The organism is Aminobacter sp. BE322, assembly GCF_050433525.1.
Classification (GTDB): Bacteria; Pseudomonadota; Alphaproteobacteria; order Rhizobiales; family Rhizobiaceae; genus Aminobacter.
The window spans coordinates 1-55,094 of record NZ_JBNPXB010000024.1 but is presented as its reverse complement, the minus strand read 5'-3'; the positions used below and the strand labels follow the sequence as shown (position 1 = coordinate 55,094).

Annotated in this window: 58 protein-coding genes and 1 other RNA gene; 25 read left to right on the top strand and 34 right to left on the bottom strand. The window is 65.9% G+C overall.

Annotated features, from left to right (window positions below; translation table 11 throughout):
• Positions 1-231 precede the first annotated feature (231 nt).
• On the bottom strand, positions 232-1,071 hold the full coding sequence (locus tag J2X50_RS22825; RefSeq protein ID WP_429098273.1) for an AAA family ATPase: 840 nt from the start codon (positions 1,069-1,071) through the stop codon (positions 232-234).
• 226 nt (positions 1,072-1,297) lie between these two features.
• Between J2X50_RS22825 and ssrS the strand changes: the two genes are divergently transcribed.
• The 4 genes from ssrS (at position 1,298) to J2X50_RS22805 (ending at position 3,873) form a co-directional block, all read left to right on the top strand.
• Positions 1,298-1,453: non-coding RNA, 6S RNA (ssrS, locus tag J2X50_RS22820), on the top strand.
• Positions 1,454-1,570: 117 nt separating this feature from the next.
• A complete protein-coding gene (locus J2X50_RS22815; RefSeq protein ID WP_429098271.1) occupies positions 1,571-2,158 on the top strand; it encodes a 5-formyltetrahydrofolate cyclo-ligase in 588 nt (195 codons plus the stop codon).
• 8 nt (positions 2,159-2,166) lie between these two features.
• Positions 2,167-2,991: a TIGR00282 family metallophosphoesterase gene (locus J2X50_RS22810; protein WP_340037874.1), complete on the top strand. Its 825-nt coding sequence runs from the start codon at positions 2,167-2,169 to the stop codon at positions 2,989-2,991.
• A 117-nt stretch (positions 2,992-3,108) separates the two neighbouring features.
• Complete coding sequence (locus J2X50_RS22805) at positions 3,109-3,873, top strand: TerC family protein (RefSeq protein ID WP_429098269.1); 765 nt, start codon at positions 3,109-3,111, stop codon at positions 3,871-3,873.
• A 42-nt stretch (positions 3,874-3,915) separates the two neighbouring features.
• On the opposite strand, the gene J2X50_RS22800 is transcribed toward J2X50_RS22805, so the two are convergent.
• A complete protein-coding gene (locus tag J2X50_RS22800) occupies positions 3,916-4,329 on the bottom strand; it encodes an SRPBCC family protein (protein ID WP_429098280.1) in 414 nt (137 codons plus the stop codon).
• A gap of 42 nt (positions 4,330-4,371) precedes the next feature.
• On the bottom strand, positions 4,372-4,857 hold the full coding sequence (locus tag J2X50_RS22795) for an SRPBCC domain-containing protein (protein WP_429098268.1): 486 nt from the start codon (positions 4,855-4,857) through the stop codon (positions 4,372-4,374).
• Positions 4,858-4,908: 51 nt separating this feature from the next.
• On the opposite strand from J2X50_RS22795, the gene J2X50_RS22790 reads away from it, so the two are divergent.
• A complete protein-coding gene (locus J2X50_RS22790; RefSeq protein WP_429098266.1) occupies positions 4,909-5,232 on the top strand; it encodes an ArsR/SmtB family transcription factor in 324 nt (107 codons plus the stop codon).
• A gap of 51 nt (positions 5,233-5,283) precedes the next feature.
• On the opposite strand, the gene J2X50_RS22785 is transcribed toward J2X50_RS22790, so the two are convergent.
• Positions 5,284-6,285: a 2-hydroxyacid dehydrogenase gene (locus tag J2X50_RS22785; protein ID WP_429098264.1), complete on the bottom strand. Its 1,002-nt coding sequence runs from the start codon at positions 6,283-6,285 to the stop codon at positions 5,284-5,286.
• A gap of 171 nt (positions 6,286-6,456) precedes the next feature.
• Between J2X50_RS22785 and J2X50_RS22780 the strand changes: the two genes are divergently transcribed.
• Positions 6,457-7,014: an SH3 domain-containing protein gene (locus J2X50_RS22780; protein ID WP_429098262.1), complete on the top strand. Its 558-nt coding sequence runs from the start codon at positions 6,457-6,459 to the stop codon at positions 7,012-7,014.
• A 41-nt stretch (positions 7,015-7,055) separates the two neighbouring features.
• Here the strand turns inward: J2X50_RS22780 and irrA are convergent, their stop codons facing one another.
• Positions 7,056-7,460 carry an iron response transcriptional regulator IrrA gene (gene irrA / locus J2X50_RS22775; protein WP_429098261.1) on the bottom strand — a complete coding sequence of 135 codons (405 nt, stop codon included), beginning with the start codon at positions 7,458-7,460 and terminating at the stop codon, positions 7,056-7,058.
• 265 nt (positions 7,461-7,725) lie between these two features.
• On the opposite strand from irrA, the gene fabA reads away from it, so the two are divergent.
• The 4 genes from fabA to J2X50_RS22755 all read left to right on the top strand — a co-directional run bounded on the left by fabA (position 7,726) and on the right by J2X50_RS22755 (position 11,946).
• Positions 7,726-8,247 carry a 3-hydroxyacyl-[acyl-carrier-protein] dehydratase FabA gene (gene fabA / locus J2X50_RS22770; protein ID WP_347966492.1) on the top strand — a complete coding sequence of 174 codons (522 nt, stop codon included), beginning with the start codon at positions 7,726-7,728 and terminating at the stop codon, positions 8,245-8,247.
• A 30-nt stretch (positions 8,248-8,277) separates the two neighbouring features.
• The gene (fabB, locus tag J2X50_RS22765; protein ID WP_429098259.1) at positions 8,278-9,501 is read left to right on the top strand and encodes a beta-ketoacyl-ACP synthase I; all 1,224 of its coding nucleotides are present in this window, start codon (positions 8,278-8,280) and stop codon (positions 9,499-9,501) included.
• Between the two features lie 10 nt (positions 9,502-9,511).
• On the top strand, positions 9,512-10,324 hold the full coding sequence (gene fabI / locus J2X50_RS22760) for an enoyl-ACP reductase FabI (RefSeq protein WP_429098257.1): 813 nt from the start codon (positions 9,512-9,514) through the stop codon (positions 10,322-10,324).
• A 95-nt stretch (positions 10,325-10,419) separates the two neighbouring features.
• Positions 10,420-11,946: a putative bifunctional diguanylate cyclase/phosphodiesterase gene (locus J2X50_RS22755; protein ID WP_429098255.1), complete on the top strand. Its 1,527-nt coding sequence runs from the start codon at positions 10,420-10,422 to the stop codon at positions 11,944-11,946.
• Between the two features lie 6 nt (positions 11,947-11,952).
• Here J2X50_RS22755 and J2X50_RS22750 read toward each other — a convergent pair whose 3' ends face one another.
• The 10 genes from J2X50_RS22750 to rimP form a co-directional block, all read right to left on the bottom strand.
• Positions 11,953-12,966, bottom strand: a complete 1,014-nt coding sequence (locus J2X50_RS22750) for a class I SAM-dependent methyltransferase (protein WP_429098253.1) — start codon at positions 12,964-12,966, stop codon at positions 11,953-11,955.
• 171 nt (positions 12,967-13,137) lie between these two features.
• The gene (gene pnp, locus J2X50_RS22745; RefSeq protein ID WP_429098251.1) at positions 13,138-15,285 is read right to left on the bottom strand and encodes a polyribonucleotide nucleotidyltransferase; all 2,148 of its coding nucleotides are present in this window, start codon (positions 15,283-15,285) and stop codon (positions 13,138-13,140) included.
• Between the two features lie 368 nt (positions 15,286-15,653).
• Entirely contained in the window at positions 15,654-16,028 is a 375-nt protein-coding gene (rpsO, locus tag J2X50_RS22740) for a 30S ribosomal protein S15 (protein WP_340037890.1), read from the bottom strand.
• 55 nt (positions 16,029-16,083) lie between these two features.
• Positions 16,084-17,178, bottom strand: coding sequence for a magnesium/cobalt transporter CorA (gene corA / locus J2X50_RS22735; RefSeq protein WP_429098250.1), 1,095 nt, complete (start codon positions 17,176-17,178; stop codon positions 16,084-16,086).
• A gap of 61 nt (positions 17,179-17,239) precedes the next feature.
• Positions 17,240-18,187: a tRNA pseudouridine(55) synthase TruB gene (truB, locus tag J2X50_RS22730; protein ID WP_429098248.1), complete on the bottom strand. Its 948-nt coding sequence runs from the start codon at positions 18,185-18,187 to the stop codon at positions 17,240-17,242.
• 1 nt (position 18,188) lies between these two features.
• Positions 18,189-18,596: a 30S ribosome-binding factor RbfA gene (gene rbfA, locus J2X50_RS22725; RefSeq protein WP_340037893.1), complete on the bottom strand. Its 408-nt coding sequence runs from the start codon at positions 18,594-18,596 to the stop codon at positions 18,189-18,191.
• A gap of 114 nt (positions 18,597-18,710) precedes the next feature.
• Entirely contained in the window at positions 18,711-21,347 is a 2,637-nt protein-coding gene (gene infB / locus J2X50_RS22720) for a translation initiation factor IF-2 (RefSeq protein ID WP_429098246.1), read from the bottom strand.
• Positions 21,344-21,994, bottom strand: a complete 651-nt coding sequence (locus tag J2X50_RS22715) for an RNA-binding protein (protein WP_429098244.1) — start codon at positions 21,992-21,994, stop codon at positions 21,344-21,346. Before J2X50_RS22715 ends, infB begins: the two co-directional genes overlap by 4 nt.
• Positions 21,995-22,026: 32 nt before the next feature.
• Positions 22,027-23,613 carry a transcription termination factor NusA gene (nusA, locus tag J2X50_RS22710; RefSeq protein WP_429098242.1) on the bottom strand — a complete coding sequence of 529 codons (1,587 nt, stop codon included), beginning with the start codon at positions 23,611-23,613 and terminating at the stop codon, positions 22,027-22,029.
• Between the two features lie 51 nt (positions 23,614-23,664).
• On the bottom strand, positions 23,665-24,297 hold the full coding sequence (rimP, locus tag J2X50_RS22705; protein ID WP_429098240.1) for a ribosome maturation factor RimP: 633 nt from the start codon (positions 24,295-24,297) through the stop codon (positions 23,665-23,667).
• Positions 24,298-24,569: 272 nt separating this feature from the next.
• Here rimP and J2X50_RS22700 point away from each other — a divergent pair, with 272 nt between their 5' ends.
• Positions 24,570-24,734: a hypothetical protein gene (locus J2X50_RS22700; RefSeq protein WP_429098239.1), complete on the top strand. Its 165-nt coding sequence runs from the start codon at positions 24,570-24,572 to the stop codon at positions 24,732-24,734.
• Positions 24,735-24,974: 240 nt separating this feature from the next.
• Here the strand turns inward: J2X50_RS22700 and J2X50_RS22695 are convergent, their stop codons facing one another.
• From J2X50_RS22695 to J2X50_RS22680, 4 genes are all read right to left on the bottom strand, one after another.
• Positions 24,975-26,531, bottom strand: a complete 1,557-nt coding sequence (locus tag J2X50_RS22695) for a tripartite tricarboxylate transporter permease (RefSeq protein WP_347966480.1) — start codon at positions 26,529-26,531, stop codon at positions 24,975-24,977.
• Positions 26,532-26,555: 24 nt separating this feature from the next.
• Positions 26,556-27,041 carry a tripartite tricarboxylate transporter TctB family protein gene (locus J2X50_RS22690; RefSeq protein WP_347966479.1) on the bottom strand — a complete coding sequence of 162 codons (486 nt, stop codon included), beginning with the start codon at positions 27,039-27,041 and terminating at the stop codon, positions 26,556-26,558.
• Entirely contained in the window at positions 27,038-27,982 is a 945-nt protein-coding gene (locus tag J2X50_RS22685; RefSeq protein WP_429098236.1) for a Bug family tripartite tricarboxylate transporter substrate binding protein, read from the bottom strand. Before J2X50_RS22685 ends, J2X50_RS22690 begins: the two co-directional genes overlap by 4 nt.
• Before the next feature lie 301 nt (positions 27,983-28,283).
• Complete coding sequence (locus J2X50_RS22680) at positions 28,284-29,348, bottom strand: ABC transporter substrate-binding protein (protein WP_429098279.1); 1,065 nt, start codon at positions 29,346-29,348, stop codon at positions 28,284-28,286.
• Positions 29,349-29,465: 117 nt separating this feature from the next.
• Here J2X50_RS22680 and J2X50_RS22675 point away from each other — a divergent pair, with 117 nt between their 5' ends.
• The 9 genes from J2X50_RS22675 to J2X50_RS22635 all read left to right on the top strand — a co-directional run bounded on the left by J2X50_RS22675 (position 29,466) and on the right by J2X50_RS22635 (position 37,935).
• Entirely contained in the window at positions 29,466-30,140 is a 675-nt protein-coding gene (locus J2X50_RS22675) for a response regulator transcription factor (protein ID WP_429098234.1), read from the top strand.
• Complete coding sequence (locus tag J2X50_RS22670) at positions 30,140-31,528, top strand: sensor histidine kinase (protein ID WP_429098232.1); 1,389 nt, start codon at positions 30,140-30,142, stop codon at positions 31,526-31,528. The genes J2X50_RS22675 and J2X50_RS22670 overlap by 1 nt, the downstream gene beginning before the upstream one ends.
• A gap of 54 nt (positions 31,529-31,582) precedes the next feature.
• On the top strand, positions 31,583-33,286 hold the full coding sequence (locus tag J2X50_RS22665) for a diguanylate cyclase (protein WP_429098230.1): 1,704 nt from the start codon (positions 31,583-31,585) through the stop codon (positions 33,284-33,286).
• Between the two features lie 144 nt (positions 33,287-33,430).
• A complete protein-coding gene (locus tag J2X50_RS22660) occupies positions 33,431-34,180 on the top strand; it encodes a YebC/PmpR family DNA-binding transcriptional regulator (RefSeq protein ID WP_429098228.1) in 750 nt (249 codons plus the stop codon).
• A gap of 120 nt (positions 34,181-34,300) precedes the next feature.
• On the top strand, positions 34,301-35,089 hold the full coding sequence (locus J2X50_RS22655) for an RDD family protein (protein WP_429098227.1): 789 nt from the start codon (positions 34,301-34,303) through the stop codon (positions 35,087-35,089).
• Positions 35,086-35,388 (top strand): SelT/SelW/SelH family protein, encoded by a 303-nt coding sequence (locus J2X50_RS22650; protein ID WP_429098225.1) that lies wholly within the window; start codon positions 35,086-35,088, stop codon positions 35,386-35,388. Before J2X50_RS22655 ends, J2X50_RS22650 begins: the two co-directional genes overlap by 4 nt.
• Positions 35,389-35,486: 98 nt before the next feature.
• Positions 35,487-36,563: a D-alanine--D-alanine ligase family protein gene (locus J2X50_RS22645; RefSeq protein ID WP_429098223.1), complete on the top strand. Its 1,077-nt coding sequence runs from the start codon at positions 35,487-35,489 to the stop codon at positions 36,561-36,563.
• Positions 36,560-37,123: a TetR/AcrR family transcriptional regulator gene (locus tag J2X50_RS22640; RefSeq protein WP_429098222.1), complete on the top strand. Its 564-nt coding sequence runs from the start codon at positions 36,560-36,562 to the stop codon at positions 37,121-37,123. Before J2X50_RS22645 ends, J2X50_RS22640 begins: the two co-directional genes overlap by 4 nt.
• A gap of 149 nt (positions 37,124-37,272) precedes the next feature.
• Complete coding sequence (locus J2X50_RS22635) at positions 37,273-37,935, top strand: DUF3291 domain-containing protein (RefSeq protein WP_429098221.1); 663 nt, start codon at positions 37,273-37,275, stop codon at positions 37,933-37,935.
• 136 nt (positions 37,936-38,071) lie between these two features.
• Here J2X50_RS22635 and J2X50_RS22630 read toward each other — a convergent pair whose 3' ends face one another.
• Both J2X50_RS22630 and rpmE read right to left on the bottom strand, forming a co-directional pair.
• Positions 38,072-38,575 carry a hypothetical protein gene (locus tag J2X50_RS22630; protein WP_429098219.1) on the bottom strand — a complete coding sequence of 168 codons (504 nt, stop codon included), beginning with the start codon at positions 38,573-38,575 and terminating at the stop codon, positions 38,072-38,074.
• 102 nt (positions 38,576-38,677) lie between these two features.
• Positions 38,678-38,899 carry a 50S ribosomal protein L31 gene (gene rpmE, locus J2X50_RS22625; RefSeq protein WP_340037911.1) on the bottom strand — a complete coding sequence of 74 codons (222 nt, stop codon included), beginning with the start codon at positions 38,897-38,899 and terminating at the stop codon, positions 38,678-38,680.
• A gap of 188 nt (positions 38,900-39,087) precedes the next feature.
• Between rpmE and J2X50_RS22620 the strand changes: the two genes are divergently transcribed.
• On the top strand, positions 39,088-40,893 hold the full coding sequence (locus tag J2X50_RS22620) for an ABC transporter transmembrane domain-containing protein (protein ID WP_429098217.1): 1,806 nt from the start codon (positions 39,088-39,090) through the stop codon (positions 40,891-40,893).
• A 4-nt stretch (positions 40,894-40,897) separates the two neighbouring features.
• Here J2X50_RS22620 and J2X50_RS22615 read toward each other — a convergent pair whose 3' ends face one another.
• Complete coding sequence (locus J2X50_RS22615) at positions 40,898-41,587, bottom strand: nitroreductase family protein (RefSeq protein ID WP_429098277.1); 690 nt, start codon at positions 41,585-41,587, stop codon at positions 40,898-40,900.
• 153 nt (positions 41,588-41,740) lie between these two features.
• Positions 41,741-41,974 carry a hypothetical protein gene (locus J2X50_RS22610; protein ID WP_429098282.1) on the bottom strand — a complete coding sequence of 78 codons (234 nt, stop codon included), beginning with the start codon at positions 41,972-41,974 and terminating at the stop codon, positions 41,741-41,743.
• On the opposite strand from J2X50_RS22610, the gene J2X50_RS22605 reads away from it, so the two are divergent.
• Complete coding sequence (locus tag J2X50_RS22605; RefSeq protein WP_429098276.1) at positions 41,870-42,088, top strand: BrnT family toxin; 219 nt, start codon at positions 41,870-41,872, stop codon at positions 42,086-42,088. The genes J2X50_RS22610 and J2X50_RS22605 overlap by 105 nt on opposite strands.
• A 154-nt stretch (positions 42,089-42,242) precedes the next feature.
• Positions 42,243-42,413, top strand: coding sequence for a YegP family protein (locus J2X50_RS22600; RefSeq protein WP_429098274.1), 171 nt, complete (start codon positions 42,243-42,245; stop codon positions 42,411-42,413).
• Positions 42,414-42,420: 7 nt separating this feature from the next.
• Here J2X50_RS22600 and J2X50_RS22595 read toward each other — a convergent pair whose 3' ends face one another.
• Positions 42,421-44,076 (bottom strand): FAD-binding dehydrogenase, encoded by a 1,656-nt coding sequence (locus tag J2X50_RS22595; RefSeq protein WP_429098216.1) that lies wholly within the window; start codon positions 44,074-44,076, stop codon positions 42,421-42,423.
• 140 nt (positions 44,077-44,216) lie between these two features.
• The gene (locus J2X50_RS22590) at positions 44,217-45,701 is read right to left on the bottom strand and encodes a carboxypeptidase M32 (protein WP_429098215.1); all 1,485 of its coding nucleotides are present in this window, start codon (positions 45,699-45,701) and stop codon (positions 44,217-44,219) included.
• A gap of 137 nt (positions 45,702-45,838) precedes the next feature.
• Between J2X50_RS22590 and J2X50_RS22585 the strand changes: the two genes are divergently transcribed.
• Entirely contained in the window at positions 45,839-46,192 is a 354-nt protein-coding gene (locus J2X50_RS22585; RefSeq protein ID WP_429098213.1) for a DUF1304 domain-containing protein, read from the top strand.
• 45 nt (positions 46,193-46,237) lie between these two features.
• Here J2X50_RS22585 and J2X50_RS22580 read toward each other — a convergent pair whose 3' ends face one another.
• The 8 genes from J2X50_RS22580 to J2X50_RS22545 all read right to left on the bottom strand — a co-directional run bounded on the left by J2X50_RS22580 (position 46,238) and on the right by J2X50_RS22545 (position 53,265).
• Positions 46,238-46,639, bottom strand: a complete 402-nt coding sequence (locus J2X50_RS22580) for a hypothetical protein (protein ID WP_429098212.1) — start codon at positions 46,637-46,639, stop codon at positions 46,238-46,240.
• Positions 46,640-46,962: 323 nt separating this feature from the next.
• Positions 46,963-47,994, bottom strand: a complete 1,032-nt coding sequence (locus J2X50_RS22575) for a peptidoglycan -binding protein (RefSeq protein WP_429098210.1) — start codon at positions 47,992-47,994, stop codon at positions 46,963-46,965.
• Positions 47,995-49,017 carry a MotA/TolQ/ExbB proton channel family protein gene (locus J2X50_RS22570; RefSeq protein ID WP_429098209.1) on the bottom strand — a complete coding sequence of 341 codons (1,023 nt, stop codon included), beginning with the start codon at positions 49,015-49,017 and terminating at the stop codon, positions 47,995-47,997.
• 197 nt (positions 49,018-49,214) lie between these two features.
• A complete protein-coding gene (gene trhA, locus J2X50_RS22565; protein WP_429098207.1) occupies positions 49,215-49,904 on the bottom strand; it encodes a PAQR family membrane homeostasis protein TrhA in 690 nt (229 codons plus the stop codon).
• 76 nt (positions 49,905-49,980) lie between these two features.
• Positions 49,981-50,781, bottom strand: a complete 801-nt coding sequence (locus J2X50_RS22560; RefSeq protein WP_429098205.1) for an inositol monophosphatase family protein — start codon at positions 50,779-50,781, stop codon at positions 49,981-49,983.
• 33 nt (positions 50,782-50,814) lie between these two features.
• Positions 50,815-51,381, bottom strand: coding sequence for an elongation factor P (gene efp / locus J2X50_RS22555; protein ID WP_340037925.1), 567 nt, complete (start codon positions 51,379-51,381; stop codon positions 50,815-50,817).
• Between the two features lie 106 nt (positions 51,382-51,487).
• A complete protein-coding gene (locus J2X50_RS22550) occupies positions 51,488-52,615 on the bottom strand; it encodes a tetratricopeptide repeat protein (protein ID WP_429098203.1) in 1,128 nt (375 codons plus the stop codon).
• Positions 52,615-53,265: a thiamine phosphate synthase gene (locus tag J2X50_RS22545; protein WP_429098201.1), complete on the bottom strand. Its 651-nt coding sequence runs from the start codon at positions 53,263-53,265 to the stop codon at positions 52,615-52,617. The genes J2X50_RS22550 and J2X50_RS22545 overlap by 1 nt, the downstream gene beginning before the upstream one ends.
• A gap of 175 nt (positions 53,266-53,440) precedes the next feature.
• On the opposite strand from J2X50_RS22545, the gene J2X50_RS22540 reads away from it, so the two are divergent.
• Positions 53,441-54,214: a sulfite exporter TauE/SafE family protein gene (locus J2X50_RS22540; RefSeq protein WP_429098199.1), complete on the top strand. Its 774-nt coding sequence runs from the start codon at positions 53,441-53,443 to the stop codon at positions 54,212-54,214.
• On the opposite strand, the gene J2X50_RS22535 is transcribed toward J2X50_RS22540, so the two are convergent.
• Positions 54,184-55,094, bottom strand: a 911-nt coding sequence (locus J2X50_RS22535) for a hypothetical protein (RefSeq protein WP_429098197.1), incomplete at its 5' end; no start/stop codon positions are given. The genes J2X50_RS22540 and J2X50_RS22535 overlap by 31 nt on opposite strands.

The window sequence follows — 55,094 nt, the reverse complement described above, 5'->3', positions numbered from 1 at the left end:
GTCCTCGAACGGCATCCCGAACCCCCTCGCGCCATAGGCGCAAACCTGTTCGCGATGTCTTCGCACACCTGTTCGCGATGTCCCCGGTCCAAACACCCACAAGGGGGAGGGGGACTTGGTCGAGGCCCGGCTAATGACTATCGCGATCCCTGCCGGCGGAGGGAGGGTCCCCCTCCCCCTTGTGGAGAGGGGTTAGGGGTGGGGGTCCCCTTCTCAAAGCAGCCCGCCAGTTCACCCCTGCCGTCTGGCCATGAAAGCCAGCCGTTCGAACAGGTGCACGTCCTGCTCGTTCTTGAGCAGGGCGCCGTGCATCTTGGGCAGGGCGTTCCTGGGGTCGCCGCGCAGGTCCTCGGGCGCCACGTCGTCGGCGACGAGCAGGCGGATCCAGTCGAGCGCCTCCGACGTCGAGGGCTTCTTCTTGAGGCCCGCGGTCTCGCGGATCTCGTAGAACTGGGTGAGTGCGGCCCGCACGAGATTCTGTTTGATCCCGGGATAATGGACCTCGACGATCCGGTGCAGCGTCTCGACGTCGGGGAAGCGGATGTAGTGGAAGAAGCAGCGGCGCAGGAAGGCGTCCGGCAGCTCCTTCTCGTTGTTCGAGGTGATGATGACGATGGGGCGAACCTTGGCGCGCACCGTCTCGCCGGTCTCGTAGACGAAGAACTCCATGCGGTCGAGTTCCTGCAGAAGGTCGTTGGGGAACTCGATGTCGGCCTTGTCGATCTCGTCGATCAGGAGCACGACCTTCTTCTCCGCGGCGAAGGCGTCCCACAGCTTGCCGCGCTTGATGTAGTTGCCGATGTCGTTGAAGCGGTCGTCGCCGAGCTGGCTGTCGCGCAGCCGCGACACGGCGTCATATTCGTAGAGCCCCTGCTGCGCCCTGGTGGTGGACTTGACGTTCCACTCGATCATCTCGAGGCCGAGGCCGGCGGCGACCTGGCGGGCGAGCTCGGTCTTGCCGGTGCCGGGCTCGCCCTTGACCAGCAGCGGCCGCTCCAGCGCGATCGCCGCGTTGACCGCCACCATCAGATCCTTGTCGGCGACATAGGCCGCCGTTCCTTCGAAGCGCATGCGAAACTCCAGATTTCTTGCCGGCGACACTAGGGAGGTGCGGGCGGTGGGGCAAGGTGAACTGCAACCGGCGATCAACGTCGCGATCCTTCGCACCCCCCTCTGCCCTGCCGGGCAGAGGGGGGTGGGGGGGGGTGGGAGGGATCGCGCCCGGCGCCGCAAATATCGTTGCACGGCAAGCCGCATCGCCATGGCGCATCGCGAGGAGAGCGCCTATATTGGCATCGACGGTCTGCGCCTCGCGGCAGGAGAGCATTTTCCCCGGGGCCTTAACGATCCTTAGGGAGCTGTCCCTGGGAGGACCCGTGGGTTCTTCCATACGGCGCCCACCTACTTTGTAGGTCTCCGGGATCGACTTCTCCACCGGTCGTGTGGATCGTCACTTCCCCATCCGGATAAAACCTGCCCACCCACGCCCGATTCGCGGCGCCTTCGACGTTGCCGTTGCGGTAGCCGGTGTGCCAAACACTGGCGACGACAGAGAACGGGGCACACCGGCATGACCTCACATCGCGACATCAAGAAGAACCTGCGCAAGCAAGCGCTCGCGCGCCGCGACGCGCTAGACGAGTTCTGGCGCATCGAGGCCTCGCTCGAAATGGCCGAGATGGCCCGCGACAACATATCGATCGAACCCGGCACGGTCGTTTCCGGGTTCTGGCCGATGCGCTCGGAGGTCGACGTGCGGCCGATGATGTTTGCGCTGCGCGAGCACGGCGCGCGGCTGTGCCTGCCGGCGATCCTCGACAAGACCACCATCGTCTTCCGCGAACTCGTGCACGGCGCACCGATGGTCGACATGGGCTTCGGCACCGTCGGGCCGCACGAGGAGGCCCAGGTGCTCGACCCCGACGTCATGCTGGTACCGCTGGCCGCCTTCGACGCCCGCGGCCATCGCATCGGCTACGGCGCCGGCTATTACGACCGGGCGATCGCCAAGCTGCAGGACAAGGGCAAGGAGCCGCGGCTCGTCGGCATCGCCTTCGACTGCCAGGAGGTCGAGCGGGTACCGGACGAAAACCATGACGTCATCATCCCCGAAATCCTGACCGAAAGCGGGTTGCGTCGCTTCGCCCCTGAATTGTAGATGAGGTCATGCGACTTCTTTTTCTCGGCGACATGGTGGGCAAGTCGGGCCGCACGGCGGTCTGGGAGCAATTGCCCGGCCTGATTTCGGATTTCCGGCTCGATTTCGTCATCGTCAACGGCGAGAACGCCGCCGGCGGCTTCGGCATCACCGAGGAGATCTTCCGCGAGACGATCAATGCCGGCGCAGACGTGGTGACCACCGGCAACCACGTCTGGGACCAGCGCGAGGCGCTGACGTTCGCGCCGCGCGAGGAGCGCTTCCTGCGTCCGGCGAATTTTCCCAAGGGCACGCCGGGCCGTGGCTCGGGCGTCTACATCGCCAGGAACGGCGCGCGCGTGCTGGTTTCCAACATCATGGGCCGGGTGTTCATGCATCCCGAACTCGACGACCCGTTCCAGGCCGGCGAGCGCGAACTGGCCGCCTGCCCGCTGGGCGAGCAGGCCGACGCGGTGGTCATCGACTTCCACGCCGAGGCGACGAGCGAGAAGATGTGCTTCGCCCATTTCGTCGACGGCCGCGCCAGCCTGGTCGTCGGAACCCACACCCACCAGCCGACCGCCGACCACCAGATCCTCAACGGCGGCACCGCCTACCTGACCGACGCCGGCATGTGCGGCGACTATGATTCCTCGCTCGGCATGGACAAGGAGGAGCCGCTGAACCGCTTCCTGTCGAAGGTGCCGAAGGGCCGCTTCGAGGCCGCCCATGGCCCGGCCACCATCTGCGGCGTCGGCGTCGACATCTCCGACCGGACGGGCCTCGCCGAGCGCATCGCGCCATTGCGCCGCGGGCCGCGGCTCGAAGAAACCGTCCCGTTTTTCTGGTCCTGACATTGACGCGCGGCCGGTGGATGCCTACTTGCCCGCCCATCGTCAGCAGATGTTAGAGCGGCCGCAACGCCGCTCGTTTGCCATTCTGACCACTTCATAAGGACTGGGGACACTTAGATGATGGAATTTTTGACACCGTATATCGGCTTCATCAACGATCCCACCGCCTGGGTGGCGCTGCTGACCCTGGTGGTGCTCGAGGTCGTGCTCGGCATCGACAACCTGATCTTCATCTCGATCCTGACCAACAAGCTGCCCGAACAGCAAAGGGCTTCGGCGCGGCGGCTGGGCATCGGCGCCGCGCTGATCATGCGACTGGTGCTGCTTGCCACGATCTCCTTCATCGTCGCTCTGACGGCGCCGGTCTTCACCGCATTCGGCAACGATTTCTCCTGGCGCGACCTCATCCTCATCGCCGGCGGCCTGTTCCTCGTCTGGAAGGCGACCAAGGAGATCCACCATTCGGTCGACCCCGAGGACCACAAGGACGACATGGTCTCGCGCACGCTGCAGCTGTCGCTGGGCGGCGCCATCTTCCAGATCCTGGTGCTCGACCTGGTGTTCTCGATCGATTCGATCATCACCGCCGTCGGCATGACCGACGAGATCGGCATCATGTACATCGCCGTCATCGTCGCGGTTTCGGTGATGCTCTTGGCCGCGACCCCGCTCGCCAAGTTCATCGAGAAGAACCCGACCATCGTGATGCTGGCGCTGGGCTTCCTGCTGATGATCGGCATGACGCTGATCGCCGACGGCTTCGGCTTCCACGTGCCGAAGGGCTACATCTACGCGGCCATGGGTTTCTCGGCGCTGGTCGAGGGCCTGAACATGCTGCAGCGGAACCGGGCGCGGAAGCGCCAGGGCACCGGCGGCCACTGACGACACACGGAGCGGCGGGCGAAATGCCCGCCGTTCTCCGTTTCAGGTGGCGGCAAGCCCTGCGGCATGGGCCGCGAGATTGTCGAGGTGATGCCGCCAGCCGGCGGCGTGGTCGGCCATGAGCGGCGCGCGACGGCCGGCCGGGTGGACCTGCCAGCCGTCATGGACCAGCCCGACGCGGGCGCCCGCGGGCGCTTCGGAGACGGCGAAGGCGACGGTGGTCGCGCCCGGCCAGTCGTCGTCGGCCCAGCTCAGCAGGAGGCGCGCCGGCGGCTCGAAGGCGAGCACGCGGCCCGAGGTCACCACCTCGCGGCTGCCGTTGCTCCAGGTTTCGCGGAAGCTGCCGCCCAGGACGGGCTCCAGCGTCGCGTAGGCGCCCCACCAGCGGGCGATATGGGCGTTGTCGGTGATCAGCGACCAGGCGATTTCGGCCGGCACCGGCAGGTCGACCGACAGCCTTATGCCTTTTGCCGGGTCTTCGGCTCCCGCACCAGGCGATCATTTGCGTTCGCTGGTGGTCGGCAGTTCGCCGCGCATCTCGCTCGGATAAAAACCCTCGCGCAGGTTGATGCCGTATTCGAGCCAGGCCTTCATCGCCGACAGCATCTCGGCCCAGCCCTCGCAATTGCCGTAGGACGCCTTGCGGCCGACCTCGTCCTCGACCCAGCCGGATTCCGAGATGGTGACGAAGGTCGAACCGTCCTCGAGCACCTCGAAGCCCATCTCGATCCTGGTCTTGTAGGCCGGCTGGCCTTGGGCCACTTCGGCATCCCAGCGCAGCACGATGCGCTTGTCCCGTTCTACCGCCTCGACCTCGACCGGCACCGAGCCCCACCAGGTGACGGTGGTGCTGGTGACAAGCGGCGCGCTGGCGCCGCGGATGGTGGTGAAATAGGCGCTGAGCTTCTTCGGATTGACGACGGCGTCGAACACCTCGTGGACGGGCTTGGCGATGCGGCCCGAGACCTTGAACCCCAGGGACATTGGAACCTCCTTCTGCTTGCACCCGGGAACAATATGTTATAAAAACATAACATGTCAACCGAATCGAAAGACGACAATGTTTTCAAGGCCCTGGCTCATCCGCGCCGGCGCCTGATGCTCGATTGCCTGAAGGATGGCCCGCTGACGACGGGGGCCCTGTGCGAGCGCTTCGACGACATGGACCGCTGCACCGTGATGCAGCATCTGAAGGTTCTGGAAGATGCCGAGCTGGTGGTGGCGAGACGCGAGGGGCGAGAGCGCTGGAACCACCTCAACTCGATGCCGATCAAGGAGATCCACGACCGCTGGATCGGCGAATACGCCAGCCACGCCATGTCGATACTGGACCGGCTGAAGCGCGACCTGGAGGGCTGAGGGCGCGGGCTCCCTCAGCGGGCATAGGCAGAGCCCTGGCCGGTGGCGCCGTCAGGTCCGCAGCGGCAGGACGCGGTCCGGCGGCCGGTGCCCGTCGACATGGGCGCGGATGTTGATGATGACCTTCTCGCCCATGTCGATGCGGCCTTCGATGGTGGCCGAGCCCATGTGCGGCAACAGCACCACCTTGCCCTTGGCGGCGAGCTTGAGCAGCTTCGGGTTGACCGCCGGCTCGTGCTCGAACACGTCGAGCGCAGCGCCCGCGAGCTTGCCGTCCTGCAGCATCTTGACCAGCGCTTCCTCGTCGATGATGTCGCCGCGGGCGATGTTGACGAGATAGGCGTGCGGCTGCATCAGGGCCAGCCTGCGGCCCGAAAGCAGGTGGAAGGTTGCCGGCGTCGACGGACAGTTGATCGAGATGATGTCCATGCGGGCAAGCATCTGGTCGAGGCTTTCCCAATAGGTCGCCTCCAGCTCGTCCTCCACCGACTGCAGCACGCGGTGGCGGTTATGGTAGTGGATAGAGAGCCCGAAGGCCTTGGCGCGGCGGGCGACGGCCGTACCGATGCGTCCCATGCCGACGATGCCCAGGCGCTTGCCCCAGATGCGGCGGCCAAGCATCCAGGTGGGCGACCAGCCGGCCCATTTCTTCTCGCTGGTGAGGATGTTGGCACCCTCCGTCAGCCGGCGCGGCGCCGCCAGCATCAGCGCCATGGTCATGTCGGCCGTATCTTCGGTGAGCACGTTCGGCGTGTTGGTGACGGTGATGCCGCGCTTGGCGGCGGCGGTGACGTCGATCTTGTCGACGCCGTTGCCGAAATTGGCGATCAGCTTGAGGTTGGGACCGGCCTGTTCGATCAGCGCCGCGTCGATCGTGTCGGTGACGGTCGGCACCAGCACGTCGGCTTCCCTCACCGCCGCGACAAGCTCCGGCTGCGTCATGGGCCGGTCGTCGACGTTGAGCCGAGCGTCGAACAGCTCGCGCATGCGCGTCTCCACCGGGTCCGGCAGCTTGCGCGTGATGACGACGAGAGGCTTTTTCCGGCCGGTCATGCTTTCCTCGACGAAGATCCCGTTGAGACCTCTTTAACCAAGAGCGGTGAAACTGGAAACCAGTCACCGGACGGGAATCTGTGTAACAAGCAGCGCCGCCGAAGACAAAGAAAAAGGGGCGCCCGTTGGCCGCAGAGCCAAGGGCGCGGAGATCAAATAGAGGTTACACAGGTGTCTGGTTTCGCGTCGCTTCGTTTGGCCGTCTGCGCAGCACTGGTCGGTCTGGCCCTGGTTTCGCCGAATGCCGGTTTCATCGCCGAGGCGGGTGCGGCGCAGGACAGCCGGATCGGCCCGAGCGGCCTGCCGCTGCCGCGATTCGTCAGCCTCAAGGCCGCCAAGGTCAATTCGCGTGTCGGCCCCGGCGTCACCTACGCGGTGGACTGGATGTACCTCAAGTCCGGCCTGCCGATGGAGATCATCCAGGAATACGACAACTGGCGTCGCGTCCGCGACGCAGACGGTGCCGAGAGCTGGATCAACCAGTCGATGCTGTCGGGCCATCGCACCGCGATCGCCGCCCCCTGGCAGCGCGGCAAGGACGCCCAGATCACCCTGCTCTCCGAGCCCGAGAAGAACGCACGTACCGTCGCCCTCATCGAGCCCGGCGTCGTCGGCTCGATCAAGCGCTGCAACGGCGAATGGTGCGAGATGACCTTCTCCGGCAAGGATGGCTGGCTCGCCCAGTCGCAGCTCTGGGGCGCCTATCCCGGCGAGACGATCGACAACTGAGGGATTGCCCGGAAGCGGGCTGCCCGGGCCTGTCGGTACGATCAGGCGGAGCGCTTGGAGCGCAGCCTCACCACGATGTCGACATTGGCGATCTCCATGCCTTCCGGCGGTTCCGGCAGGTTGGAGACGGTGACCGCGCTCGACTCGATGTCGAACACCCGGTTCTCGCCCTCGACGTAGAAGTGGTGGTGGTCCGAGGTGTTGGTGTCGAAGTAGGTCTTCGCCCCCTCGACGGCCAGGATGCGCAGCAGGCCGGCCTCGGTGAACTGGTGCAGCGAATTGTAGACGGTGGCGAGCGACACCGGCACGCCGGCGTTCAGAGCTTCCTCGTGCAGCTCCTCGGCCGACAGATGACGGTCACCCTTGGCGAACAGAAGTTCAGCCAGCGCGATGCGCTGCCGCGTGGGCCTCAGCCCCGCGTCGCGGACGCGCGTTTCCACAGCCATGCATGCCTTGCGGGAGTCCACCTGTCGCCTCGCCGAAGTTCGCCTTTTTCACCCATACCAAGCCCGCCGAGCCCGGATATCCTGCCGGCTAGCCATTTTCGACATATATTCGGTAGCTCACATGCGATCAATAGCGCGCATTGACCGGGGCAGATGGTCGCGCTAAGCGCAAACGCCGGTTTCCGGCTGGAGACAGTCTGTGCTAGTGAGAGCACACAAGAAGGGCGTGACGCCGCCCGAAATCTTTGCGACGGGGAAGGTATTCATGGCCGATCAGAAATCCAGCTACGGCTACGAGGAACTGCTGGCCTGTGCCCGCGGCGAACTGTTCGGACCCGGCAATGCCCAGCTGCCTGCTCCGCCGATGCTGATGTTCGATCGCATCACCGAAATCAGCGAGACCGGCGGCGAATTCGACAAGGGCTTCGTCCGTGCCGAGTTCGACATCAGGCCGGACCTCTGGTTCTTCCCCTGCCATTTCATCGGCAATCCCATCATGCCGGGCTGCCTCGGCCTCGACGCCATGTGGCAGCTGACCGGCTTCTACCTCGGCTGGCTCGGCGAGCAGGGCAAGGGCATGGCGCTCTCCACCGGCGAGGTGAAGTTCAAGGGCATGGTCACGCCTTCGGTCAAGAAGGTCGAATACGGCATCGACTTCAAGCGCGTCATGCGCGGCCGCCTGGTGCTGGGCATCGCCGATGGCTGGTTGAAGGCCGACGGCGAACCTATCTACAAGGCCATAGACCTCAAGGTCGGGCTCTCGAAGCAGGAAACTGCGGCCGCCTGATTGGCCCCATACACTGGACCGGAGATTTTCATGAGACGTGTCGTCGTAACGGGCCTTGGCATCGTATCGTCCATCGGCAACAACGCCGACGAGGTGACAGCTTCACTGCGTGACGCCAAGTCCGGCATCAGCTTCTCCGAATCCTTCGCCGAGCACGGCTTCAAGTGCCAGGTCTGGGGTGCGCCCAACCTCGACACGACCGACCTGGTCGACCGCCGTGCCGCGCGCTTCCTGTCACAGGGCGGCATGTGGAACCATGTCGCGATGAAGCAAGCGATCGCCGACAGCGGCCTCGAGGAAAGCGTCATCTCCGGCAACCCGCGCACCGGCATCATCATGGGCTCTGGCGGTCCGTCGACCCGCACCATCGTCGAGGCCGCCGAGATCACGCAGAAGAACAACAGCCCGAAGCGCATCGGGCCGTTCGCCGTGCCGAAGGCGATGTCCTCGACAGCCTCGGCGACGCTCGCCACCTGGTTCAAGATCCACGGCGTCAACTACTCGATCTCGTCGGCCTGCTCGACCTCGGCGCATTGCATCGGCAACGCCGCCGAGATGATCCAGTGGGGCAAGCAGGACGTCATGTTCGCCGGCGGCCACGAAGACCTCGACTGGACGATGTCGAACCTGTTCGACGCCATGGGCGCCATGGCGTCCAAGTACAACGACCGCGCCTCGGTCGCCTCGCGCGCCTATGACGTCAACCGCGACGGCTTCGTCATTGCCGGCGGCGCCGGCGTGCTGGTGCTCGAGGAGCTCGAACACGCCAAGGCGCGCGGCGCCAAGATCTATTGCGAGCTGGTCGGCTACGGCGCGACCTCCGACGGCTACGACATGGTCGCCCCCTCGGGCGAAGGCGCCATGCGCTGCATGCGCCAGGCGCTGTCGACGGTGAAGGGCCCGGTCGACTACATCAACACCCACGGCACCTCGACGCCGGTGGGCGATTCGAAGGAAATGGGCGCGATCCGCGAGGTGTTCGGCGACAAGATGCCGAACATCACCTCCACCAAGTCGCTGACCGGCCACTCGCTGGGCGCCGCCGGCGTGCAGGAATCGATCTACTCGATCCTGATGATGCAGGGCGGCTTCATCGGCGAAAGCGCCCATATCGAAGAGCTGGATCCGGAATTCGAAGGCATGCCGATCGTGCGCAAGCGCATCGACAACGCCAAGATCGACACCGTTCTGTCCAATTCCTTCGGCTTCGGCGGCACCAACGCCACGCTCGTTTTCCAGCGCCTCTCCGCATAGGGACACCAATATGGACGGACTGATGAAGGGCAAGCGCGGGCTCATCATGGGCGTCGCGAATGACCACTCCATTGCCTGGGGCATTGCCCAGAAGCTCGCCGAGCACGGCGCCGAGTTGGCCTTCACCTATCAGGGCGAAGCCTTCGGCCGCCGCGTCAAGCCGCTGGCCGAGAAGGTTGGCGCCGAGATCCTGGTGCCCTGCGACGTCGAGGACAGCGCATTGGTGGCGGCTGCCTTCGAGACGCTGAAGGAAAAGTGGGGCGGCATCGACTTCCTGGTGCACGCCATCGGCTTCTCCGACAAGAACGAGCTCAAGGGCCTCTACGCCGACACCACGCGCGAGAACTTCGTCCGCACCATGGTGATCTCCTGCTTCTCCTTCACCGAAGTGGCGAAGCACGCGGCAGCCCTGATGAACGAGGGCGGCTCGATGATCACGCTGACCTATGCCGGCTCGGTGCGCGTCATGCCCAACTACAACGTCATGGGCGTGGCCAAGGCCGGCCTCGAGGCCAGCGTACGCTATCTCGCCAACGACTACGGCCCGCGTGGCATCCGCATCAACGGCATCTCCGCCGGTCCGGTGCGCACGCTTGCCGGCGCCGGCATCTCGGATGCGCGCCACATGTTCTCCTACCAGCAGCGCAATTCGCCGCTGCGCCGCACCGTCACCATCGACGAGGTCGGCGGCTCGGCGCTCTACCTTTTGTCGGACCTGTCTTCGGGCGTCACCGGCGAGATCCACTATGTCGATTCGGGCTACCACATCGTCTCGATGCCGACGCTGGACGAACTCAAGCAGATGGACGGCGGCCGCGACTGAGAAATCGGCCGTTCGCTAAAATTGTAGACATTCGCAGCAAGCGACCTTAACTCGCGAGTCGGTAGAAAAACCGCGCAAGTTGGGAAACGCTACGCATGCCTGCCGCCAGGAACCCCAGCCGGAGCAAGTTGTTTCGGCTCGTGACGATCGCCAGTTCGGGGCTGGGCGCCTTCGTATTATCGGTATGGGGCATGCGCTACGTGTTCGGCGGCCAGGTTGCCGGCCTGCAGGGCGAGACGGTCGCCGCCATCATCGCCGCGCTATGCGCACTGGCCGCCTCGATCGCCTCCATGTCGTTCTTCGCCGGCGTCGACGAATCCGCCGACTACGTCTTCAACGAAACCAATTTCGACAAGCTGACCGGGCTGTTGGCCCGCACCGCCATGGTCGGCAAGATCGCCGAGGCCGCCTCGGCCACCGCGCGCACCGGCAGGCCGGTGTTCCTGATCGACGTCGACATCGACCGCTTCAAGCAGATCAACGATGCCATCGGCTATTGCAACGGCGACGCGCTGATCCGCGCCTTCACCGAGCGGCTGACGGCCGCCTTGCCACGCGACGTGGTGGTGGGACGCATCGGCGCCGGCGAGTTCGCCATCCTCTGCCCCGACAGCCAGGTCGACGGATCGCTGGAAGCCACCATCGAGCGGGTCATCGAAGACCTGATGCGGCCCTATCCGCTGCCCTCCCACGTCCAGTCGGTGAACGTCTCGATCGGCGTGGTGGCGATGCCCAAGGATGGCTACGACCCCGTCCAGCTGCTGCGCCGCTCGAACCTCGCGCTGCAGAACGCCCGTGCCAGCGGCATCGGCAGCTGGGCCGTGTTCCAGCCGGACATGGGCAAGGTCGCCGAACAGCGCCAGTGGGTGGAATCGGAGCTGCACGTCGCGCTGGAGCGCGGCGACTTCGACCTGCACTACCAGCCGCAGCTGGACCTCGCGGCGGGCCGCATCGTCGGCTACGAGGCGCTGATCCGCTGGCACCACCCCGAGCGCGGCATGATCCCCCCGTCCGATTTCATCTCCGTCGCCGAGGAGACAGGCATGATCGCGCCGATCGGCGAGTGGGTGCTGCGCAAGGCCTGCACCGACGCCCGGCTGTTGCCGGACGATTGCTTCGTGGCCGTCAACATCTCGCCGGTGCAGTTCATGACCCGCGATTTCGTCGGCCTGGTCGCCAAGACCATCACCGACACGGGCATCGAGCCCAGGCGCCTGGAACTCGAGCTGACCGAATCGGCGATGATGCAGGATCGCGACCGGGCGGCGGAAATCCTCAAGCAGCTGACCGCCATGGGCATTTCGGTGGCCGTCGACGATTTCGGCACCGGCTATTCGAACCTCGCCTATCTGATCGACTTCAACTTCCACAAGCTCAAGATCGACCGCGCCTTCGTCAGCCGCATGGAGACGGACACGAATTCGGGCGCCGTGGTGTCGACCATCGTCGGGCTTTCGCGCGCGCTTGGCGTGCGCACCATCGCCGAAGGCGTGGAAACCGAGACCCAGGCGACGCTGCTGCGCGCGGCAGGCTGCCAGGTCGTGCAGGGCTATCTGTTCGGCCGCCCCGCCCCGCTGGTGCTCAACCAGGTGCCGGCCGCCCAGACGGCGAGCCTGCACTGATCGCCCTCAGCGACGCGCCGTCCAGACCCTGAAGCCGTTCTCCACCGCCAGCTCCTGATGCCAGGCGAAGGCCCCCGCCAGCACCGGCTGGTAGGGCAGATGCCGGTTGGCGACCATGAACAGCCGCCCGCCCGGCTTGAGCGCGGCTGATGCCGCGCGGATCATGCGCTGGCCGATCTCGGGATCGGCGTCGCGGTCCTGGTGGAAAGGCGGGTTCATCACCACCACGTCATAGCGGCGCTCGACCGGCTCCCTGGCGAGGTCGCGCCAGAAGAAGCCCGGCTCGACCGAGCCGGCGGGCACGTTAGCCCTGGCCGCCTCCAGCGCCTCGTAGTCGGCCTCGAAGAGGTCGAGCGCCTTGAGCTCCTTCGTGCGCGCGAAAACCTCGGCCGCGACATAACCCCAGCCGGCGCAGAAGTCGGCGACGGCACCCTTGATGTCGGCCGGCAGATGCTCGACCAGGAGCCTGGAACCGGTGTCGACGCGGTCGAACGAGAACATGCCGGGCGCGGCGCGGAACCGGCCATCGACCAGGGTTTCGGGATTGTCCGCGCGGAGTGCTGCCGCAGCGGCGACTGCTGCCTCGTCACGGCGGAACCAGAACGCCGCGCCGTGATATTTGGGCAGGTGGTCGACGATGTCGACGAGGCCGCCGATCCGTTTGCGCAGGCTGGCGATGCCGTCGTCCTTGCCGCCGGCGACGGCGATCAGCCCACCCTCGCCCGTGCGCTCGATTGCGTCGGCGATGCGCAGCTCGTTGAGGCCGCGATGACGGCCGGCAAGCACCAGGGCAAGGTCATAGCCTTCGCCCTCGGCGCGCGGGGCGACGTCGTGCCCGGAGCCCTGCAGCGACAGGAACTGGGGGCGAAAGCCCTGGACGAGCTTGAGCCCGGCGCCAAAACCGTCCGGCAGCCTGAACCCCGGCTCGGCGCCAAGAAACAGCGCGCGTGAACCCTTCGCCGGCAACGGCAGCGCCTCGGCCTCGAACGGATAGAACAGGGTTTTCAGTGCATCGCGCATTTGAGTTCCTAGGCTTCGTCCTCGATGCGCTGGCTCTCGCCCCTCCCCCAACGGGAGAGGGTGGCCGAGCGAAGCGGAGGTGAGTGACGGCCATATATTGCAGACCTACCCGCAAAGCAAAACGGGCGCGACCTTACGGCCGCGCCCGCCTCATATCGGCTGTCGAGGCAATCAGGCGGCGGTTTCTTCGCCTTCGGCCTTCTTTTCCTTGACGATTTCCTTGCCGGTGGCCTGGTCGACGACCTTCATGGACAGGCGGACCTTGCCGCGCTCGTCGAAGCCCATCAGCTTGACCCAGACCTTGTCGCCTTCCTTGACCACGTCGGAGGTCTTGGCAACGCGGTCGTTGGCCAGCTGCGAGATGTGGACCAGGCCGTCACGCGGGCCGAAGAAGTTGACGAAGGCGCCGAAGTCGGCGGTCTTGACGACCGTGCCCTCGTAGATCTCGCCGACTTCCGGCTCGGCCACGATGGTGTGGATCCACTTCTTGGCCGCCTCGATCTCCTTGGCGTTCGACGAAGCGATCTTGACCGTGCCGTCGTCCTCGATGTTGATCTTGGCGCCGGTCTTCTCGACGATCTCGCGGATGACCTTGCCGCCCGAGCCGATCACTTCGCGGATCTTGTCGGTCGGGATCTGCATGACCTCGATGCGCGGCGCGAACTCGCCCAGTTCCTTGCGGCCCTCGGAGATGGCATGGGCCATCTCGCCGAGGATGTGGATGCGGCCGTCCTTGGCCTGGTCGAGGGCGATCTTCATGATCTCCTCGGTGATGCCGCTGATCTTGATGTCCATCTGCAGCGAGGTGATGCCGCCGGCGGTGCCGGCCACCTTGAAGTCCATGTCGCCGAGGTGATCCTCGTCGCCCAGGATGTCGGAGAGGACCGCGAAGCGCTCGCCTTCCTTGATCAGGCCCATGGCGATGCCGGCAACCGGCTTCTGCAGCGGAACGCCCGCGTCCATCAGGGCCAGCGAGGTGCCGCAGACGGTGGCCATCGACGACGAGCCGTTCGACTCGGTGATCTCCGAGACGACGCGCAGCGTGTAGGGGAACTGCTCGGCGGCCGGCAGCATCGGGCGGACGGCGCGCCAGGCGAGCTTGCCGTGGCCGATTTCGCGGCGGCCGGGCGAACCCATGCGGCCGGTCTCGCCGACCGAGTACGGCGGGAAGTTGTAGTGCAGGAGGAACTTCTCCTTGTACATGCCGGTGAGCGCGTCGACGTACTGTTCGTCCTCGCCGGTGCCCAGCGTGGCGACGACCAGCGCCTGGGTCTCGCCGCGGGTGAACAGCGCCGAACCGTGGGTGCGCGGCAGGACGCCGACTTCGGAAACGATCGTGCGGACCGTCTTGAGGTCGCGGCCGTCGATGCGCGAGCCGGTGTCGAGGATGTTCCAGCGCACGATCTTGGCCTGGAGTTCCTTGAACACGGTGGCGACCTGCTCGGCCGACCACTTCGGAGCCTCTTCGCCCTCGGCGGTGAAGGCAGCCTTCACCTTGGCCTTGGCGGCGTCGACGGCGGCGTAGCGGGCCTGCTTGTCGATGATCTTGTAGGCGGCGCGGAGATCGGCCTCGGCGATGGCCAGCATCTCGGTCTCGAGCTCGGAATAGCTCGGCGCGGTGAAGTCGCGCGGGTCCTTGGCGGCCACTTCGGCGAGCTTGATGATGGCGTCGATGACCGGCTGGAAGCCGCTGTGGCCGAACATGACGGCGCCGAGCATGACGTCTTCCGGCAGTTCCTGGGCTTCCGACTCGACCATCAGAACGGCTTCGCCGGTACCGGCGACGACCAGATCGAGCTTCGATTCCTGCATCTCGTCGATGTGCGGGTTGAGCACGAATTCGCCGTTGATGTAGCCGACGCGGGCGCCGCCGATCGGGCCCATGAAGGGCACGCCCGAAAGCGTCAGCGCGGCCGAGGTGGCGACGATCGACAGGATGTCCGGATCGTTCTCGAGGTCGTGCTGGACGACGGTGACGACGATCTGGGTGTCGTTCTTGTAGCCATCGGCGAAGAGCGGGCGGATCGGACGGTCGATCAGGCGGGAGACCAGAGTCTCCTTCTCGCTCGGACGGCCTTCACGCTTGAAGTAGCCGCCCGGGATCTTGCCGGCGGCGTAGGTCTTTTCCTGGTAGTTGACGGTCAGCGGGAAAAAATCGAAGCCCGGCTTCGGCTCCTTGGCCGAGACGACCGTGGCGAGCACGATGGTCTCGCCATAGGTGGCGAGAACCGCGGCGTCGGCCTGACGCGCGATCTTGCCGGTCTCGAGGATGAGCGGACGGCCGCCCCATTCGATTTCGACTTTGTGTTGGTTGAACATGTCCTGTCCTTCGTAGCGGGAACGGCGGAAGCCACCATGCGGCGCGCCCGATCCCTGTTTGGCGCCAGCCCGGAAACCGCATGGCTTCGACTGAGGGCTGCGCGCCTGGCTTCGGTTTGGCCAGCCACGGGCAAGACAACAAGAGGCTCGGCGAAGATGCTGGCCGCGCAGAAGCGGCCGACCGAACGTCCTGCAATCCTGCCCCATGACCGTCCATGGGCGGTTCGGGCGCGTCAGCTTGGCGCTCCGGAACCCGTTTTCGGTGCGACCCTGCCCCTGTGGCGGGATCGGACCGATGGACCGCCGGATCGGCAGCCCGAATGCACGACCGGCGGGTTCCCTTCGCGGAGAACCCGCCGGTCAATTCATCAGCGGCGGAGACCGAGCTTGTCGATCAGCGTCTGATAACGGGCGTCGTCCTTGCGCTTGAGGTAGTCAAGCAGGCTGCGACGCTGGGAGACGAGCGCCAGAAGACCACGACGGGAGTGGTTGTCCTTCTTGTGGTCCTTGAAGTGCTCGGTCAGGTTCTTGATGCGCTCGGAGAGGATGGCAACCTGGACTTCCGGCGAACCGGTGTCGCCCTTGACGGTCGCGAATTCTGCCATCAGTTCCGACTTGCGCTCGGCAGTGATCGACATCGTGTTTTTCCTTTCGATCTTGAGGAAACGGGTCGCCCACGGCCGGGATGTCGTCCAGCTGGGGCCGGTGAACAAGGCACCCGAAAGCGCAATGTTGCGGCGCATATAGTGGAATTCGGCGGCAAAAGCCAGCTATTTTGCGAGCCGGCTTGCGAGGCCGTCAAATCCACTTGCGTAGGCGGAATATCACCAAGAGCACGATCGCCACCAACGCCATGAAGCCGAGGGCGGCCGGATAGCCGTAGTAGGACAGCAGCTCCGGCATGTTCCAGGGCGAGGATGCCGGGTCGAAGTTCATCCCCCAGATGCCGGCGAGGAAGGTCAGCGGGATGAAGATCGCCGATACGATGGTCAGCACGCCGATGATCTCGTTGGTGCGCGCCTGCGCCAGCGACAGGTGCATCTCGATGAGGCCTATCATGGTCTCGCGCTGGGATTCGACCGTTTCGGTCAACCGGATCGAATGGTCGAGCGTGTCGTTGAAATAGACCTTGGTCTCCGGCGAGATGAAGGCGGCGTCCGAGCGGATCAGGGCGGTCAGCGCGTCGCGCAGCGGCCAGATCGTGCGCTTGAGCAGGCTTGTCGCCCGGCGCAGGCCGTGCAGCTGGCTGATGTGGTGCTTCTGCGGTGCGGCCAGCAATTCGTCCTCGATGGCGTCGAGCTTGTCGCTGGTGGCGTCGACGATCGGGAAGTAGCTGTCGACGACCGCGTCGATCAGCGCGTAGGCGAGGTAGTCGGCCTTGCTGTTGCGCAGCCGGCTCGGGTTGGACGTGCGGATGCGCTGGCGTACGGGCCCGAACGGGTCGCCCTCGCGCTCCTGGAAGGTGACGACGAAGTTTTCGCCGAAGAAGAAGGAGATCTGCTCGTAGCGACCAGTCTTCACGTCATCGATCATGCTGAGGATGAAGAAGGCGTAGTCGTCGAAGAAGTCGGCCTTGGGCCGCTGGCCGGCGTTGACCACGTCCTCCAGCGCCAGCGTGTGCAGGCCGAAGATCCGGCCGATCTCCTCGATGAGCCCGATATTGGCGAGGCCGACGCAATCGAGCCAGATCAGCGGCCACTGCTCGCACGCGGCCTCGACATCGCCGAGGCTGGCGTTGTCGATGAATTCGCAGGCGGCGGGGGAAATGAGCGTGAGATTGAGGGCCGACTGGCGCGCCGAAGGATCGGCAATCAGCGTGCCCGGCGAGGCACCGACCGGTACCCGCCTTGCATGTCGAGGTTCGCGCTTCAGGGTCGTATCTGCGTCGGTCATCGCGCTTCGCTCACGGAATCATCGCCGTGATCCAAGCGGAAACCGCGGCCGCAAACAAGCATCAGGCGGTGAACACGCGCTTCGGCTTGAACATGCCCTGCTCGATGGCGCCGATGGCGACCAGCCGGCCGCGCGCGGTGGCACAGGCTTCCTCGGCCTCGACCGGCGCGTCGCGGCCGCGCACGATGACCGGATTGCCGAGCCTGATCTTGTTGGCGGCCTCGTCGGTGACGGCGACCTGCGGCAGGCAGTCGAGCGCGGCCGAGGTGTCGACCACGAACTCGTCGATCGCCTGGAAGTCCCAGCGGCCCTCCTCGCCCTCCGGCTGGCCGGCGGCGCGCGCCGCTTCCAGCTCGGCAATGGTGACGAAATCGTCGGCGGTGAAGGGTTCGACCTCGGTGCGGCGCAGCTCCGCGATGTGGCCATAGCAGCCGAGGTCGCGGCCCATGTCGCGGGCCAGCGAGCGCACGTAGGTGCCCTTGCCGCATTCGACCTCGAAGACGGTGCGGTCGGCGCTGTTCTCGACGATGTCGAGGCGGCCGATCTCGATCTCGCGCGCCGGGATGTCGACGGTCTCGCCCTCGCGGGCGAGGTCGTAGGCGCGCTCGCCGGCGATCTTGATCGCCGAGAACTGCGGCGGCGTCTGCATGATGACGCCGGTATATTTCGGCAGCAGCGCGCGGATCTCGGCCTCGCCCGGACGCTTGTCCGAGCTCCTGGTCACCGGACCTTCGAGGTCGTCGGTCGACCGCTCCTCGCCCCATGCGACGGTGAAGCGATAGATCTTGGCACCGTCCATGACGTAGGGAACGGTCTTGGTGGCCTCGCCGAGCGCGATCGGCAGCATGCCCGAGGCGAGCGGGTCGAGGGTTCCGGCGTGGCCGGCCTTCTCGGCGTTGAACAGCCACTTCACCTTGGACACGGCCTCGGTCGAGCCCATGCCCACCGGTTTGTCCAGCACCAGCCAGCCGGAGACGGGCCGGCCTTTCTTCTTGCCGCGACGCGACATGTCAGTCTTCCTTGTCTTCCTCGCCGTCCAGGTCGCGCGCCACTTCGGGCGAGCGCAGCAGATCGTTGATCTTGGCGAAATTGTCGTAACTGGTGTCCAGCCGGAAACGGAATTCCGGCATGTATTTCATCTGCCTGAGGGCAAATGAAACGCGGCCACGGATGAATTTGGCATGCTTGTTGAGCGCCTCGATGACAGCCGCCGGCTCCTTGGCGCCGAGCGGCGACACGAAGGCGGTGGCGATCTTGAGGTCGGGCGACATGCGCACCTCGGAGATCGAAATCACCGTCGTCTCGATCAGCGGATCGAGGATTTCGCCGCGCTGCAGCATTTCGGACAGCGCATGGCGCACCTGCTCGCCGACGCGAAGCTGGCGCTGGGAGGGGCCTGAATTCGTAAAACGGGACATGGTCCTGAATATCCATATGTCGCAGGGAGCGGACTGGGACCGCGTTCACTGCTGCACGAAAACGGACGGCGGCCGAACGGCCACCGTCCAAACGGTTAGACTAATTCCAGAGGCTCAGAGCCTCCGGGTCACCATCTCGACGCGGAAGCACTCGATGATATCGCCCTGGCGGATGTCTTCGTAGTTCTGGAAGGCCATGCCGCACTCCTGGCCGACCGGCACTTCGGAGACTTCGTCCTTGAAGCGCTTGAGCGTCTTGAGCGTGCCTTCGTGGATGACCACGTTGTCGCGGATGAGGCGGACGCCCGCACCGCGTTCGACCTTGCCTTCGGTGACGCGGCAACCAGCGACCTTACCGACCTTGGTGATGTGGAACACCTCGAGGATCTCGGCATTGCCGATGAAGGTCTCGCGGCGCTCCGGCGACAGCAGGCCGGACATCGCATCCTTGATGTCATCCACGAGGCTGTAGATGATGTTGTAGTAGCGGATCTCGACGCCTGCCTGCTCGGCGGCGTGGCGCGCCTGCGCATTGGCGCGGACGTTGAAGCCGATGATCGCGGCACCCGACGTCTCGGCGAGCGTGACGTCGCTTTCGGTGACGGCGCCTGCACCGGCATGGACGATGCGGGCACGGACCTCGTCGGTGCCGAGCTTGTCGAGCGCGGTGACGATCGCTTCGACCGAACCCTGCACGTCGCCCTTGATGATGAGCGGGAACTCCTTGAGGCCCGAGGACTGCAGCTGCGACATCATCTGCTCGAGCGAGCCGCGCTGGGTGGCGTGCCTGGCGACGGCCTTGTCGCGCGCCAGACGCTGGCGGTACTCGGTGATCTCGCGGGCGCGGGCCTCGTTGTTGACCACCGCGAAGCGGTCGCCGGCCTGAGGCGTGCCCTGCAGGCCGAGGATCTCGACCGGCATGGACGGCGGGGCTTCTTCGACATGCGTGCCGCGGTCATCGACCAGGGCGCGGACGCGGCCCCACTGGTTGCCGGCGACGAGGATGTCGCCCGGCAGCAGCGTACCGGTCTGGACGAGCACGGTGGCAACCGGACCGCGACCCTTGTCGAGCTTGGCCTCGATGACCACGCCCTCGGCCGTGCGGTCGGGGTTGGACTTGAGGTCGAGAACTTCGGCCTGCAGCAGGATGGCCTCGAGCAGCTTGTCGAGACCCTTGCCGGTCTTGGCCGAAACCTCGACGTCGAGCGTCTCGCCGCCCATCGATTCCACGAAAACCTCGTGGCGCAGCAGGTCGGTGCGGACCTTCTGGGCATCGGCCGACGGCTTGTCCATCTTGTTGATGGCCACGATGATCGGCACGCCGGCAGCCTTTGCATGGCTGATCGACTCGATGGTCTGCGGCATGACGGCGTCGTCGGCCGCGACCACCAGGATGGCGATGTCGGTCGACTGGGCGCCACGGGCGCGCATCGCGGTGAAAGCGGCGTGGCCAGGCGTGTCGATGAAGGTGATCTTCTGACCGTTCTTCTCGACCTGATAGGCGCCGATGTGCTGGGTGATGCCGCCGGCTTCGCCGGACACGACATTGGCGTTGCGGATGGCGTCGAGCAGCGAGGTCTTGCCGTGGTCGACGTGGCCCATGATGGTGACCACGGGCGGACGCGACACCAGGTCCTCGGTGCGGTCGGCGATGTCGAACAGGCCTTCCTCGATGTCGGACTCGGCGACGCGGCGGACCGTGTGGCCGAATTCGCCGGCCACCAGCTCGGCCGTGTCGGCGTCGATGACGTCGCCCGGCTTCATCATCTGGCCCTGCTTCATGAAGAACTTCACGACATCCACGGCGCGCTCGGACATACGCTGAGCCAGTTCCTGGATGGTGATGGTCTCGGGCAGGACGACCTCGCGCACGATCTTCTCGCGCGGCTCCTGATGCATCGCCCGCTTGAACTTCTCCTGGCGGCGGCGCATCGCGGCCAGCGAACGCGCGCGCGCATCGCCGTCTTCGGACGACAGCGCGGTGTTGAGCGTCAGCTTGCCGCGACGGCGGTCGTCGTCGGTCTTGGTCTTGGCCGGACGGGCAACCTCGGGGGTCGCGATGCGACGGACCGGGCTGGCAGCGCCGGCACCGGCACCTGCCCCTGCCCCTGCCCCACCGCCGTTGCCGCCGGTGCGGCCGCGTGGACGGGCGACTTCTTCCTCTTCGTCGGCGACCTTGGCCTGGACGGCCGCTGGCGCACGACGGCGAGCCTCCTCCTCGGCGCGACGGCGGGATTCGGCTTCCGTCTTCAGACGAGCCTCTTCCTCGGCCTGGCGACGGGCCGACTCATCGCGTTCCTTGCGGCGACGCTCGTCTTCCTCGGCGCGGCGGCGCGCGTCTTCCGCGGCGCGGGCGCGTTCTTCCTGTTCGCGGACGACCGAACCTTCAAGCGCGCGACGACGAGCTTCCATCTCGCCACGCGACAGCTCGTTCAACACCATCCCGGAGCGTTCCGGCTGCGGGCGCGGCGTCTCGCGCACCAGCGGTGTGACGTTGACGGGCGCAGACGGCTGGGGCTTCGGCGCGACGGTCGCCGGCGCGGGCGCCGGCGACGGCGTCGGTGCTGGCTCGTGCCTGTCGCCAGGCATGGAGAATTTGCGCTTCTTGGTCTCGACGACGACCGCCTTGGTGCGGCCGTGCGAGAAATTCTGGCGCACGGTTCCCTGCTCCGCGCCCGGGCGCTTCAGCGTCAAGGTCTTCTTCGGAGTGACGCTCAACGTCTTGTCATCGCCCGATTTGGTGTCGCTCATTCCATATCCTCTGCGGCATCATCTTCGTCGGCAATCGCCGCAATCATTGCCAGATCATCCGGGGATCCGCCCCGATACCGGTCAAGCGCAACCATGCGCTTTGCGACCGTCTTGCCCGCGTCTCCCGCGAGAACGGCAGCATGTATCACATTTGTTGCCCCCAATGCCAAACCCAATTCCGCTTCGGAAAAAAGTTTGTAGGCGGGCGTGGCAGGGCCGCCGAGATGGACTGTCGCCTTGCGGGCCTGGGTGATCTTGCGGACGCCATCCTCGGCGCCCTCGTAGGCGTGGAGCACCAGAAGCGCCTTTCCGGCGCGTACGGCAGTGTCGACCTTGGCGGCGCCGAGCGCAACGAGCCCGGCCTTGCGGGCGAGCCCCAGCGCGCCGAGCGCCGATTTTGCTAGCAGCGCGTCCACCATGGCGCCCAGGTCGGCCGGAACGACGACCGGCTTCTTGAAGGCGCGGGCGAACATGCCCTTGGCCGCCGCCTTGTCGACATGTAGGCGGTCGGCCGTCACCCAGCAACCGCGGCCGGGCAACTTTCTCTTCAGATCGGGAAAAACAGTCGAATCGGGACCGACGACGAAACGGATCAGATCATCCGTTTCGCCGCTCTGGCGCGTAACGATGCAGGTGCGATCGTTCATCTCGTCCAAAGCTATCCCCGGCCCGACCCACGTCACTCACCGGCGACGTCGGTGGCTTCCTCAGCCACTTCGTCTTCGGAAATCCAGCCAGCCATGCGGCGGGCGGCGACGACCATCTGCTCGGCGTCCGCACGCGACACGCCATAGTCGGCCAGAACGCCCGGATAGAACTTGGTCTCGCCGTCCTTGCGTTCCTTCCAGCCGACGAGGTCGTCGGCGGCGTAGCCGGCGAAGTCCTCGATGGTCTTGACGCCGTCCTCGCCGAGCGCCACCAGCATCGCGGTGGTGATGCCGGGAATCTGGCGCAGCTCGTCCTCGACGCCGAGCTTCTTGCGCTTCTCGTCGTGCTCGGCCTCGATCTTCTCGAGATATTCGCGGGCGCGCTGCTGGATTTCGCTGGCGGTGTCCTCGTCGAAGCCGTCGATCGAGGAGATCTCGTCGGAATCGACGTAGGCCACTTCCTCGACCGAGGTGAAGCCTTCCGAGGCGAGCACCTGGCCGACCATCTCGTCGACGTCGAGGGCTTCCATGAACAGCGTCGAACGCTCGACGAATTCCTTCTGGCGGCGCTCGGACTCTTCCTGCTCGGTCAGGATGTCGATGTCCCAGCCGGTCAGCTGCGAAGCGAGGCGCACGTTCTGGCCGCGGCGGCCGATGGCGAGCGACAGCTGGTCGTCAGGCACCACGACCTCGATGCGCTCGGCGTCCTCGTCGAGAACCACCTTGGCGACCTCGGCCGGCTGCAGGGCGTTGACGATGAAGGAAGCTGCCGAAGGCGACCACGGGATGATGTCGATCTTTTCGCCCTGGAGTTCGCCGACGACGGCCTGGACGCGCGAACCGCGCATACCGACGCAGGCGCCGACCGGATCGATCGAGCTGTCGCGCGAGATGACGGCGATCTTGGCGCGCGAACCCGGGTCGCGGGCCACCGACTTGATCTCGATGATGCCGTCGTAGATTTCCGGCACTTCCATGGTGAACAGCTTCGCCATGAACTGCGGATGGGTACGCGACAGGAAGATCTGCGGGCCGCGCTGCTCGCGGCGCACGTCGTAGACATAGGCGCGGACGCGGTCGCCGTATTTGTAGTTCTCGCGGGGGATCAGCTCGTCGCGGCGGATGATCGCCTCGCCGCGGCCGAGGTCGACGATGACGTTGCCGTATTCGACACGCTTGACCGTGCCGTTGACGATCTCGCCGATGCGGTCCTTGTACTCGTCGTACTGGCGGTCACGCTCGGCCTCGCGCACCTTCTGGACGATGACCTGCTTGGCCGACTGGGCGGCGATGCGGCCGAAATCCATCGGCGGCAGCTGCTCCGCGATGAAGTCGCCGAGCTGCGCGTCGGGATTGCGTTCGCGCGCCGAGGTCAGCGCGATCTGGGTCGCGTAATCCTCGACCTTCTCGACCACTTCCATCAGGCGCTGCAGCTTCATCTCGCCCGTGTTCGGGTTGATGTCGGCGCGGATGTTGGTTTCCTGGCCATAGCGCGAGCGTGCCGCCTTCTGGATCGCGTCGGCCATGGCGGCGATGACGATCGACTTGTCGATCGACTTCTCGCGGGCGACCGCATCGGCGATCTGCAGCAGTTCGAGCCTGTTGGCGCTTACAACCATTGTCTTTCTCCCCGAGCTTCAGGCCGGACCCGGTCCGGCTGCACGGCTCTGTCAGTCTTCCGTTTCGGTTTCTTCGTCTTCACCGGCCTCGTCGGCCTCGCCGTGACGCTTCTTTGCTTCCTTGCGGGCCCTGTTGTCCTTGCTCAGGGCATCGCGGATCAGGTCGTCGGTCAGGATCAGCCGCGCTTCGGCGATCGCCTCGAAGGGCACGCGCACGGTCGGCTCCTCGCCATAGGCGGCCTGGTCGCGCTGGATCAGGACGCCCGCTTCGTCGGCCTCGGCGATCTTGCCGCGGAAGCGCTTGCGGTCGGTGACCAGGACCGAGGTCTCCATCTTCACGAGATGGCCGATCCAGTTGGCGAAATCCGACTTGCGCACCAGCGGCCTGTCGATGCCCGGCGACGACACTTCGAGATGATACGCCTTTTCGATCGGATCATCGACATCGAGGGCGGGCGAGACGGCGCGGCTCACCTCTTCGCAATCCTCGACCGTCATGGTCCCGTCTTCGCGCTCGGCCATGATCTGCAGCGTCAGGCCGTTCTGGCCCGACAGCCGCACGCGGACGAGGCGGAAGCCGATCGCCCGAAGGACGGGCTGAACGATCAGGGCGATGCGGGCGTCGATGCCGGTCTCGCGGATGATGCGGTCGTCGCCTGCCTGTTCGACTGCGTTTTCGGTCATTGGTTCTCCAAGCGGCCGGCAGGTAACAAAAAAGAGCGGGACCGGGTGGACCCACTCTTCGTCATACCGACCAAGAATTTGACGCTGATATAACCGAAGGCGCGTCGCCTTTCAAGTGCTGCGGTCCCGAGCGTCCACCGGCGCCTGTTTAGCCGACCATTGCAGCAAACGCATGGCAAGCATGCATCGCCACCCCTACCGCTTCCCTTTGCGTCACCTATATTTGTTGCGTTGCACAAGAAATGATGATGCAGCGCAAAAGGATGACGAAGATGAACGCTCGCAAGCCCCTTGGACGCATTGGCAACTTGGTCCGCACCCTCGGCAGCGCCGTCGCCGCGGCTGCCGCCGTCGAGCGCGGCCACCGTCCGGCCAACCAGGATCTGGTCATGCTGGGCATCGACCCCCGGCATTACGACCGCATCCGCCACTACTGATTTCTTGGCTTCAGGGTAGAGAGCGCCCACGGGATCGGGCTCGTCCTCACGGACGGGCTGCGGATCCGACGTGATGCAATCCCTGCACCGTTGCGGTGCGGCGTTGCAGGTGTCGCTCCGGAGCGGTGGTCCTGGCGGATTCACCGCTCTGTCGCCCTGGATATCCAGCCCGCAGGGCAAAGGAAAAGCCGAAGCCCGGTCACCCGGGCTTCGGCTTTTTTCGTTTCCGGACCTTGCTTCTCAGTCCTCGCTGGCGCCGAGCTGGGCGAGCACCTTGCCCTTGCCGCGCGCCCTGAGATAGAGCGGCAGAAGCACGGCGGTGGCCGCGAGCAGCAATAGCACGACGGCGATCGGCGAGCCGACGAGGATCGTCGGGTCGCCCTGGCTGATGGCGAGCGCGCGGCGCAGCTGCTGCTCGGCCATCGGTCCGAGGATCAGGCCCACCACGACGGGGGCGATCGGATAGTGGAAGCGGCGCAGGCCGTAGCCGAGCAGACCGAAGGCCAAAAGCATGCCGAGCTCGAACGACATCGGCCAGGTGAACAGGCCGGCGACGTTGAGCTGGTAGACGGCCGAGTTGGCGCCGATGGTGCCGAGCGTCGCAAACAGCAGGATGCCGGCGTAGAGCCACGGCGTCGGGATGGTCAGCAGGCGGACCCACAGGCCGATCAGCGGCAGGTTCAGCACCAGAAGCATCAGGTTGGCGACCAGCAGCGAGGCGATCAGGCCCCAGACGAGCTGCGGGTTGGTGGCAAACAGCAGCGGACCGGGCTGCAGGCCGAACTGCTGGAAGCCGGCGAGCATGATCGCGGCCGTCGCCGTGGTCGGCAGGCCGAGCGTCAGTAGCGGCACCAGCGTGCCGGCGGCCGACGCATTGTTGGCGGCTTCCGGACCGGCGACGCCCTCGATGGCGCCGTTGCCGAATTCTTCCGGCTTCTCGGCCAGCTGCTTTTCCATCGAGTAGGACAGGAACGTGCCGATCTCGGCGCCGCCCGCCGGCATTGCGCCGATGGGGAAGCCGACGGCGGTGCCGCGCAGCCAGGGCTTCCACGAGCGCCGCCAATCCTCGCGGGTCATCCACACCGAGCCCTTGATCGCCTGGATGGTGGAATCGCCGCCCTTGCTGGCCGCGACGCTGAGCGCCTCGCCGACCGCGAACAGCGCGACCGCCAGCGTCGTCACCTCGATGCCGTCGAGCAGGTCGGGGATACCGAAGGAAAGCCGCGCCTGGCCGGTCTGCAGGTCGATGCCGACCAGGCCGAGGGCAAGGCCGATGAACAGCGCAGTGAGGCCGCGCAGGCTCGAATCGCCGAAGGCGGCCGACACGGTCATGAAGGCCAGGATCATCAGCGCGAAATATTCGGCCGGGCCGAAGGACAGCGCCATCTTGACCACGGTGGGTGCGATGAAGGCGAGGCCTATGGTGGCGATGAGGCCGGCGACGAAGGAGCCGATGGCCGCCGTTGCCAGCGCGGGGCCGCCGCGTCCGGCGCGCGCCATCTTGTTGCCTTCGAGCGCCGTGACGATCGAAGCGCTTTCGCCCGGCGTGTTGAGCAGGATCGACGTGGTCGAGCCGCCATACATGCCGCCGTAATAGATGCCGGCGAACATGATCAGCGATCCGGCCGGATCGAGCTTGTAGGTGACCGGCAGCAGCAGGGCCACGGTCAGCGCCGGGCCGATGCCGGGCAGGACGCCGACGGCGGTGCCGAGGGTCACGCCGATGAGTGCGTAAAGCAGGTTGATGGGTTCAAGCGCCGTCAAAAGACCCTGCGCCAGCAGACCGAACGTATCCATATCTAGCCGCTCCTAAAATGCCGCTCAGAACAGGCGTTCGAGCGGGCCGGCTGGCAGCGAGAGCTGCAGTCCCTTGGCGAAAATGACCCAGACGACGAAGGCGAGGACGATGCCGAGGGGAATGGTCTTCCACAGCGGACCGCGCCCGAATGCCCGCGCGGTGGCGGCGAAGAGCAGGCCCGTGGCAATGGAGAAGCCGGCCACCTTGAGCAGCAGCATCTGCGCGGCGAGGCCGCCGACGATCCACAGGATCGGGCTGATCTCCTGATGCTCGCGCTCGGGAAAGTCGCCGCGGAACGCTTCGATCGCCGTCCAGATCGACAGGCCGAAGAATGCGACGGCGATCACGTAGGGGAAGGTCGCCGGGCCGACGCGGGCATAGGCGCCGCCGGCGCTGTGGCTGGCCGTGTTCCAGGCGATGACGACGGAAGCCGCCATCAGCAGGGCGGCGATGACAAGCGCCGCCCGGTCCGGGCGGCGCTTTTCTTGTTGCTGGGTGTCCCGGCTCATTTCACCAGGCCGATGTCTTTCAGGATCGCGGCGGTCGCCTCGGTGTCCTTCTTCAGCTGAGCTGAGAAGTCGTCACCGGCGAGGTAGGTGTTGGCCCAGCCCTTGTCGGCGAGAATCTTCTTCCACGAGGCCGAAGTGACCATCTTCTCGACGTCGGCGAGCACGGCTGCCTTCTGGTCGGCAGAGATGCCGGGAGCGGCGGCGACCATGCGCCAGTTCTGGATCGAGACGTCGACGCCGCCGTCCTTGAACGTCGGGGCATCGACGCCTTCGACCTTCTTGTCGGCCGAGATGCCGAGGATGCGCAGCTGGCCCGCCTTGATCTGCTCGGCGAATTCGCCGTAGCCGGAGATGCCGACGGTCACCTGGCCGCCGAGGATGGCGGCGAGCGCCTCGCCACCGCCGGAATAGGCGATGTAGTTGACCTTGGTCGGATCGACGCCGACGGCCTTGGCGACGAGGCCGGCCGTGATGTGGTCGGTGCCGCCGGCCGAACCGCCGCCCCAGGACACCGAGCCCGGATCGGCCTTCAGCTTGGCGACGAGGCCAGCCATGTCCTTGATGTCGGAGCTGGCGGGCACGACGATCGCTTCATATTCGCCGGTCAGGCGGGCGATCGGGGTGACCTGCTCGAGGGTGACCGGCGAGGCGTTGGTCAGGATCGCGCCGACCATGACGTAGCCGCCGACGATCAGCTGGTTGGGGTCGCCGTTGGCCTGGTTGACGAACTGGGCCAGGCCGATGGTGCCGCCAGCGCCCGGAACATTGGTGACCTGCACGCTGCCCGAGATCTTCTCGTCCTGAAGCGCGGTCTGCATCGAGCGCGCGGTCTGGTCCCAGCCGCCGCCCGGCGCCGCCGGAGCCATGATCTTGTATTCGGCCGCAGCGGCCGGCAGGGCGAGTGCGCCTGCGATGATTGATGCCAATACGAACTGCTTCACTGCCGTTCCTCCCTTGCTGCCCGCATGCGCGGGGCAAATGCCTTTTCAGTTTCGTGGCCCGCTCGCGAAGCGGCGACCCGGATCTGACGGCAGGAACTGGCGGGCTGGTTGGCCGGCCGTGATGCAGCGTTTCCGGCCCCTCTTTCGGCGCATTCGACGCCGCCGGGTACCTTTGCGGAAACCTGTTCGAAGTCCTCCCGAACTTTCCGAGCCTCGCCGCCTCCCAACGGACGGGCCAAAACTTCCCTAGCGCAGCAACCTGACATCAGACTGACACCGATGCAACAGCTTGGGTACATCGTCAGGGACTGCGCAGCGCCTCGTTCCAGCGCTGGATGACGCGCGAGCGCTTGACCTGGTCGAGATAGACCATCAGGCCGGGGCTGACCGGCACCGGCCGCAGCTGCCCGCCGAGAACCTGCTGCATGCGGTTGGCGGTGTTGTCGCCGGACACGTCGGGGTTGACGGCGGCGATGTGCAGCTGCCGCGCCATCACCGTCTGGCCCTCGGCCGACATGAAATATTCGAGATAGCGGCGGCCGAGATCGGGCGAGCTTGCCGCCTTGGGCACCAGGCCGATGCGCGACATCACCACAGTGTAATCCTTGGGCAGCACGATGCCGACATTGGGGTCGCGCGCCGCCCAGTCGGCGGCGTAGGAGCCGAGGATGTTGTAGCCGAGCACGAAACGGCCGTCGGCGATGCGCTCGAGGATGGCGCCGCTGGTCGAATAGAGCTTCACGCCGGCGGCGCCCATGCTGCGGATGACCGACCAGATGTCCGGATACTGCTCCTGGTCGCGGGCCATGAACATGAAGCCGACGCCCGAGCGCTCGATGTCGTAGGTGGCGATGCGGCCGTAGACCTTGTCGCCCTGGGCCTTGAGGAAATCGACGAACTGGCCGCGCGTCGCCGGCGGCGGCGCATCGGCGAAGCTCGGCTTGTGGTAGACGAACACCGCCGGCTCGAAAGTCAGCGCATAGGCGGTGTCGCGCCAGTTGGCCCAGCGCGGCCAGCGGCCCGAGAGCGGTAGCCGGCTCTCCTGGGCATAGCCGTCATTGGCGAGCTTGACCTGCAGGTCCATCGCCGACGAGAAGGCAATGTCGGCCGAGCCCTTGCCGGCGTCGGTCTCGGCGACCACGCGATCGTAGATCTCGGTGGTGAGCAGGTCCTCGTAGCGCACGGCGACGTCGGGGTTGGCCTTCTGGAAGCCGTCGATCATCGGCTTGGCGAGCGGCGCGTCGAGCGACGAATAGACCACCAGAGTGCGGGCGTCCGCCACGGCGTTGAGCGCCGGAAACACGGTGACCTCCGCGCGTGCGGGGGCTGCAAGGCTGATGAGAGCGAAGAGAAGGGCCAGGCGCATGACGGCGAGACCATGCAACAGCCCGGCCTTGGACACAACGGCGAAGCACGCTACGCAGCTCTGGACCTTTGCCCAACGAATAGGCATCGTTCGGGCGGCAGCGGCAGGGAGATTTCGGTGCGCATTCTGGTGGTCGAGGACAACGCCACGCTGGCCGGCGGGCTTGCCGCAGTGCTCAGGGGCAGCGGCTACGCCGTCGACGTCGTCGGCGACGGCACTTCGGCGGTTGCCGTGCTTGCCGCCGAGCGCTTCGATCTCGTCATCCTCGACCTCAATCTGCCCGAGATGGACGGGCTCGAAGTGCTGCGCACCATGCGCGGGCGCCAGCACGACGCGGCGGTGCTGATCCTGTCGGCGCGCCACTCGCTCGACGAGCGGGTGAAAGGCCTCGACCTCGGCGCCGACGATTACATGGTCAAGCCCTTCGACGTCGGCGAGCTCGAGGCCAGGGTGCGCACGCTGCTGCGCCGCCGCGCCGGACTCAAGGCCTCCACCGTCACCTTCGGCGAGGTACTGCTCGACCTCAACACCCGCAGCTTCTCCTCGCACGGGGCGGCGATCGACATTCCGGCGCGCGAACTCGCACTGCTCGAGACGCTGTTCATGCGCGCCGGCAAGGTGGTGGCCAAGCAGGCGATCATCGAATCGCTCGCCGGTTTCGACGAGGACCTCAGCGCCAACGCCATCGAGCAATATGTCAGCCGCCTGCGCAAACGGCTCGCGCCCTATGGGCTGACCGTGCGCACGGCGCGCGGCATCGGCTACTATCTCGAAAAACTGCCCAGTCCCTGATGCCACGGACGAAAACCTATTCGCTGCGACGCCGGCTGCTCTTGTGGCTGCTCGTGCCGCTGGTCGCCATCGGCCTGATCGCGCTGGCCGACACCTACAACGAGGCGGTCGACACGGCGAATGCCGTCTCCGACCGGGTGCTGGCCGGCTCGGCGCTGGCGATTGCCGAGCGGGTGGTGGTGGCGGAGAACGGCGCGCTCGAGGTCGACATACCCTATGTCGCTCTCGAAATGCTGACTTCCGCCGCGCAGGACCGGGTGTTCTACCGGGTCGACGGCCCCGACGGCTTCATCACCGGCTACCAGAACTTGCCGGTGATCGAAGGCCTCGGCCAGGAGGAAAGCGGCTATTCGGACGCGACCTTCCGCGGCGAGCCGATCCGGCTGACCTCGCTGGCGCGTGCCGCCTCGACCGGGGCGACGTCGATCCCCTTCGTCGTCACGGTCGCCGAAACGACCATCGCCAGGACCCAGCTGGCGCAGACCATTCTCTTGCGCTCGGCGCTCAGGCTGGCGATCCTGATCGGCAGTGCGGCGGCCATCGTCTGGATGGCCGTCACCTTCTCCCTCAGGCCGCTCTACCGGCTGCGCGACGCGATTGCCGAGCGCAATCCGGACGACCTGCACCCGATCGAGCAGTCGGTGCCCAAGGAGGTGCGCGGGCTGGTCGACACGGTCAATTCCTTCATGGGCCGCCTGGGCTCGGCGCTCGGCGCCATGCGTCACTTCACCGGCAACGCCAGCCATCAGCTGCGCACGCCGCTGACCATCATCCGCACCCAGCTGGCGCTGTCGTCGCGCGCCCATTCCCTGGAAGAGGCACGCCGCGCCGCCCGCATCGGCGACGAGGCCGTCGCTCACGCCGAACGCGTCATCGCCCAGCTGCTGCTGCTCGCCAAGGTCGACCAGGCCGCCTCCGAACGGCTGAAGAGCATGGGCGCGGTGGACATGACCGATCTCGCCCGCACGCTCACCGCCGACCGCATCACCCAGGCCCATGCCGCGGGCATCGACCTCGGCTTCGAGGGCGAGGAAGCTTTCTACATGCGCGGTGAGCCGATGCTGCTCGGCGAGATGATCCGCAACCTGATCGAGAACGCGCTCGCCTATGCCGGCTCGGGCGCCGAGGCGACGGTGAAGGTGCTGCGCGAGGGCGAGGACGTTATGCTCGAAGTCGAGGACACCGGGCCGGGCATCCCCGCATCCGAACTCGAGACCGTGCGCCAGCGCTTCGCCCGCGGCCGCGCCGGCGACCAGCCTGGTGCCGGCCTCGGCCTGCCGATCGTCGAGGAGATCGCCGCGCTGTTCGGCGGCAGGCTGGAGCTGTCCGCGGGTGCGGAAGACCGCGGGCTGCGTGTGCGGATAAGGTTCCCCGAAGCTTCCGCCTAGACGCGCCGCGGGCGGATCGAGACTGCAGCGGCTCGGCCCGATTGCAACCATGCATTGGAAGCCCGTCTGGCCGGGAACACCCTCGCAGCCGAAGCAGATGACGCTACGGCATCCACAGCGTCATTCCGCCGCAACCGCGAGACAACCACAGGGCGAATTCGATGTTGCTTATTAAGCCCAAGTGAACTGTTTTCGACGATAGTCGGGATGAAGGGGCGTTTTGACGCGAACGGAAGGAATATGCTCGCTGCCAGTCAACGCCACCACCCAGCAGATATCAGCATTGCGCAAAGGTCACTGGTCTCCCTGACCGTTGGGGCGGCAGTCCTCGTCGCATCGCTTTTCGGGATATTTACCCGCCCAGTCGGTTTCCTGGCCGCGGTATGGCCGGCGAACGCCATTCTCCTGGGCCTGATGGTGCGCAACCCCGCCTATGCCACGGCTTCCGGATGGCTGGCGGCCTTCGCCGGCTACATCGCCGCGGACTTCATCACCGGCAGCGACCTGCGCACCAATCTCTGGCTGTCCTCCGCCAATATGGCGGGCGCCATGGCCGGCTTTGCGCTGTTCTCTCTGTTGTCCGAAGACATCCGCAGGCTGCGCCGCTCGATCTCGGTGCTCTATCTGTTCGCCGTCTGCTGCGCGGCGGCGGTGGCGGCGGCAATCGTCAGCGCCGCCGGAGCAGCGCTGCTGTTCGGCCGCGACATCACGGACGGCATGGCATTCTGGTTCGTCAGCGAACTGGTCAACAACCTTGTCGTCCTGCCCGTCATCCTGACCTTTCCGGGTACCGGCACGCTGATGCGCCAATGGCGGAATCCGCTGGCGGCGAACCTAGCCACCCTGCTGCACGCCGCGCCCGCCGCAGCTCTTGCCGCCTCGGTCGGCGTGGGCATTGTCGTGGGCGGTCCGGGCGCACTCGCCTTCCCCATCCCGGCCCTGCTGTGGTGCGCGCTGACCTACAGCCTGTTCACCACGACCACGCTGACCATGTTGATGTCGACCTGGCTGCTGATCTCGCTCCCAGCACAGCTGATCCCCTTGTCGAAGCTGCCGAACCCGCTTCGGCTGCTCGACTCGATCCGGCTGGGCGTAGCACTGATGGCGCTCGGCCCGCTGACGGTTGCGAGCACGAACGCGGCGCGCAAGGAACTGATAGACCGGCTGTTCAAGGCCGCGAATTTCGATTCCCTCACCGGGGCGCTGTCGCGCGGCGCGTTCATGGAACGGGCGAAATCCCGCCTCGCGGAACTGTCGCGCGGCCCGCGCGGCGTCGCGCTGCTGACGATCGATCTCGACTACTTCAAGCGCGTCAACGACCGTTTCGGTCATGCCGCGGGCGACGCCGTGCTGACCGAATTCGTCCGCCTGGTTTCCCCCGAACTCCGGGGGACCGACCTGTTCGGCCGGACCGGCGGCGAGGAATTCGCGGTGCTTTTGCCGCAGGCCGACCTGATCGAGGCGACCGGCATGGCCGAGCGCATGCGCCTCGCGGTGGAGCGGGCGGACCTGACGCTGCCGTCGGGCCAGCACCTGCGCATGAGCGTCAGCATCGGGGTCGCGGCCTGCACCGCCGCCGAGGTCAAGGGGCTCGACGAGCTTCTGCTGGTCGCCGACCGGGCGCTCTATGAGGCCAAGACCGCCGGTCGCAACATGGTGCGCGTCGGAGGTTGCGGCGCGGACGGCGGCAGGGAAAGCACGGCCTCGGATGCCGCCGAGGACCATGATGGCCGGCCCGTCCGGAAGCGCGCGCAATGACACCGTGGGCGACGCTCAGTCATCGGCGCGGCGTGGCCCCGTTTTCACGAGGCCTCGAAAGCCCGGAAGTCTGGACGTATTGAGCCGATTTATCTATAACGCCGGCCATTCCAACACTCGCCGAAGCGACAGAACAGGGGTCCCATGGCCGGCCATTCACAATTCAAGAACATCATGCACCGCAAGGGCCGCCAGGACGCGGTGCGCTCGAAGATGTTCTCCAAGCTCGCGCGCGAAATCACCGTGGCAGCAAAGACCGGCGTGCCCGACCCGGCGATGAACCCGCGCCTGCGCCTGGCGGTACAGAATGCCAAGGCCGTGTCGATGCCCAAGGACAACATCGCGCGCGCCATCTCCAAGGCTTCGATGGGCGACGCCGAGAACTACGAGGAAGTGCGCTACGAGGGCTATGGCCCCGGTGGCATAGCCCTCATCGTCGAGGCGCTGACCGACAACCGCAACCGCACCGCTTCCAACGTGCGCGCCGCCTTCACCAAGGCCGGCGGCGCGATGGGCGAAACCGGCTCGGTGTCGTTCATGTGGGACCGCGTCGGCGAGATCGTCTACGCCGCCAAGGCCGGTGACGCCGACAAGGTCATGGACGCGGCGATCGAAGCCGGCGCCGACGACGTGCAGTCGGACGAGGACGGCCACACCATCACCTGCGCTTTCGAAAACCTCGGCGAAGTCTCCAGGGCGCTGGAAGCCTCGCTCGGCGACGCCGAGTCGGTGAAGATCATCTGGAAGCCGCAGAACAACATCCCCGTCGACGAAGAGCGCGCCCAGTCGCTGATGAAGCTGGTCGCCACCCTCGAGGACGACGACGACGTGCAGAACGTCTACGCCAACTTCGAAGTCGATGACGAAACGCTGGCCAAGCTCAGCGCGGCGTAAGCCGGTCTGCATGGACTGAGGTTGATATCATTGGCGCCGGTCGAAAATCCTCGACCGGCGCCAATTGCGTTTTGAGAACAGATGGACGAGCCTCGCCTCAGGCGGGAGATTTCGTTCAAAATGACATTTATCGAAGTGGTTCAGGCCAGGGCTGGATTCTGGCGACGCGTTGGCGCGCTGATGATTGATTGCGTCGTGACGATGTTACTACTGGTGCCAGCGCAACTATTGATTGCTGTACTTTTCCTGCAAACCCATGGTGCCGTGCAAGGCAACCTCGGACCAGCATCACTGAACTGCGCACCTGTGACCGAGCTTCCACAGCGGCTTGAGCCTCCGCCGCCTCCCAGCTTCACGTCGACCATGGATTGCGCGGCGTCCATCTTCGGGTTTCAAACGTCGCGAACCTTGCTGATCGTCAAAGTCGACGGCAACGGGCAAGCACAAACCTTTGCCACGTGGGGCTATTCCCTCGGGCCGGATGGTCAGGCAGTTGACGCCTTTGACGTGAGTTGGCTCGGCAGCGTTGTGTTCTTGGCCTATCTTGTCCTGATGGAAACTTGGCGAGGGGCCACGCTCGGCAAACAGGCAGTCAGTATTCGAGTTGTAGACGGCCGAACGCCATCGAGAGTCGGCCTACCATTGAGGAAAGCAGTTACACGCCAACTGGCTATGATGATCGGCATCGTCCCCGCTTTCGTCGTCATGTACTGGTGGCAAGGCAAATTGTTCGCCGAAGGCGCGGCCCAGGAGTTTTCTACGCTGCTGAGCCCAAGCTACATCGCATCGACGGCAATCACCGGTATGATCCAGGTCGCCTGGCTGATCTGGATCATCGTTTCGGTTTCCAGGAAGCGCGATCCGATCTATGACCGGATTGCAGGAACCAGTGTATTGAGAACTTCATGAGCCTTCCCCAGATCCGCATCACCTACTGCACCCAGTGCATGTGGCTGCTTCGTGCCGGCTGGATGGCGCAGGAACTGCTGTCGACCTTCGGCACCGAGCTTGGCGAGGTGACGCTGGTGCCGGGCACCGGCGGCATCTTCACCATCACCTGCAATGGCGCACTGATCTGGGACCGCAAGCGCGACGGCGGCTTTCCCGACGCGGCCCAGCTCAAGCAGCTGGTGCGCGACGTGATCGACCCCGACCGTGACCTCGGCCATTCCGACCGCAAGGGCCACAAGGCCAAGGGCGAGGCGTGAGAGCGGCGCGTCTCGCGCCACGCGCCACAGATAAGCTGGAATCGCCGGCCACTCGGTAGGCTGCCTATTAAGGCGGTTCGGCGCTTGCGGGAGAAAGCATGACCACGAAACCACGCATCGCAGTGCTGTTCGGCGGGCGCTCCGCCGAGCACGACGTTTCCATCATGTCCGCGAGCAACGTGGTCAAGGCGATCGACCAGGCGCGGCACGAGGTGGTGCCGATCGGCATTTCCCGCGACGGGCGGTGGCTGCTGGCCGAACTCGACCGGAACGGCGCCCTGCCGACTGCCGTGCCCGCCGGCGGCACCGAGGTGGCGCTGGTGCCCGGCGGCAAGGGGCGGCTGGTCGCCCTGCCCCAGGGCCAGGCGCCGTTCGAGCTGCCGAAGGTCGACGTGCTGTTTCCGGTGCTGCACGGCCCGTTCGGCGAGGACGGCTCGGTGCAGGGCCTCGCCGAGGTGGCCGACATTGCCTATGTCGGCTGCGGCGTGCTCGGCTCGGCCAATGCCATGGACAAGGACACGGCAAAGCGGCTGATGAAGGAGGCCGGGCTGCCGGTCGCCCGCGGCATTACAGTGCATGCCGGCGACAAGCCGGGCTTCGAAGCGGTGAAGGCAACGCTCGGTGTGCCCGTCTTCGTCAAGCCGGCGCGGCAGGGATCGTCTGTCGGGGTCGGCAAGGCCGAGACGGAAGAGCAGCTGGACAAGGCGCTGGCCGAGGCCTTCAGGCACGACCGCAAGGTGCTGATCGAGGAGTTCATCGCCGGCCGCGAGGTCGAGTTCGCGGTGCTCGAGGCACCCGACGGCTCCATCTCCGTCTCCGTGCCGGGCGAGATCGTGCCGGCAGCGAGCCACGGCTTCTACACCTACGAGGCCAAGTACATCGACGCCGACGGCGCCGCGCTGCGTATTCCCGCCGAGCTGCCCGACGGCGCCACCGCCAAGCTGCAGCAGATTGCCCGCGGCGCCTTCCTGGCGCTGGGCTGCGAGAGCATGGCGCGGGTGGATTTCTTCGTGAAGGCGGACGGCTCGGCGCTGGTCAACGAGGTCAACACCATCCCCGGCTTCACCAACATCAGCATGTATCCAAAGACGATGGCGGCATCGGGCGTCTCTTATCCCGAGTTGGTCGGCCGGCTGATCGAGCACGCCGTGGCGCGCTGGAAGCGCCAGGGTTGAAGCAAGAAGGCCGGGGCGACCCGGCCTTTTCCTTAGATGGAGCGGGCGAACGCGCCGGCGTGTCGATCGGCTCGCTCTACCAGTACTTCCCCGACAAGGGCGCCATCGTGCGCACGCTGGCCGAGCGCTACAACGCCGAGGGCCGCGCCTGCATCGCCGACGGGCTGACAGGCGTGCGCGACATGGACGGCCTGCTCCAGGCCTTCGCCGGGCTGATCGACACCTATTACGGCATCTTCCTCGCCGAGCCGGTGATGCGCGACATCTGGTCGGGCACGCAGGCCGACAAGGCGCTGCGCGACATCGACCTGCGCGACAGCCGCGCCAACGGGGCGCTGCTGGCGGAGGCCTGGAGCCGCGTCGCGCCGGGCGCCGACGCAGTCGAAGTCGAACGCAAGGCGTTCTTGATCATGTCGCTGGGCGAAGCGACGATGCGGCTGGCGATCTCGGTGGAGAGGGAAGAAGGCGACGCGCTGGTGGCCGACTACAAGGCGATGGCGTTGCGGGAAATCGAGGCGTTCAGCGGCGACGTCCCCCTCCCCCTTGTGGGGAGGGGTTAGGGGTGGGGGTATTCTCCCCTTCCCGGCCCGAGACTGGAGATACCCCCACCCTTTATCCCTCCCCACAAGGGGGAGGGAGGGCGTCCGCGCTGCGAGAGCCTCGGCATCGCCAATGCCACACCTCAACACCCGATCGAGGAGATGTTAGGGTGCACCTCGCCCCCACCACGACGCCTGAGAAGACCATTCTCAGCGGGCCATTTTGCAGTTATTTCAGGTTGCTTTTGCTCTTCAATAAGTACTTCGATAAGAGAGAATCGATGAAAGGAAAAAACCTGGCGCTGTACACCTTTGGTGTACTTCGCACGCCTGCCGCCGATCCCCAGAACCAGGGCTTCCACGATCGCAACGACATCAACTTTGCTGCTGCCGAGGCCAGCCAAGGGTTTGTCGCACGATCCGGCTATGAGGATGAGCCTGGTCCGGCAAGTTGGGGTAAACAGGTTTTTCCTCGGTTCTACCTGGAACGAGGCGATGAATGGTCGCCTTCGACGCTATCGCTCTGGAAAGACCTGGCGTCGCCGATGGCCTATTCCTACGCTGGAATTCATGCCGAAGCCCGCAGACATGGCCGAGAGTGGTTTATCAAGCCCGAGTGGCCGCTGTATGCGCTATGGTGGGCTGACGACGATCACACGCCGACCTGGGCAGAGGCCATCGCAAGGCACGAACATCTGCATGACCATGGCGCTCAGCCATTCGCATTCGATTTCAAGAAGCCGTTTGATCAAGCGGGTCTGCCGACGACGATCGATCGCGAAAGATTCAGGCACTATGTTCAGCTGAACGAAGAAAGGCAGGCCTCGACCTAGCCGCAAGGGCCTCGACCTGCCCTTCACCCCTGACGCGCAACAAAAAAACCCGCCACAAGGGCGGGTTTTCCGTATTCCGTGAAGCAGGGCCGGCTTAGATGAAGGGCGCCTACGCGACATACGCAGCAATACGAGCCTAGATCGCGCCGAATTGGCGTTGGAGCATTTCGGTTCGTTCATCCTCACCACAGAGGGCAAGGCGTCCCAATGACAACTGTTTGCGGTGCAAGGCGACGACGGCCAATGCGCACGTCACGATCGTTGGTTCCGACTCGGTCCTCAAATCACGCAAGGCCAGCTCAAAGAGGTGTTGCCATGCCTCAGCATAGTCACGCTCCAGCCATCCGGGGACCGGAGGATTTCGTCGAAAAAGCAGCCGCGCCTCTTCGATCGTTGCGGCCAGACCGCAAAGCGCCCAATGCGCAGGATGGTGCTGGGCGGAGATCCTGACCAACTCGGGAACAGCGGCATAGGACGCATCACCAACATCCCCTTGATGATGCAGCTCGCTCAAGAGTTCGTCCCATGCGGTGCTGTCGCCGTAGTCCTTCGCAAGCAGGTCGATTGCGTGGCGGGGATCGTAGGCGACCTTGTATCCGCCTGTCAGGCCAGACCATCGCTCGTCACTCAAATCCAGCATGGCTCTCTCACGAAATGGGACATGCAATGATTAGCGCGTCCGACGGCAACAAAAAACCCGCCACGAGGGCGGGTTCCTTGTATTCCGTGAAGCAGGGCCGGCTTAGATGCCGAGGCCTTCGTAGCGCTTCTTGAACTTCGACAGACGGCCACCGCGGTCGAGCAGCGTCTGCTGGCCGCCGGTCCAGGCCGGGTGCGTGGTCGGGTCGATATCGAGGTTCATCGTATCGCCTTCCTTGCCCCAGGTGGAGCGGGTAAAATACTCGGTGCCATTGGTCATGACGACCTTGATGGTGTGGTAGTCGGGATGGATATCGGCCTTCATCGCTCTGTTCCTGCTGTCGCGGCGCGGCTTGCGCAGGTGTCCTGCGGCGATGCGCCTCTTCCTAAACTTCGAAGCCGCAGCTAGATAGGCCACGGCTTCAGAAACGGTCGGCGTGCCTATACATCAGCCGATTTCGAATCACAAGGCCGCGCAGCCGGCAAATGGGCCGCGGCCCGAAGGGAAAATTCATGGCGGATACGACCGAGAGCGCGAACCAGGAGCGCAGGCGTTCGCTGCGTCCGCTCAGCCGCCTGTCCCCCTACCTCGGCCGCTACCCCAAGCTGGTCGTCGGCGCGATCATCTCGCTGGTCCTTGCCGCCGTGACCACGCTGACACTGCCGATCGCCGTCCGCCGCATGATCGACCACGGCTTCTCGTCGTCCGATTCCAGCTTCATCGCCAGGTATTTCGGCATGCTGGTGGCAATCGCCGCCCTGCTCGCGCTCGCCTCGGCCTGCCGCTACTATTTCGTCATCACGCTCGGCGAACGGGTCGTCTCCGACCTGCGCCGCGACGTCTTCGCCCATGTGACCAGGCTCTCCCCGGCCTTCTTCGACACGGCCATGTCGGGCGAGATCGTCTCGCGCCTGACCGCCGACACGACGCAGATCAAATCGGCGGTCGGCGCCACCGCCTCCGTCGCCCTGCGCAACGTCATCCTCGGGCTGGGTGCGCTCGCCATGATGGTGGTGACCAGCCCGAAGCTATCCGGCCTGGTGATCGCCGCGATCCCGCTGATCGTCTTGCCGCTGGTCGCCTTCGGCCGCTCGGTGCGCCGCAAGTCGCGTACGGCACAGGACACGCTTGCCAACGCCACCGCCTTCGCCAGCGAACAGATCGGCGCCATCCGCACCCTGCAGGCCTTCACCAACGAGAAGCTGGTGACCGGACGCTTCGCCGCCGCGGTGGAGACCGCGTTCCAGGCGGCCCGCGCCTCGGTGCTGGCGCGCGCCATCCTGACCTTCTTCGCCATCTTCACCATCTTCGCCTCGGTGGTGGCAGTACTCTGGTTCGGCTCGCGCGACGTGCTCGAAGGCACGATCTCGCCCGGCACGCTCGGCCAGTTCCTGCTCTATTCGGTCTTCGCCGCCGGTGCGCTGGGCGCGCTCTCGGAAGTGTGGGGCGAACTGAGCGCCGCCGCAGGCGCTGCCGAACGGATCACCGAGATCCTGGCCGAGAAGTCGACCGTCGCGGCCCCTGCCTCGCCGCTGCCGCTGCCGGCCAAAAGCCCGGGCGCCATCGAATTCCGCGACGTAACCTTCTCCTATCCGGTGCGGCCGGACCGCGCCGCGGTCCATGGCCTGAGCTTCACGGTCAAGCCGGGCGAGACGGTCGCCATCGTCGGCCCGTCCGGCGCCGGCAAGAGCACCGTGTTCTCACTGCTCCTGCGCTTCTACGATCCGGAGAGCGGTGCGGTGCTGATCGACGGCGTCGACCTCCAGAAGGCCGATCCCGAGGCGGTGCGCGCGCGCATCGCCATCGTGCCGCAGGACGTGACGATCTTCGCAAGCTCGGCCGCCGACAATATCGGTTTCGGCCGCCCCGGCGCGACGCAGAAGGAGATCGAGGCCGCGGCAAGCGCGGCACTCGCGGACGAGTTCATCGACAAGCTGCAGGACGGCTACGGCACCCAGGTCGGCGAGCGCGGCGTGACCCTTTCCGGCGGCCAGCGCCAGCGCATCGCCATTGCCCGCGCCATCCTGCGCAGCGCGCCGATCCTTTTGCTCGATGAGGCGACGTCGGCGCTCGACGCGCAGAGCGAGAAGCAGGTGCAGACCGCGCTCGAACACCTGATGCAGGGCCGCACCACCATCGTCATCGCCCATCGCCTCGCGACCGTGCTCAAGGCCGACCGCATCCTGGTCATGGATGGCGGCCAGGTGGTCGAGGAAGGCACGCACCAGAGCCTGGTCGCCAGGGGCGGCGTCTATGCGCGTCTCGCCAAGCTGCAGTTCGACGCCGGCGCCAGCGCCCTGCAGGGCGCGGCGGAGTAGCCCGTCAGAGGAACGTCGCGATCTCCGACAGCGGCCGCTTTTCCATCGCATGCGCAGGGATGGTGGCGCCGTCCTTCGGATAGCCGACGACCATCAGGATATAGGGCTTGTCGTGCGGGTCGCGGCCGCAAATCTCGTTGAGGAAGCTCATCGGGTTCGGCGTATGCGTGAGCATGGCGAGCCCCGCCCGGTGGAGCGCCGCGATCAGGAAGCCGGTGGCGATGCTGACCGATTCCGGCACGTAGTAGTTCTTGCGCGAAACGCCGTCGGCCGAGCGGCTCTTGCGCTCGCCGAAGATGCAGATGAGCCAAGGCGCCTCCTCGAGGAAGGGTTTCGAGGCATCGGTGCCGAGCGGCGCCAGCGCTTTCAGCCACTCCTCACCGGCGCGGCCCTCGTAGAAGGCACGCTCCTCGACTTCCGCCGCCTCGCGGATCTGCCGCTTGATCTCCGCATCGCCGATGACGGCGAAATGCCAGGGCTGGTGGTTGGCGCCGTTGGGCGCGGTGCCGGCGGCCAGGATGCAGGTCTCGATGATGTCGCGCGGCACCGGCCGGGTGGAGAAATCGCGCACCGTGTGGCGCGTGCGGATCTCGTCATAGAAGGCCTGGGCATCGGCCCGCATCTCCTCGACCGGCTTTTCCACGTAGTCGGGCAGAGGCACGGCACGGTAGGCGTGGGCGGACTGTATGGTCATCGTCTGCTGCTCGTCATGCTGTGCTGGGGCTGCCAGCTTGGGCGGCACGACGGCGTTCGTCAATCGGGCAGATTCTCCAAGTTTTCTGCGACAGCAACCGAAATCTCTCATAGATCAGCAACACTCAGCACTTTCCCTCACAACGATGTTTACCTATTGTTGCATCGACACTTTCCACGACCACCATGTGATCTCCAATTCTGAGCGATGAGAATTGACGGTTTCGACTGGGATGGCGGCAATTGGCCTAAATGTGCCAGGCACGGGCTTTCCAAGGTTCAGATCGAATCGATCTTCGATGGAGAACTGGGCATTTTCGATGACCCTTTCGACGCCGCCGACGAGCATCGGTTCCGCGCGATCGGGCGTGACGGTCAGGGACGACACATATTCATCGTGTTTTGCATCCGTGATCTGCGTGGCTTAAAATTGCTCCGCCCGATCAGCGCCAGATACATGCACGCAAGGGAAATCAGGCACTATGAGCAGCAAAAAGCTTAAGCCTCTTCCTGACTTTGCGACCGACGAGGAAGCCGAGCGCTTTGTCGATGAGGCTGACCTGACCGAATTCGACCTGTCTGGAACCAGATCGGTTGTTGTACGTACCAGCAAGGAGCAGCCGGCACCGAGCAGAACAACGCCGTTCCGCTTCGAGATCTACAAGGACCGCTCCGGCAGCTTCCATTTTCGATTTCTCGCAGCCGGCGGCGAGGTGACCTTCAGTTCCGAGGCGTTCCAGACGAAGGCGGAGGCCCTCATTGCGATCGAGTCCATTCGCGCCAACGCCGTCGGCGCGACAATTGTGGACAGAACCTTAGCTGCCTGAACAACGTCTAAATTAGCCGAGCACTCCTCCCCGCATTCCTGCCCGAGAAGATGCAGCCGCCGAGGAACGTGCCTTCGAGCGCGTTGTAGCCGTGGTAGCCGCCGCCGCCGAAGCCGGCGACCTCGCCGGCCGCATAGAGGCCGGGGACCGGCTCGCCGGCTGCGTCCAGCACCTGGCCGTCGAGATTGGTGTGCAGGCCGCCCAGCGTCTTGCGCGTAAGCACGTTGAGGCGGACGGCGATCAGCGGGCCGTTGGCCGGGTCGAGGATCTTGTGCGGCCTGGCCGTGCGGACCAGCCGGTCGCCGAGATACTTCCGTGCCCCATGGATGGCGGTGACCTGGACGTCCTTGGAGAAGGGATTGTCGATCTCGCGGTCGCGGGCGGCGATCTGGGCGTGCAGGCGGTCATGGTCGATGAGGTCGCTGCCGACAAGCGCGTTCATGCCGGCGACCAGTTCCGGCAGGCTGTCGCGGACGACGAAGTCCTCGCCGTGCTGCTTGAAGGCCTCGACCGAAGGCGGCGCACCCTTGGCGCGGCGGCTCTTCAGCACCTCGATCCAGCGCTTCGAGGTCAGGTCCGGGTTCTGCTCGGAGCCGGACAGCGCGAATTCCTTCCTGATGATCTTCTGGGTCAGCACGAACCAGGAATAGTCGTGGCCGGTGGAGAGGATGCGCCGGAGCGTGCCGAGCGTGTCGAAGCCGGGCAGGAAGGGTGCCTCGAGCCGCTCGCCGAGAGCGTCGAACCACAGCGACGATGGGCCGGGCAGGATCCGGATGCCGTGGTTCGGCCAGATCGGGCTCCAGTTGGTCAGCCCCTCGGTGTAGTGCCACATGCGGTCGCGGTTGATGACGGTGCCGCCCGCAGCTTCCGTGATCGCGATCATGCGGCCGTCGACGTGATGCGGCACGCCGGCGACCATCTTCTTGGGCGGCGGGCCGAGGCGATCGACCGGCCAGGCCTTGCGGACGAGGTCGTGGTTGCCGCCGATACCGCCGGAGGCGACGATGACGGCATCCGCGTGAACCTCGAAATCGCCGATCACGACGCGGCTCGACCGCCGGCCGCGCTCGACGGTCGATGGTTCCAGGATCTCGCCGGCGACGCCCGTTACGGCGCCGTTCGCCTTGATGAGCCGGCTCGCCTGACGGCGGAACCTGAGCGCGATGCGGCCTGCCGCTTCGTGTTCCCGCACCCGGCGCAGGAATGGCTCGAGCACGCCGGGACCGGTGCCCCAGGTGACATGGAAGCGCGGCACGGAGTTGCCGTGGCCATGGGCGAGCGCGCCGCCCCGCTCGGCCCAGCCGACGACCGGGAACCAGCGCATGCCCTGTCCATGGAGCCAGGGCCGCATCTCGCCGGCGGCGAAGTCGACGAAGGCTTCGGCGACCTTGCGCGGCCAGAAATCCTCGGGCCGGTCGAACTGCGCCGAACCCAGCCAGTCCTGCAGGGCAAGTTCGCGGCTGTCCCGGATGCGCATGCGCCGCTGCTCGGGGCTGTCTATGAAGAACAGTCCCCCGAGCGACCAGAAGGCCTGGCCGCCGAGCGAATTCTCACCTTCCTGTTCGAGGACGACGACGCGCCTGCCCCTGTCGGCGAGTTCGGCCGCGGCAACGAGACCGGCGATCCCACCGCCCACGACGATCGCATCCGCCCGTTCCGCCACCTGCCCCTCCCAAGGTCTCGTGGTTTGGACGCGAGTTTCGGGGAATGGTCCGCAAGTTCAAGCGGAAAGTCGGTACGTCGAGATACCGCAGCGGAAAGGCGCCATGCTTGCGGCGCCTTTCCGAAGTCTTGTCGGGTCGCTCAGCGTCCGTAGCGCTTCTTGAGGTGGGCGGTGAAATAGGCCGCGTTCAGCCTTTCGCCCGTGGCGCGTTCGAGCAGTTCCGGCGTCGACCAGCGCGACCCTTGCGACCAGATGTTCTTCCCGCGCCACTCGTTGATCATCCCGAAATGACCCCTGGCGATCTCGTCGTTGACGGCCGGATGCTGCCTGACGATCGCCGCCCATTGCTGTGCCGCCATCATCGCGCCCAGCGTGTAGGAAGGGAAGTAGCCGAAGGCGCCGCCCGGCCAGTGCACGTCCTGCATCGGGCCGTCGGCCGGGTTGTCGATGGTGGACAGGCCGAGATACTCGCGCATCTTGGCGTCCCACGCCTCGGGAAGGTCCGAGACGGCCAGGCGGCCGGCGACCAGTTCCTGCTCCAGCTCGTAGCGCAGGATGACGTGCAGCGGATAGGTGACCTCGTCGGCGTCGACGCGGATCAGCCCGCGCTCGACCTGGTGAACATGCGGCAATATCTCGTCGAGCGACCAGCTTTCGCCGAGATGTTGCTCGACCAGCGGCAGCGCCCAGCGCCAGAAGGCCGGGTTGCGGCCGAGCTGCTTTTCGACGAACAGGCTCTGGCTCTCGTGCACGGCCATGCCGCGCGCCTTGCCGAGCGGCCAGTGCGACCAGGCCTGGGGCAGATTCTGTTCGTAGAGCGCGTGCCCGGTCTCGTGCAGCACGCCCATCAGGGCGGACAGGAAATCGCCGGTCTTGTAGCGCGTGGTGATGCGCACGTCGGTCGGCACCCCGCCGCAGAAGGGGTGGTGCGACACCGACAGGCTGCCGCGGGTGAGGTCGAAGCCGATGGCCGCCATCATCGCCAGCCCGAGTTCGCGCTGGCGCTCGACCGCATAGACGCCGGACAGCGGGCGCACCGGCTGCGTGGCGCGCCGCTCGTCCTGCACCGCAAGCGCCTCGGGAACGAAGTCCTTCAGGAACGCCTTCAGGTCGGCGAAGACCGGCGTGATGTCGGCGGTGCGGTTGCCCGGGTCGTACTGCTCCATCAACGCGTCGTAGGGATCGAGCCCCAGCGCGTCCGAGCGCAACGCCGCCTCCTCACGCACCAGCGCGACCACCCCCTCCAGCGCCGGCTCGAAGCCCGCCCAGTCGTTCTTTGCCCTGAGGTCGCGCCACAGCTGCTCCGAGCGCAGCCGCGCCGCGGTGAAGCGCTCGACGAATTCGGACGGAAGGCAGGTCATGTTGGTGTACTGGCGGCGGAACTCCGCGAGCGCGGCCGCCTGCTCCTCGTTGAGGACCTCCTTCTCCGCCGCGACGATCCAGTCGGCGATCTCGGGCGCGGTGGCCTGACGATGGTGCATGCCGGCCAGCGCCGACATCGCCTCCGCGCGCTTGGCGCCGCCGCCGACCGCCATGTGGGTCGCCTCGTCGGCCCCGAGGATGGCGAGGGCATGTTCCAAGGCTTCGAGCCTGCGGCCGAGTTCGTCGAGCTTGGCAAAGGACATGGCGACTCCTGTGTTGCGGAATTGGCCGAAAGGATACGAAACGCTGCCGCGCCGCAAGCCCGTTCGGCTGGTCCAGGCTTGCCCGGCATTCGTCCGGCATGGTGAGGTGGGCGATCGGCGCAACAAGGCGGGGAAGAATGCTGGCTAAGGCACTGGTCGGGCTTGTGGCCCTCATCCATCTCTACATCGTCTATCTGGAAATGGTGCTGTGGGACACGCCGCGCGGCCACAAGGCCTTCGGCCTCAAGCCCGATTTCGCCAGGGCCTCGCGGGTTCTGGCCGCCAACCAGGGCCTCTACAACGGCTTTCTCGCCGCCGGACTGCTGTGGGGGCTGGCGCTGGGAGAAGCGGGCCGGGCAGTCCAGGTTTTCTTCCTGGTCTGCGTCGCCATCGCCGGGCTGTTCGGCGCGGCGACCGTGAGCCGCAAGATCCTGTTCATCCAGACGCTGCCGGCCGCATTGGCGCTGCTGGCGCTGTGGCTGGGCTGGTAGGCGCCCCCGGATCGCTCCGGGGAGCGCCGCTGCACCAGGAAGGCGTCAGCCCCGCATCGCGTCGCGGCCGACCTGGTCGTCCAGGCCGGTGATCCGGGCCATGAGCTGACGGTATTCGCCGCCGGGGATCATACCGCTAGCGGCATCGGCGACCGCCGCCTTGCGGACCGCCGCGACCTGCGCTTCGAGCGAGCGCGCCTCGGCCGGCGTGATCAGCTTCGCCTTGCGGTCGGAGACGATGCGGGCATTGGCATCGTGCAGGTCGTTGAGCACGGCGCTCAACTGGCCGCCCGGCACATAGGTGGAAAGCGGCGCGGCGTCGGTACCGTGGTCGTCACGCTCGATGGAGCGGAAATGCGGTTCGTGCGGAGAGGCCGCATAGGCCGCAGCCAGCGGCGTGCAGATGAGCAGAGCGGCAAGGGAAGTCCTGAAGGTCAAAGAGCGCATGGTAGCGTCTCCCGAAGATTGTCGGGGAACCGATGCTCCCCGGACCGAGCAGCCCGTCCGGTTCCGTCGCGTCGCGGTGGGAGGCCATCGCCGGCGGTTCCCGGACTGCCGGAGGAGTCTAGGTCCGCGCCCCAAGCCAGGCCTAATTAAGAAAAGATAATGTTTGCGCGCCCGCAGCAGCCGCAATCGGCTCCCGGCTGCCGCAACTCCGCCCCAATTGGGGCATCCCGGCAGCGCACGAAATCTTGATCCGGAGCGGCGGGCACCGTGACGAATGACCGCCGCTCACGCTGCTTCTTGGCCGCATTCGTGCGACGCCAGACCTAGCGCTCGGTGAGCTTGAGCTCGATGCGGCGGTTCTTGGAGCGCGCCTCGGGCGTGTCGGCGGTGTCGAGCGGCTGGAATTCGCCGAAGCCGGCAGCCACCAGACGATTGGCGGGCACCCCGTTCTCGATCAGGAACTTGACCACCGAAGTCGAGCGCGCCGACGAAAGCTCCCAGTTGTCGCGGTATCGCCCGGTGCCCGAGAGCGGGATGTTGTCGGTGTGGCCATCGACGCGCAGCACCCAGCTGATCTCCGGCGGGATTTCCTTCTGCAGCTCGATGATCGCGTCGGCGAGCTTCTTCATCTCGACCTTGCCGGCGTCGTTGATCTGCTCCGAGCCGGTCGGGAACAAGACCTCCGACTGGAAGACGAAACGGTCGCCGACGATGCGGATGTTCTCGCGGTCGGAGAGGATCTCGCGCAGCCGGCCGAAGAAGTCGGAGCGATAGCGGTTCAGCTCCTGCACGCGCTGGGCCAGCGCCACGTTGAGACGGCGGCCGAGGTCGGCGATCTTGGTGTTGGATTCCTTGTCGCGCGCCTCGGAGGCATTGAGCGCCTCCTCGAGCGCCGCGATCTGCTTGCGCAGCGCCGAAATCTGCTGGTTGAGCAGTTCGACCTGGCTGAGCGCCCGCTGGCTGATCTGGCGCTCGCTGTCGAGCTGGCCGGAAAGCTCGCCGATGCGCACGTTGGCCGCATCGCCGGCGCCCGCGCCTTGCGCCAGGAGCTGCTCGAGCCGGCTCTTCTCCGCTTCGGCGGAGGACAGCGACGCCTGCAGATTGGCGAGCGCATCCTCGGCGTCCTGCGAGTTCGATTTCTCCAGCGCCAGAAGCTGGGTCAGCTCGTTGATCTGGGAATTCAGCCGGTTGAGCACCTCGTCCTTGCCGGAAATCTCGCGGCTGAGCAGGAACTGCGCCAGCACGAAGACCGAAAGCAGGAACATGATGGCGAGCAAAAGCGTCGACAGCGCGTCGACGAATCCCGGCCAGTAGTCGATGCGGCGGTCGCCGCGCCGCCCGCGCGCCAACGCCACTTAGTGGACTCCCTCTTTCTTGAGGGCGTCGGCGATCTTTTCGAGCGTGGTGCGCATGGCTTTCTGTTCGTCGGACTGGGCTTCGACCCAGTCGCGCATGATCTGCTGTTCGCTGCGCATGTTCTTGACCAGGCCGGAGATGCCGTCGGCGAGGTTGGCCATGGCGGCGGCGACGCGCGGATTGGAGCCGCCCTGCTCCTGCAGGTGGCGAAGGCGCTCGGAGAGCACGCGGATCTCGTCGGAGGACGAGCCGTTCTTGGCATCGGCGACGACCATGTCGGAGGAGAGGTCGGTGACGGTCGACAGCCAGTTCTCGAGTTCGGTGTAGAAGCGCGTCTGGGCGCGGCCGGCCTGGAGATCGAGGAAGCCCAGTACGAGCGAGCCCGAAAGGCCGAAGAGCGACGACGAGAACGCCGTGCCCATGCCCTGCAGCGGCGCGGCGAGACCGGCCTTGAGCGCCTCGAGCACGGCGGCGGCGTCGCCGGAGCCCGGATCGAGGGCCTGGATGGTGTCGCCGATCGAACCGATGGTCTGCAACAGGCCCCAGAAGGTGCCGAGCAGGCCGAGGAAGACGAGCAGGCCGACGAGGTAGCGCGAGACGTCGCGCGTCTCGTCGAGGCGAGTGGCGATCGAATCGAGCATCGTGCGCATCGAACTGGCCGAAAACGCCATCGACGAGGAACGGCTGAGCATCGCCTTCATCGGTGCCAGCAGCACGGGTTCTGTGACCTCGGAGCCGGCGCGGAAGGAATTGACCCAGCGCACTTCGCGGAACAGCCGCCCCACCTGCACGAAGGCGAGCCCGATGCCGACGACGAGCACGCCGATGATCAGGCCGTTGAGCCCGGGGTTGGTGACGAAGGCGTTCGAGATCTGGCGCGTCAGGATCGCTGCGATGAAGGCGACGATCGCCAGGAAGATGATCATCGTCAGCAGGAACACCTGCGGACTGGACAAGCGGTGCGGGTCGTAGCTGAGGACGTCCGAGCCTCTGCCCGACCCGAGTGATTTCAACAATGCCATCGGCGCCCCGGTTTCCAATTCCCCGCGGTCAGGGCGCCGCGCCTCGACTGGGAGGTGGCTGGGGCGCTCTGGAACCAAGTGTTTGCGCATCGCGCCGCCCAAGCCGACCCCGGCATCGGACCGATGCATCAATGGACCAAGACTGTAAGCGGAAATGTGACGAAAATGAAAGACGCTTGCGCGCAGCCGATGCGGTATCAGAGCCGCGCCACCACCAGAAGGTCGATCATCGCCGCGACATGCAGACCCGCCCCGGCGATGACGAAGCCGTGCCACACCGCGCTCTGGAAGCGCAAGCCGTGGCGGGCATAGAACATCACGCCGCAGGAATAGACGACGCCCCCGGCGAGCAGCAGCCAGAGCGTGGCCGGCGGCAGGGCGGCGCCGAGCGGCCGCGCCACGACGATGCCGCTCCAGCCGAGCGCAAGGTAGAAGACGAGCGCGAGCCGGTCGAACCGCCCGGGCAGGAAAAGCTTGACCCATATGCCGACGACGGCCGCGACCCAGACGACGCCGGCCATCCATGCGGCGGTGACGCGATCGGGCAATTGCGCCAGGAACGGCGTGTAGGTGGCCGCGATCAGAAGGAAGATGCCGGCGTGGTCGAAGCGGCGCAGCACCCATTTCGCCGGCGAGACCGGCCAGAGATTGTAGGCGAGCGAAACCGACAGGGAGGTGAGCAGCGCGACGACGAAGAACACGGCTGCGATGTATTCGCCGAAAGCCGCGTGGAAGGCCGCGACGGAAAGCAGCGCCGAGCCGGCAGCAATTGCCAGCACGATGCCGACCACATGCACCACCCCGTCGGCGATGAGTTCGGCGCGCGAAAGGGCGAAGCGCCCGGTGACGGGCACGGAAGCCTCGGCCGTGCGGATATTGTCCGTCATCGCTCGCCCCTGCGCCTTCGACCAATATGGCCGGGCGCAGGCGGGGTAGGCAAGGTAGCTAAAAGGGCAAAGGCGGTCAGCGCGGGGTGACCGGCTTCTTCAGCGTCTTGAGCAGGGCCTTGTGGATGAGCTCGTTGCCGACGACGATCGAGCCGCCCTCGAGCATGTCCTGGCCGCCCTTGCCGTCGGAGACGAAGCCGCCGGCCTCGCGCACGAGCAGGATGCCGGCAGCGACGTCCCAGGGCGATAGCGCCGTCTCCCAGAAGCCGTCCATGCGGCCGGCGGCGACGTAGGCGAGGTCGAGCGCGGCCGAGCCGAGGCGGCGGACGCCGGCCACCTCGGCCATGACGTTGCGCAGTTCGAGCAGGAAGTTGCCGTGGTGGCCGCGGCCGAGATGCGGCACGCCGCAGCCGATGACCGCGTCCGTCAGCTTGGTGCGCCCCGAGACGCGCAGGCGACGGTCGTTGAGGAACGCGCCACCGCCGCGCTCGGCGGTGTAGAGCTCGTCCATCGCCGGGTTGTAGACCACGGCCGCGACGATCTGGCCCTGCCGTTCCAGCGCGATCGAGATCGAGAACACCGGGATGCCGTGCAGGAAGTTGGTGGTGCCGTCGAGCGGATCGACGATCCAGCGGTGCTGGCTGTCCTCGCCTTCGACGGCGCCGCGCTCTTCCATCAGGAAGCCGTAGCCGGGACGGGCCTTGGCGAGCTCGGTGAAGATGATCTCCTCGGCCTTGCGGTCGGCCTGGGAGACGTAGTCGCCGGGACCTTTCAGCGAGACCTGCAGGTTCTGCACCTCGCCGAAGTCGCGCCCCAGCGACCGGCCGGCCTTCATTGCGGCCTGCACCATGACATTGATGATCGCCGAACGCGCCATTCTCTAGACCCTCGGGACTTCAGGTTGACGAGATCAGTCCGCGCGGCGGACGTAGGTGATCTCGTTGGTGTCGACGATGATGCGCTCGCCCGACGAGATGAAGGGCGGCACCAGCACGCGGACGCCGTTTTCGAGCACCGCCGGCTTGTAGGACGAGGCGGCCGTCTGGCCCTTCACGACGGGGTCGGCTTCGGTGATGGTCAGCGTCACCTGGTCGGGCAGCGCGATGCCGATCGGACGCTCTTCGTAGAGCTCGACGGTCACCATCATGCCGTCCTGCAGGAAGGCGGCGCGGTCGCCGACGAAATCCTTGAGCAGTTCGAGCTGCTCGTAGCTCTCGGTGTCCATGAACACCAGCGCATCGCCCTGCTCGTAGAGGAAGGAGAAGTCCTTCTGTTCGAGGCGGACGCGCTCGACGGTCTCGGCCGAACGGAAGCGTTCGTTGAGCTTGGTGCCGTTGATGAGATTCTTGAGTTCGACCTGGTTGTAGGCGCCGCCCTTGCCGGGCTTCACCGCGTTGGTCTTGACCGCCACCCACAGGCCGCCGTCATGCTCGATGACGTTGCCGGGACGGATTTCGTTGCCGTTGATCTTGGCCATGATTTGATTCCGGAAGAGAGCATTGCGCCGCTGGAGGGGCGCCATCGGCGCTTCCAAGACCACAAAATGCCCTTCTAGGCAAGAGAAGTCGCGCTTTTGGCGACAATCAGCGGATGCGGTTGGCCCGTTCCAGCGCCTGCTTCATCTCATCGTCGGTGAGGCCGCGCAGAAAATCGTCCATTTCGGGATCGGTCAGGCCGGCGCGCCGAGCCACTATGTACCAGGCGCCCGCCAGGATCGGATCCGGCTCGACGCCGATGCCGCCCATGTAGAACTTGGCGAGGCGGTTGCGGGCGGCAACGTTGCCGCTGTCGGCCGCGAGCTTCATCCAGCCGAAGGCCGATTTCAGGTCGCGGTCGCCGCCACGCCCGTCGACCATCCACAGCGACAGGTCGAATTGCGCGGTGTCGTAGTTCTGACGTGCGGCCTGGACGAGCAGCAGCCGCGCCCGGCGGTCGTCGCGCAGCTTGCCGCCGACGCCGTTGGCGTAGACCTGCGCCATCGCATATTGCGCATCCGCAAGCCCGGTCTCGGCGGACCGCTCGTAATAAGGGACGGCCTTGACGAGGCCTTTCTCGCCAGCCTCGCGCTGCACCAGCATCTGGGCATAGTTGAACTGCGCGAAGCGGTTTCCGGCCTCGGCCGCCGCCTGCATCAGCGCAGTCGCCGCCTTCTCGTCGCGGGTGACGTACTTCCCGTCGAGCAGCAGCAGCGCATATTGGAACTGCGCCTCGGGCACGCCCTGCTCGGCGGCGCGCTGGTACCATCTGGCAGCCTCGGTATCGTTGCGCGGCATGCCCAGGCCGCGGGAGAGTATCTCGGCAACAAGCGTCTGCGCCGCAGCGTCGCCGGCCTCGGCCCGCGGCAGGCCCAGATTGTAGGCGGTCTTGTAGAGGCCGCGCTGGAAAGCGCCATACGGCTCGTCGGTCGCCTTGCCGCCGAAGCGGTTGGGATCGATGCCGTCGGGCGCCTTTGCAGCGGGATTTGCGCCGAGATCGGACGGGGACGCGGGAGCCGCCTCAGGCTGCCCGGCCGGGGTCGTCTGCGCCGCGGGTGCCGCCCCCTCCGCCGGGGCCGGCCCGAAACGGCTCGGATCGATCGTGTCGGCCGGCTTGCCGAGCGCGGGCACGGCGCCTGCATCCGACGGATTGAGCAGCCCGCCCTCCACCGCGGCCGCGGGCTGGAGCCCGAAGCCCAGGCACAGCGTTGCAGCGAGAAGGCCAGGGCGCCGCATCACTGTTCCTCGAAGCTCGGGGCGGTTTCGTCGAGCATCGCGTTGGCGCGGGCCACCGCGTCGCGCGGATCGACGCCATCGCCGAACACCGCCGCCGACAGGGCGACGAATTCGGCACCGGTCGCGGCCACGGCCTGAACGGATGCGATGTCGGAACCGGCCATGACGATGCACGGGATCTCGATCATCTCGGCCCACCACTCGCCCAGCGACAGGTTGCGCGGGTGCGGTTCGGGCTTGTTGTCGTAGCCGAAGCGGCCGAAGAACATGTAGTCGGGACGTTCTTCGCCCAGCTCGAGCGCGTCGTCGCGGGTCTTGGCGCCGCCGGTGCCGACCATGAGCCGGTCCTGGTGTCGCTCGATGGCATCGGCTAGCTCTTCCCTGCGGCCTTCGACGTGAATGCCGTCGGCGTGGATACGCCCGGCGATGCGGGTATCCCCGGCAACCACCACGGCCACGCCGGCGGCGCGCGCCGTGGCGGCGACCTTCTCGGCGAAGCCCTGGAACGAAGCCTCGTCGACACCTTCGGCCGTCAGGATCAGCGAGGCGACGTCGCCGCCGCCAAGAGCCGCCTCGACCGCGAGCGGCGGCACGGACGGCGGCACAATCAGCACGATGCGGCAGCGATTGGGCGGCGTGTCTGCGTTCATCTTCCTCGATCCGACTGACTGTCGCCTATGCAAGGCGAACATGTTTGCATTGGGGCATAGAACAAAGTGCCGCCGTTGAACAGGACGCACGGCCTGGCCCAAGCATATGAAAAGACAGGCGCGGCTCTCGCCAACCGGCGGCAATGCCGCTATGGGGCGATGACAGAGGCTCTCCATGACCGCGCTTCTCCTCGACCCATGGTTCTACGCAGCCGCCGTTCCGGCGGTGATTCTCGTCGGCCTGTCGAAGGGCGGCTTCGGCGGCGCAGTCGGCTTCGTCGGCGTGCCGCTGATGGCGCTGGCGATGTCGCCGGTGCAGGCGGCGGCCATCCTGCTGCCCATCCTCATCCTGATGGACGTCGTGTCGCTGTGGACATGGCGCGGCGTCTTCGACCGCACGATCCTGCGGCAGATGCTGCCGGGCTCGATCGTCGGCATCGGCGTCGGCTGGCTGACCGCCTCGATGGTGACGGTGGACATGGTGAGATTCATCGTCGGCGCCATCGCCATCGCCTTCGTGGCGCGCTGGGTCTATACGAGCCTCCGGCACGGCGCCGACCACAGGTCCCAGCCGAACGCGACAGCCGGGGCCTTCTGGGGCTCGGTCGCCGGCTTCACCAGCTTCGTGGCCCATGTCGGGGGCCCGCCCTTCCAGGTCTACACCCTGCCGCTCAAGCTCGACCCGAAGCTCCTGACGGGCACCAGCGTGATCTTCTTCGCGGTGACCAACGCCATCAAGCTGGTGCCGTATTTCGCGCTTGGCCAGTTCGACGCCACCAACCTGACCGCCTCGCTTGCGCTGATGCCGCTGGCGCCCCTGGCGACGCTTGCCGGCGCCTGGCTGGTGCGCCGGATGCGGCCGGAGATATTCTACCCCTTCACCTACGCCACGGTCGCTCTCGTCGCGGTGAAGCTGCTCTATGACGGGGTAACGGCCAATTTCGGCTGACCGTTCGAGGCCCCCAGCTCGATCTGCGAGGCGGGGAACAGGTCGGGAGAGATTTGTTCGGCCTTCCGATTCCGTTCCGACGTAAGGCGATCCAACACATCGCTGTAGTCCGTGACTATCTTGGCCACGGCTTTGCTCAAGACATCCTTACCGACGAACTGCTGAAGTATGAGTGCCACCAGCAAGGGCCGAATTTCGTTCTGCTCGCTTGCTTCCGTAACGAGCTTGATACGCTCGGAGATGCGTAGCTTTTCCTCAGCAGTCAGATTTTGCATCAATTCGGTGCACAGAGCCGCGAGCGTGGTGCTGGCAAAATCGTGAGGAATCTTCCGGAGGTCCTTCGGCAACTCATCAATTCGGCGAAAGGCACGCGTCCGGTCAACGCCCCTGTCAGCAGTCTTCTGGAATATCTCGATCAAGGCAGAAGGGCCTATGCCGATATCCTGTCCCCCGATGGACATGCGCGCGAAAGCGCTCCTCATGACGACGAGAGAGCCGAAGGCCGCAGCAACTACGCGAAGTAGCTGAATTGAAGGGCAAACTGTATTTATATCCTCGTCAGTACAAGCTTTGTATTGCAGCAAATCTGGCGTAACGGAGTTGAGGATGTAGAGGGCAATGACGCCAACTATGCCGTTGAAAGCGATATAGAATATCGCGGGAGACGATTTGAGCGAGTCCATTGGATTGTCGCGATACCGAGCCAAAAGCTCTCCCAGCGCGACCAACGCGGACAATAGAAAGACAAAGAGATAATTCACGGCCGCCCCCACAGCGTCCCTCTGAGAGGCTGTTTGGAAAATCGGATTTGAGGGATTCCCGCCGGGCGTGAAACGTGATTCAGGGCGCGGATGTGGACCGAATCGAGCCGTTGCCGGAT

Bases quoted from the DNA above. Each gene is read 5' to 3' on its own strand.
- J2X50_RS22810 (WP_340037874.1), top strand. From the start codon at position 2,167: ATGCGACTTCTTTTTCTCGGCGACATGGTGGGCAAGTCGGGCCGCACG.
- J2X50_RS22785 (WP_429098264.1), bottom strand. From the start codon at position 6,285: ATGACCGGCCGGAAAAAGCCTCTCGTCGTCATCACGCGCAAGCTGCCG.
- irrA (WP_429098261.1), bottom strand. From the start codon at position 7,460: ATGGCTGTGGAAACGCGCGTCCGCGACGCGGGGCTGAGGCCCACGCGG.
- J2X50_RS22570 (WP_429098209.1), bottom strand. From the start codon at position 49,017: ATGGCATTGTTGAAATCACTCGGGTCGGGCAGAGGCTCGGACGTCCTC.
- efp (WP_340037925.1), bottom strand. From the start codon at position 51,381: ATGGCCAAGATCAACGGCAACGAAATCCGTCCCGGCAACGTCATCGAG.
- J2X50_RS22545 (WP_429098201.1), bottom strand. From the start codon at position 53,265: ATGAACGCAGACACGCCGCCCAATCGCTGCCGCATCGTGCTGATTGTG.
- J2X50_RS22540 (WP_429098199.1), top strand. From the start codon at position 53,441: ATGACCGCGCTTCTCCTCGACCCATGGTTCTACGCAGCCGCCGTTCCG.
- J2X50_RS22580 (WP_429098212.1), bottom strand. From the start codon at position 46,639: ATGCGCTCTTTGACCTTCAGGACTTCCCTTGCCGCTCTGCTCATCTGC.
- truB (WP_429098248.1), bottom strand. From the start codon at position 18,187: ATGTCGCGTCGCGGCAAGAAGAAAGGCCGGCCCGTCTCCGGCTGGCTG.
- J2X50_RS22560 (WP_429098205.1), bottom strand. From the start codon at position 50,781: ATGGCGCGTTCGGCGATCATCAATGTCATGGTGCAGGCCGCAATGAAG.
- fabI (WP_429098257.1), top strand. From the start codon at position 9,512: ATGGACGGACTGATGAAGGGCAAGCGCGGGCTCATCATGGGCGTCGCG.
- J2X50_RS22715 (WP_429098244.1), bottom strand. From the start codon at position 21,994: ATGAACGATCGCACCTGCATCGTTACGCGCCAGAGCGGCGAAACGGAT.
- J2X50_RS22630 (WP_429098219.1), bottom strand. From the start codon at position 38,575: ATGCTGGATTTGAGTGACGAGCGATGGTCTGGCCTGACAGGCGGATAC.
- J2X50_RS22620 (WP_429098217.1), top strand. From the start codon at position 39,088: ATGGCGGATACGACCGAGAGCGCGAACCAGGAGCGCAGGCGTTCGCTG.
- J2X50_RS22655 (WP_429098227.1), top strand. From the start codon at position 34,301: ATGACATTTATCGAAGTGGTTCAGGCCAGGGCTGGATTCTGGCGACGC.
- fabB (WP_429098259.1), top strand. From the start codon at position 8,278: ATGAGACGTGTCGTCGTAACGGGCCTTGGCATCGTATCGTCCATCGGC.
- J2X50_RS22550 (WP_429098203.1), bottom strand. From the start codon at position 52,615: ATGCGGCGCCCTGGCCTTCTCGCTGCAACGCTGTGCCTGGGCTTCGGG.
- J2X50_RS22815 (WP_429098271.1), top strand. From the start codon at position 1,571: ATGACCTCACATCGCGACATCAAGAAGAACCTGCGCAAGCAAGCGCTC.
- J2X50_RS22790 (WP_429098266.1), top strand. From the start codon at position 4,909: ATGTCAACCGAATCGAAAGACGACAATGTTTTCAAGGCCCTGGCTCAT.
- J2X50_RS22805 (WP_429098269.1), top strand. From the start codon at position 3,109: ATGATGGAATTTTTGACACCGTATATCGGCTTCATCAACGATCCCACC.
- J2X50_RS22650 (WP_429098225.1), top strand. From the start codon at position 35,086: ATGAGCCTTCCCCAGATCCGCATCACCTACTGCACCCAGTGCATGTGG.
- J2X50_RS22700 (WP_429098239.1), top strand. From the start codon at position 24,570: ATGAACGCTCGCAAGCCCCTTGGACGCATTGGCAACTTGGTCCGCACC.
- rimP (WP_429098240.1), bottom strand. From the start codon at position 24,297: ATGACCGAAAACGCAGTCGAACAGGCAGGCGACGACCGCATCATCCGC.
- rpsO (WP_340037890.1), bottom strand. From the start codon at position 16,028: ATGCGCCGCAACATTGCGCTTTCGGGTGCCTTGTTCACCGGCCCCAGC.
- pnp (WP_429098251.1), bottom strand. From the start codon at position 15,285: ATGTTCAACCAACACAAAGTCGAAATCGAATGGGGCGGCCGTCCGCTC.
- J2X50_RS22615 (WP_429098277.1), bottom strand. From the start codon at position 41,587: ATGACCATACAGTCCGCCCACGCCTACCGTGCCGTGCCTCTGCCCGAC.
- fabA (WP_347966492.1), top strand. From the start codon at position 7,726: ATGGCCGATCAGAAATCCAGCTACGGCTACGAGGAACTGCTGGCCTGT.
- J2X50_RS22750 (WP_429098253.1), bottom strand. From the start codon at position 12,966: ATGCGCGATGCACTGAAAACCCTGTTCTATCCGTTCGAGGCCGAGGCG.
- trhA (WP_429098207.1), bottom strand. From the start codon at position 49,904: ATGACGGACAATATCCGCACGGCCGAGGCTTCCGTGCCCGTCACCGGG.
- nusA (WP_429098242.1), bottom strand. From the start codon at position 23,613: ATGGTTGTAAGCGCCAACAGGCTCGAACTGCTGCAGATCGCCGATGCG.
- J2X50_RS22680 (WP_429098279.1), bottom strand. From the start codon at position 29,348: ATGCGCCTGGCCCTTCTCTTCGCTCTCATCAGCCTTGCAGCCCCCGCA.
- J2X50_RS22670 (WP_429098232.1), top strand. From the start codon at position 30,140: ATGCCACGGACGAAAACCTATTCGCTGCGACGCCGGCTGCTCTTGTGG.
- J2X50_RS22590 (WP_429098215.1), bottom strand. From the start codon at position 45,701: ATGTCCTTTGCCAAGCTCGACGAACTCGGCCGCAGGCTCGAAGCCTTG.
- J2X50_RS22695 (WP_347966480.1), bottom strand. From the start codon at position 26,531: ATGGATACGTTCGGTCTGCTGGCGCAGGGTCTTTTGACGGCGCTTGAA.
- rpmE (WP_340037911.1), bottom strand. From the start codon at position 38,899: ATGAAGGCCGATATCCATCCCGACTACCACACCATCAAGGTCGTCATG.
- J2X50_RS22690 (WP_347966479.1), bottom strand. From the start codon at position 27,041: ATGAGCCGGGACACCCAGCAACAAGAAAAGCGCCGCCCGGACCGGGCG.
- corA (WP_429098250.1), bottom strand. From the start codon at position 17,178: ATGACCGACGCAGATACGACCCTGAAGCGCGAACCTCGACATGCAAGG.
- J2X50_RS22585 (WP_429098213.1), top strand. From the start codon at position 45,839: ATGCTGGCTAAGGCACTGGTCGGGCTTGTGGCCCTCATCCATCTCTAC.
- J2X50_RS22755 (WP_429098255.1), top strand. From the start codon at position 10,420: ATGCCTGCCGCCAGGAACCCCAGCCGGAGCAAGTTGTTTCGGCTCGTG.
- rbfA (WP_340037893.1), bottom strand. From the start codon at position 18,596: ATGTCCCGTTTTACGAATTCAGGCCCCTCCCAGCGCCAGCTTCGCGTC.
- J2X50_RS22825 (WP_429098273.1), bottom strand. From the start codon at position 1,071: ATGCGCTTCGAAGGAACGGCGGCCTATGTCGCCGACAAGGATCTGATG.
- J2X50_RS22795 (WP_429098268.1), bottom strand. From the start codon at position 4,857: ATGTCCCTGGGGTTCAAGGTCTCGGGCCGCATCGCCAAGCCCGTCCAC.
- infB (WP_429098246.1), bottom strand. From the start codon at position 21,347: ATGAGCGACACCAAATCGGGCGATGACAAGACGTTGAGCGTCACTCCG.
- J2X50_RS22660 (WP_429098228.1), top strand. From the start codon at position 33,431: ATGGCCGGCCATTCACAATTCAAGAACATCATGCACCGCAAGGGCCGC.
- J2X50_RS22645 (WP_429098223.1), top strand. From the start codon at position 35,487: ATGACCACGAAACCACGCATCGCAGTGCTGTTCGGCGGGCGCTCCGCC.